This is a genomic window from Streptomyces sp. TRM64462, assembly GCF_013362995.1.
In the GTDB taxonomy this organism is placed as follows: domain Bacteria; phylum Actinomycetota; class Actinomycetes; order Streptomycetales; family Streptomycetaceae; genus Streptomyces.
Genome location: NZ_JABWDV010000448.1, coordinates 1 through 41,268, shown reverse-complemented (window position 1 = coordinate 41,268; position 41,268 = coordinate 1). Strand labels below are relative to the sequence as shown.

Here is a 41,268-nt window from a genome sequence, read left to right as displayed (position 1 = left end):
GCGGCGGCTCCAGGAGGCCGGGTGGACGGCGGTCGCCGTGCGGCCTGGTGACTCGCTCGCGGAGCTGTGGCGGCACGCGGCACGGCGGGGCAGCGGGCCGGAAGTGGTCCAGGGCGGTACGGCGGGTTTCTCGGGGGGTTGGTCATGAGCGGCGGCGGACGTCTCGCGCTGTGTGCCTGGGCCGCCACGGTGGCGGCGGCCTGCGCCATGCTGCCGCTGGTCGACCGGGTGGACTGGATCTTCGTCGCGGCGCTGCTGCTGGCGCTGGTGAGCGGGGCGGGCGCGCTCGGGCGGCATCTGCCGCTGGCGCGTCCGCTGACCGTGGCCGTGCAACTGGCGGTGGCGCTGGTGCTGCTGACGGCGGTCTTCGCGAGCGAGGTGGCGCCGGCCGGGCTGCTGCCATCGCCCGCGGTCTTCGAACGCTTCGGGGTGCTGCTGACGGCGGGCGCCGAGGACGTCGGGCGGTACGCGATCCCGGCGCCGGCGACCGAGGGCATCCGGCTCATGCTGATCGGCGGGGTGCTGGTGATCGGCCTGGCCGTGGACACGCTGGCGGTGACGTTCCGCAGCGCGGCCCCCGCGGGGCTGCCCCTGCTGGCGCTGTTCTCGGTGGCGGCCGGTCTGTCGGGCGGTGGCGGTGCGAACTGGCTGTGGTTCCTGGTGGCGGCCGCCGGCTATCTGATGCTGCTGCTGGCGGAGGGCCGCGACCGGCTGGCCCAGTGGGGCCGGGTGTTCGGCGGCCCCGCGGCGCGGCCCGGCGGCTCGGGCGCGTTCCGGGCACCGGACGGGTCGGTGCCCGCGCCGCTGCGCAGCGGGCGGCGGATCGGCGCGCTGGCGCTGGGCATCGCGCTGGCCGTGCCGGCGGTGCTGCCGTCGCTGGGCGGCGGGCTGCTCGGCACCGGCGGTACGGGGGGCGGGCCGGGCGGCGGGGGCATGATCTCGGCGGTCAACCCGCTGGTGTCCCTCAAGGACAGCCTGAACCAGCGGGAGGACCGGGAGGTGCTGCGGTACCGCACCAACGCGCCCGACACGTCCGGCCTGTATCTGCGGCTGGTGGCCCTCGACCAGTTCGACGGCACGTCGTGGAAGACGTCGGTGCGCGGTGTCCAGGACGTGCCGCGCCGGCTGCCCGGCCCGGCGGGCCTGAGCGACCGGATCAGGACGACGGAGATCAGGACGAACATATCGGCGTCCGGCTCGTACGAGCAGAAGTGGCTGCCGATGCCGTTCCCGGCGACCGAGGTGGACGTCGAAGGGCGCTGGCGGTACGAGCCGGAGGGCAGGACGCTCGTCGGCGACGACCGGCAGACGACGAGCGGCGCCGGCTACTCGGTGGTGAGCCTGGCCGTCCAGCCGACGGCCAGGCAACTGGCCGCCGCCACGGAGGCCCCGGGCACGCTGCTGCGCGGGTACACGCGGGTGCCGGACTCGCTGCCCGCCGATGTGAAGGCGACGGCGCTGAAGGTGACGGCGGGCGCCGCGAACGACTACGAGCGTGCGGTGCGGCTCCAGGACTGGTTCGCCGTGAAGGGCGGCTTCCAATACGACACGGAGGTGTCGTCGGGCACGGGGATCTCGGCGATCTCGCGCTTCCTGAAGGACAAGAAGGGCTTCTGCGTCCACTACTCCTTCACGATGGCGGCGATGGCCCGCTCGCTGAACATACCGGCGCGGGTGGCGGTCGGCTTCATGCCCGGCACGCCGCAGGGCGACGGCACGATGTCGGTGAGCATCAGGGACGCGCACGCGTGGCCCGAGCTGTACTTCGAGGGCGTGGGCTGGACGCGCTTCGAGCCGACACCGTCGCGGGGTTCGATCCCGGAGTACGCCCGTCCCGAGACCCCGGCCGGTGAGGCGCCGGGTCCGGTGGAGACGGCGCCGCGCGGGTCTGCGGCCCCGTCGGCCTCGGCCTCGGCGGAGGACAGCTGCGCGGTGCAGGTGGCGGGGGCGGACGGCTGCGCCGGCGCCGCGCCGCAGGGTGCGGAGCCGCCTTCGGACGCGGGAGCGGCCGTCGGGCCGGTCCTGCTGGCGGTGGCGGGCGCCGCCACGCTGGTCCTGGTGCCGCTGCTGCCGATGCTGTGGCGGCAGCGGGTGCGGGCCCGGCGGCTCGGTTCCCGGGGACGCACGGCCGACGACGTGGCGGAGCGGACGCTGGCCGTGTGGCAGGAGGTCGTGGACACGGCCTGGGACCACGGGATCCGGCCGGACGAGTCCCTGACCCTCCGCCGCTCGGCGGCCCGCATCGTACGGCTTGGCCGGCTGGAGGGCGCGGCGGCCGACGCGGTGCACCGGGTCGCGGGCGCGGTGGAGCAGGTCCTGTACGCCCCGGAGCCCCGTGCCACGGCCGGCCTGGCGGACGACGCCACCCGGATACGCGACGGTCTCCGCGCCGCGCAGGGCCGCGGCGGCCGCGTACGGGCCCTGCTGGCACCGCGCTCGGCCGTCCGTGTCGCCTGGGCGCTGTCCGCCCGCCGTACAGCGGCCGCGCAGCGCTGGGCGACGCGCGGCGGGGCCGTGGCAGCCCGCCTGTCGGGCGTCCTCCCCCGCCGCGCATCCCGCCAGCGCGGCTGACCCGAGGTCAGGGGCGCGGGAGGCCGGTCCCTCGGTGGTGTGCGTTCCGCCATCCGACCGAGGGACGGGCGGCCCGTGATGACCGCTGCGACGGCTACGGCTGCTGCGGCGGCTGCGGCGGCTGCTTCGGCGGCTGCGGGTGTACGAGTGAGGGGTGACCGCCTGGTGCGGTCACCCCTCGACGTCATGGGTGTGTGGGCCGGTCAGTGGCCCTGTTCGTCGCGGCGGCGTTGCCAGCGCTGTTCGATGCGGTCCATCATCGAGCGGCGCTGCCGCTGCCTGCGGCCCGCGGGCGCGGCTCCTGCGGCCGGCTGCTCGCCGGGCTTGGGGGCCTTGCGCCAGCCGGTGATCGCGAGGACCGCGCATCCCAGCATGACGAGGAAGCCGACCACGCCGAGCCAGATCTGCGTGAAGATCATGCCGGCCATGAGGAGCGCGATACCCACCAGGAAGCCGGCGACCGCCTGGTAGACCCGTCGCCGGGTGTACGTACGCAGCCCGCTTCCCTCGAGCGCTGTCGCGAACTTGGGATCTTCGGCGTACAGCGCTCGCTCCATCTGCTCGAGCATTCGCTGCTCGTGCTCCGAGAGCGGCACGGAGTCCTCCTCATCGTCGGTCGCGGGGGGCGACCGGTATGCGGCCCTTCCAGGATAGGCAGGGAATCGCCCCCGTGAAACCCGCCCTGAATGCCAAATCGCCGATCGGACCGCGATGCCGGTTCGGCTGGTGAGGCGTTGATTCCCCGTCGTCCGAACCGTCATGCCGGATGGTGTCCCTCGATCATACGGGGATCCTGGCGCGATCGGGGCGCCTGTGGCGTACTCCATCTGCGGCTGCGCCGCTGATCAGGCGCCCTCCGGCGTCAGCCGCGCTTTTCACCCAGCACGTGCAGCTGCGTGGCGACCGAGCGGAACGCGGGCAGCTCCGCGGCGGCCGCTTCCAGCCGCAGGAGCGCGTCCAGGGCGCCGGGCTCGGTGTCCACGAGGACGCCCGGGACCAGGTCGGCGAAGACCCGTACGCCGTGGACGGCGCCGACCTCCACGCCGGCCGCCTCGACGGCCTCGGTGAGCTGCTCGGCGGTGAACCGGCGCGGCACGGGATCGCCCTCGCCCCAGCGGCCGTCGGGGTCGGTGAGGGCCCGGCGGGCCTCGGTGAAGTGACCGGCGAGTGCGCGGGCCAGCACGGCACCGCCCAGTCCGGCGGCGAGCAGGCTGAGCGCCCCGGCGGGCCGGAGGGCCTCCACCGCGTTGCGCACGCCCTCGGCGACGTCGTCCACGTACTCCAGGACGCCGTGGCAGAGCACCGCGTCGTAGCCGCCGCGCTCGACGACGTCGAACAGGCCGTGGATGTCGCCCTGGACGCCACGGACCCGGTCGGCGACACCGGCTTCGGCGGCGCGGCGCTCCAGCGCGAAGAGGGCGTTGGGGCTGGGGTCGACGACGGTCACCCGGTGGCCGAGGCGGGCCACGGGCACCGCGAAGTTGCCGCTGCCGCCGCCGGTGTCGAGGACGTCGAGGCTCTCTTTGCCACCGGCCTTGACCCTGCGGTCGAGGGCGTCCTCGAGAACGTCCCACACCACGGCGGTACGAAGGGAGGCGCGGGGGCGCTGCGGGTCCGACACGGCAGTTGACTCCTCGGTGGCGGTTACGAACGCTCCCAGCCTATGGCCTCGGGCGACGTCCGCGGTCGCGGCGTCGGCCGGAGCGCGAGCAACCGCTCCACCAGGCGCAGGAACATGGCCGCGTCGCGGAGCAGGTCGTCCGCGTCCCGCGCGGTGGCCGCGCCGCGTACACCCGCCTCCGCGCGGGCCCTGCGGGCGGCGCCCGAGGCGAACAGGGCGCTCCACTCGGTCAGCTCGGGGGCCAGTTCGGGCAGCACCTCCCAGGCGCTGCGGATGCGCTGCCGGGTGCGGCGGCCGGTCTCGGGGCGGGCGCGTACGGCGATCACCGCGGCGGCTGCGCGGAGGGCGGCGAGGTGTGCCGCGGCGTACCGCTCGTCGGGGCTGTCGAGTGCGCTCGCCTCGGCCAGGCAGGCACGCGCCCGGGCGAGCAGGTCGAGGGCTGCGGGCGGCGCCGGTGCGCGGCGCCGCACGGGGTGGACGTCGCTCGCCATGACGGACCTCCTGGCGTCGGTCGGGGAACGGGACGGGCGCTCACGGCACTGCGGCCGTGTGGGGTCCATCGTGCTGGCCGCCACTGACAATCGGCGCTGACCTGCTGTCGGTTCTCGTTTGACCTGGCGAGGTGCCGGGGCTGTGAGCTGGGGTTCGCCAGTTGCGGTGAGACATTCACGGGTCGGCTTTCTCATTCGAAGTGGCAACTTTCGGGGAAGGGGGTCAGCTCGGCGCGCCAGTTGGGTTGTCGGTAGTGGCCTCGCCAGAGTTCGTCGCGGATGGTGGCGAACCGGTGCCGCAAGATGCGGACCCATTCGGCGAGGGGGTCCGACTGGCTGTTGCCGGTGGTGAAGGCGTCGGGTTCGATTCCGAGTCGGCGGGCGGTGTGGCGGTAGAAGATCCTGAGGTCGGGTTGCTCGACCATCGCGACGTGGCGTCGCCAGTCGGGGTCGCCGGTTACTTCCATCAGCTGCACGATCTCCGGGAAACGGACGGACCCGGGCAGCTGGCGATCGGCGCCGAGCGTGGCGGCCCGCGTGGTCCAGCGGGAGATCAGCGCGGGGTGGCGTTTCTCCCTCAACCAGCGGAAGGTCATCTGCCATGAGGTGGTGAGGGCCTTGTAGGTCGCGTTGTGGCCGATGCGGGCGGCGAGGTCGGCGTACTGGACCTGGGCCGCGACGATCTCCGGAGCGGACCGAAGGTCCAGGTGTGGGCCTTCGCCGATCCAGCGGTGGTGGGAAAGACAGACGAAGCGGTTCAGGCTCCGGTACTCCCAGGCGACCGGGGTGGCCGGGCCGTGCTGGAGCGTGCAGATGCGGCAGGCCAGAAGGGGGTGTGGGTCTCCGCGGAAGAACCGGAGCACCGGCCGGCCGGTGGGAAGGGGGACGTACTGGGGGGCGGTCAGCAAAGTGGGCAGGGCCCGGCGAAGGTGCTCGGCAGGCGTTCGGGAGAGCACAACCAGGCGGTCCAGAGCGGCGGCGTTCAACCGGGCGTCTCGGTCGAGGACATGCTTGCCGGGGACGCAGTCCCCGATGGTCCGCAGCAGGAGCGAGACGGGGAAGTCGTTCGCGGCGGCGAGGCGGGCGACGAAGGACACCACGGTCTCGTTCTTCATGGGCCGGGCCCGCAGGGGCAGCGGGCGGGCGGGCCGTTCCCATCGCTTCACCGGCGGGCCTCCTCGGCGGCGGTGTCGAGGACGACGGCTTCGAGGTGCCGTTTGGTGATCTTCTCGGTGCCGTCCGCGATGGCGTCGTTCGCCGCCTCGTAGATCAGCTGGTCAAGGCTGCCGATCATGCCGCTGGTCCGGCGGTGCAGGTAGGCGGCCTGCTTGCCGAGGGTGCCGGTGGTGTGGCGGTGCAGTCGCAGGGTGCTTTCCATGGTGGCCACGACCCGTTCCCAGTCCTCGCGCTGCGGGGCGGTGTCGTGGTCGAAGGGCCCGGTGTGCAGGGTGATGAACCGTCCGGCGAGCTGGCGGCCCCGCAGGCCGGAGAAGAGCCCGTTCTCGGTGACGTTCACCCCGGCGTAGACGAACGTCGCCTGGATCTGTTCGAAGAGATATTTCAGCTGGTCGGAAGCGTCCTGGCCGTTGCGGGTGGTCAGATCCAGGTTGTGGATCTCGTCCACCACGATCAGGCGGCATCCGACCTTGTGAAGCACGGAGATCACGTTGTGGGTGATCACCTGCGGACTCTCGCGGTAGGCGTAGGGCAGTCCGAGGAACGCGGCCAGCTCGACCACCAGGTCCCGCGGCTTCACCGCCGGCGGGGTGACGATGTAGACGACCGGGACGCGTTCGCCGCTGACGTCGACGGGGGAACGGCGTTCGACAGCGAGCTGGTGGCGTTTGCCGAGTTGGGAGACCGAGGTGGTCTTGCCGGTGCCGGACGGCCCGGAGACGATCAGCCCCTTGCGGCCGGTCTGGCGGCGCCCGTTCCGGGCGATCAGTTTCATCCCGGTCGTGGTGATCCGCCGGATCGCCGGGGTGCTGACCAGCAACAGTTCGTCGTGGTAGGCAGTGCGGGCCTGGTCATAGACGGCCCGCTCGACGCGGTCGAGCCCCCGCCACGCTGCCTCGGGCAGCAGGGCGGGCGGCTCGGGCAGGCTCTGAGACATGAACGTCCGCCAGCCGTCCAGGCTGGCCAGCGGCGGCATTCCCTCGTTCTCGTGGGTCACTGGTCCTCCCCTTCGGCGAAGGGGTCGAACAGCCCGAACGGCACGACCTCGGCGCCGGGCGCCGCTTCGGCGGCGTCGCCGGTCACCTCGTCCTCGTCTTCCGGTTCCTCGATGACGGGCACCGGCCGCAAGGCGGGCGGGAGCCTGTGCGGCATCGCGGTGGCGGCGCGGGCCTTGGCGGTGGCCCGCCGCTCGGGCCCCGGACCGTCCTCGGCGCGCTTGAGGATGCCCGCCAGGACCACAGCCACCGAGGACTCGTTCGTGGCGTCGACGCCCCGGGACGCGGCGACCTTGCGGGCATAACGCCAGGTGAAGTCGGCGAACGGCTGCCGGATCAGCGGCAGCTGAGTCCACTCAGCCGTGATCCACCCGCCCTTGTGGTGGTCACGGACCCAGACCCTGGTCAGATCGTAGGGGTCGTAGTGGACTTCCCAGGCGTTGTCATGAGCCCCCGAGGCCCGGCGCCGGTAGGGCGCGAGCTGCGGGCTGTTGTAGGTGCGGTAGTCGATCTGGACGCCGTAGTCGTTGATGCGCCGCCGCAGGGCGGGCAGCATCTCCACGTAGTCCTCGCCCGTGGGCGTGACCGGAACGTATCCCGCCGCCGCCACCATCGCGGCGTATGCCTCGTTCGGCGAGAGCGGCCGGTCCGGAGTGAGCGGGTGCCGAAGGCCCTCGTGCGGGCGCGTCTGCCAGCCGGCCACGATCCACTCGTCCAGCAGGTCCTGGAGGTCCGCGACCGGCCAGGCGGCCCGGCTCTCGACGTCGCTGCCGCGACGGGTCGCGTCCCGGCCGGTGTAGCCCGCCAGATGCTGGCAGAACAGCGAGTTGATCGAGGAAAACGTCCGCTCCACCACACCCTTCTCGGTGGGCGAGCGGGGATGGCACGGCTGCACCGAGATCCCCAGGGTGCGGCAGGCCCGCAGGAACGTCTCGGAGAGGTAGACCCGGCCCCGGTCGATCACGATGGTGTCCGGCACGATCACCGGCTTGGCGGCCGTCAGTTGCAGCCGGGTGTCGATGTCGACCAGGCGGGCGTGCGGAATCCGGGACGCGGACATGCGCAACGACTCGTCCCAGTCCGGCCGTACCGGCTCCGGGACGACGATGCGGGCCAGCATCAAGGCGGCATCCACCGCTTTGGCCCCCGCCGGGTGGAGCACCGCCGCACAGATCGTCCGCGTGGCGATGTCGACCGCGATCGTCAGTTCCGTGCGGCCCAGCACCCCGTCGTCCATGACGGCCATCACGTCCAGCGGGGTGGTGTCGATCTGGACCTGCTCACCCGGCCGGGCGGCCACCGTCGCGGAGAACACCCCGGACGGGCGGTTGGCCATCGACCGCCGGGTGAGCGCGGAACCGAAGGTGTGCCGACCTGCCGAGAGCGCGTCCACCAGCCGGTAGAACGTCGCCCGCGACGGCATCGTGACCGCCGGCCCGTGCTCCTCGGCAACGAACCGCTCGACCTGTCGCAGCATCCGGGCCTTGGTGCCCGTGGACGTGTCGGTCTGGGCCTCGATGGCCGCGACGGTGGCCGCCACCACGCGGGAATCCACGTTCCCGGTCGGCCTCGGCCGGGCCGCGTAACGCCGGTCGACCAGACCCCACAGCCCTTCCTCCCGGTAGCGGCGGCGCATCCGCTGGACCGTCCGCCGCTCCGCCCGCACCCCGGCCGCCCGCAACTCCGCCGCCTTCGCGGTCTCCCGCTCGGCCAGCGACCGGGACGCGGGGTCGTACTCCGGTCGCGGGGCCGTCCCGGCGGGCGCATCGGGGGCAAGCCCGGTCTCGACCTCCACCAGGTGGCGTTCCCACCGGCAAGCGGCCTCGGCGACCTCCTTCGGCAGCCCCTCCAACAGGCCCTGAGAGGTCAGCGGCGCCACCGGCGCCGAGCCGATCACCTCGAAGTCGGGGGCGGCGAACAGGTAAGCCATCAGCACCGCGGACGGCTCCCCGGCAGCGGACAGCAGCCGCACGGTCGTCCCAGCGACGGCCACCACCGTGTGCTCCAGTCCGCCGAAGACCACCCGGTCCCCGACGTGCAGCAACGGGCGGGCCCTCACAGCTCACCCTCCCCGGCCAGCCGCACCACGGCGCGGTCGCCCAGCAACACCGACATGTCGCAGACCAGTTCCTGGCGCCACATCAGGTGGAACAGCACCGGCAGGACGGCGATCGGATCCCCGACGCTCTCGGCGCCCTCCATCAGCGGACCGGGAACGGCGAAGAACTCCCGCAACCGGTCGGCGGCTTCGGCGTTGAAGCAGCGCGGATGCCGGTAGCCGGCCAGCCACCGCAGATTCAGGACCTCCACCGGGTCCAGCTCGCCCCACAAGGCGTACGACCATCCGGCCTCCGCGCAGGCCCGTTCCGTCGCCGCGAACTTCTCCAGGTCACGCGCGGGACGACGCTCCTGGGGCCGGGAGTCGACCAGCAGCACCGAGCCGTCGGCGCGGCGTACGAAGTAGTCCGGCGCGTGCGACACCGCCTTGCCCTCGGCGCTCTCCCAGAACAGCCACAACGGTTGCGATGCCAGCGCCGACACCTGCGGGTCGAAGTCCAGCGCCATCACGTGATCGCGTTCCAGCCACGATTCGTAGCCGATGTGCGTCCCGGCCGTCGCCGACCAGTACAGACCCGGGTAGTTCCGCTGGCCTCGGTACGAGGGGAACTCGCGTACAGGGCGGCCGTCTTCGAACCGCACCCGCGCGGCCACGGCCAGCGGCATCCGACGCTCCACCCCATCACCCCCCAAATAGCTCACTTCGAAGCCCCTGACCCTCGCCGGAGCCCCGCCCGTCACGGTTCGCATTTGCTTGCTCACGCGTTCAGGCTCGCCAGTTCAGATGAGAACTCGCCACCCGTTTGCCAACTCCCGCGAGATTTCGCCACATCTCGTGCGACCCGACACCTGCGACGTTGCCGTGATCCTCGACCACCTGTAGTTTTTGAACTGACTGGTCAGTTCAAAGAAGTGGGGGAGGTCCGTGGAGATCCCGGACAACCAGACCGGTGCCGCCGTCAAAGCCGAGGCCCTGGGCGTGAAGGGGCCGCGCGGCTGGGCGTTCCGCGGGGTGGCCGTGGACGCCGCGCCCGGCGCCCTCGTCGCTCTCGCCGGCCCTTCCGGCTCCGGCCGGACCTGTCTGCTGCTCGCCCTCACCGGGCGGATGCGGACCGCCGAGGGGCACGCCGAGGTCGCCGGTCTGCGCCTGCCGCGCAAGATGGCCGCCGTACGCCGGATCAGCGCCCTCGCGCACGTACCGGGCGTCGCCGACCTCGACCCGGCGCTCACGGTCGCCGAGCACCTGCGGGAGCGGGCCCTGCTGCGGCGCCGGTTCGGCGGATCGCCGCTGGCCCTGCTGCGCCCGGGCGGCGAGCGCGCGGCCGAGAACCGGCGCCGTATCGCCGCCGCCCTGGAGGCCGCCGGGCTCGACCCGGACACGCTGCCCAAGGGCGTACGCACCTCGGTACGCGACCTGGAACGCCTGGAGGCGCTGCGGCTCTCCGTCGCGCTCGCGCTCATCGGCGAGCCCCGGCTGCTCGCCGTCGACGACACGGACCTGAAGCTCGGGGACGAGGACGAGGCGGCCGCCTGGGCGATGCTGCGCGCGGTCGCCGACAGCGGCGTCACCGTGCTGGCCGTCTGCACGGAGGCACCGGAGCAGGCGGACACCGTGGTCCACACCGCCGTACGCGACGAGCCGAAGGCCGAGCCGGACGACGACGCCCACGACAAAGCCCACGGCGACGCCCACGACACCGACGACGACACCGACGACGGCACCCACGACGAGGACGACGACAACAACAAGGAGGGGGCAGCCGATGCGCTCGCCGAAACTGGCCGCGCTTGAGCTGAGGCGCTTCGGCCGGGGCAAGCTGCCGAGGGCCGCGCTCGTGGCGATCCTGCTGCTGCCGCTGCTGTACGGCGCGCTGTACCTGTGGTCGTTCTGGGACCCGTACAGCAGGCTCGACCGCATCCCGGTCGCGCTCGTCAACGAGGACAAGGGCGCGACCGCCGACGGCAAGCGGGTCGACGCCGGTGCCGACATCACCGAGGGGCTGCGCGAGAGCGCGGTCTTCGAGTGGCACGAGGTGAGCGACGCCGAGGCCCGCGACGGCGTCGAGGACGGCCGCTTCTACCTGTCGCTGACCATGCCCGCGGACTTCAGCGAGCGCATCGCGTCCAGCTCGGGGAACTCCCCCGAGACGGGCGCCCTCCAGGTGCGCACCAACGACGCCAACAACTACATCGTCGGGCAGATCTCGCGGACCGTGTTCTCGGAGGTCCGCACCGCCGCGTCGACGAAGTCGTCCCGCTCCTTCCTCGACAAGATCTTCATCTCGTTCTCCGACATCCACGACGCCACGGAGAAGGCCGCCAAGGGCGCCAACGACCTCAAGGACGGCGTCGGCGAGGCCAAGAAGGGCTCCAAGGACCTCGCGGACGGCGCCGCGAAGACCAAGAACGGCACCAGCGAGCTGGCATCGGGCCTGAAGTCGATCAACTCGGGCGCGGCCGAGCTGGTGACCGGCACCCGCCGGATCGCGGACGGCACCCAGCAGCTCGCCGACCGCGTCAACGGCACGGCGGCCAAGGTGCGGCCGTACCTGAGGGACAACGGCAAGCAGATCGGGGACAGCGCCCGCCTGGTCTCGGACACCTCCAAGGCGGCCCGCCACAACCTGGAGACCATCGTCAAGCGCGGCCCCGGCGCACGCGACCGCGCCCACAAGGCGGCCGACGCGCTCGCCGCCCTCCACACCAGGACGTGCGAGCAGGACGGCGGCGGCGTGCTGCCCGATCCGACCCCCGAGCAGTGCGAGGACCTCAAGAACGCCAAGGTCGCCGCGGCCGACGTCGCCGCGATCGCCGACGACCTCGCCGAGCTGGCCGAGGACGGCAACGGCGACCTGAAGAAGCTGGACGGCCGGCTCGCCGACCTCCAGAACAAGGCCGACGCGCTCGCCCAGCGGGCGCCGCACCTCAGCCAGGACGTCGACTACGCCATCTCCAAGATCAACGAGCTGAACACCGGCGCCCACAAGGCCGCCAAGGGCATGGCCGACCTCCACAGCGCCATCACGAAGAGCAAGAACGGCGCCGTCACCATCGACACCGCCGTCGGCAGGATCAAGAAGGGCGCCAACGACCTGGACGGCGGCCTGTTCAAGCTCGCGGACGGCTCCACGGAGCTGGCGACCGGCCTCGACAAGGGCGTCGACCAGATCCCGGACTACGACAAGGACGACCGCGACCGCCGTACGGAGGTCATGGCCGACCCGGTCCAGCTCGCCTCGCAGTCGATGCACAAGGCGGCCAACTACGGCACCGGTTTCGCCCCGTACTTCATCCCGCTGTCGCTGTGGGTGGGCGCCATGGTGGCGTACATGCTGATCCAGCCCATGAACCGGCGCGCGCTCGCCGCGGGCGCCTCCGCCTGGCGGATCGCGCTGGCGGGCTGGCTGCCGGTGGCCGCGATCGGCCTGCTCCAGGTGGCCGCGCTGATGTCCGTACTGCACTGGGGGCTCGGCCTGAAGATGGCGCGCGCCGCCGGGACGGTCGCGTTCCTCGCACTGGTGACCTGCTGCTTCGCCGCGATCATCCAGTGGCTGAACGCCCGCTTCGGGGCCGCGGGGCGCATCCTCGTCCTGGCCGTGCTGATGCTCCAGCTGACCTCGGCAGGCGGCACGTACCCCGTCCAGACGAGCCCGGGCTTCTTCAACGCGATCCACCCGTTCCTGCCCATGAGTTACGTCGTCGAGGCCCTGCGCCGGCTCATCACGGGCGGCGGCATCGGCCCGGTGTGGCAGGCCTGCGCGGTCCTGGCCGCGTTCACCGCCGGCGCGCTCGCGCTGACGGCCGTGTCGGCCCGCCGCAAGCAGGTGTGGACGTTCGACCGGCTGCACCCCGAGCTGAGTCTGTGAGCCGGAAGGACCCGTGACACCTGTGAGAATCGACGCCATGGACACGCAGAGCACCCGACGGCAGGCCACCCGCACGAAGCTCTACGAGGCAGCCGTGACCCTCATCGCCGAGCAGGGCTTCTCGGCGACGACGGTCGACGAGATCGCGGAGCGCGCCGGGGTCGCCAAGGGCACGGTCTACTACAACTTCAAGAGCAAGACCGAGCTCTTCGAGGAGCTGCTGCGGCACGGCGTCGGACTGCTCACGGCCTCGCTGCGTGCCGCCGCCGACGAGACGGCGGCACGCGGTGGGACACGGGTCGAGGCGCTCGACGCGATGATCCGCGCGGGCCTGGTCTTCATCGACCGCTACCCCGCCTTCACGCAGCTGTACGTCGCGGAGCTGTGGCGCACCAACCGGGCCTGGCAGTCGACGCTGCTGGTCGTCCGCGAGGAGGCCGTCGCCGTCGTCGAGACGGTGCTGCGGGACGCTGTCGCGGAGGGCGAGCTGAGCGATGACATCGACATCCCGCTCACGGCCGCGGCGCTGGTCGGGATGGTGCTGGTGGCGGCGCTCGACTGGCAGGCGTTCCAGCGGGAGCGGTCCATCGACGACGTCCACGCCGCCCTGTCCCGGCTGCTGCACGGGCGTGTGAGCGGACGGTCGTAGGAGAGCGGGAGAGCGGCAGGGCGGGAGAGCGGGAGAGCGGCAGGGCGGGAGAGCGGGAGAGCAGGAGAACGGTCCGGTCCAGGAGAAACGCCGGTCCGGCGAGGNGCCCCGCCGGACCGGCGTCCGGTCCCCCTTCGTGCATCCCCGTGGGCGACCCCTGTCTCCCCCGTCGCGCCCCAGGAACCCCCGTTCCGGCAGGTGCGCGGCACCGGTTCCGCCGCCCCGTGCCGGCGGTGCCGCCTCCGCGCCCCTCCCGTGCCCCACACTCTGCCGTCCCCGCAGGTCGGAGCCCATCCGCGCATCTACTCATCTGATCCTCTGAGTACGGATACTCAGACGTACGCACCCGCCCTCACGGAGCCCTCGTCCGACTACGATCGACGATCGTGTCCGTACTCCCACTGGTCTTCACAAGCGGCTGGGCAAGCGGGATCAACGCCTACGCGGTGGTCCTGCTCCTCGGCATATTCGGCGCGACCGGCCTCGCCGACGACGTCCCCGACGCGCTGCAGCGTCCGGACGTCCTCATCGTCGCCGGCGTCCTCTTCCTCATCGAGGCGGTGGCCGACAAGATCCCGTACGTCGACAGCGCCTGGGACTCCGTCCACACCGTGATCCGGCCGGTGGCCGGCGCGGTGGTCGCGGCGCTGCTGGCGGGTGAGAGCGGCTCGCTGCCCGAGGTCGCGGCCGGCGCCGTCGGCGGTACGACGGCCCTGCTGAGCCATCTCGTCAAGGCCGGCACGCGTATGGCGGTCAACACCTCGCCGGAGCCGGCGAGCAACATCGTCCTCAGCATCGCCGAGGACCTGGGCGTCGCCGGGATCATCACGTTCGCCGTGTTCAACCCGGTCGCGGCCGCGATCATCGCCGCGGTGCTGCTCGCGCTCGGCATCGCCCTGATCGTGTTCCTGATAGGGCGTATCCGGCGGTTCCTCCGGCGCCGGGCGCAGCGGCGCAAGGAGAAGCGGATGGCCGCCGCGGGCGGGGGACCCAGGCCACCGGTCTGATCCGCCGGCGCCGGACCGACCGTCGTGCGGCGGTGTCGGTGGCGGCTTATAGAGTCCCTGCATGGCACGGATTGCGGTGATCGGCGCCGGGATGGGCGCGATGGCGGCGGCGGCCCGGCTGGCCGTGGCAGGCCACCGGGTGACGGTGTACGAGCGGGCGGAGACGTACGGCGGCTCCGTCGGCCGCTTCGCGCGCGAAGGCTTCGCGTTCGACACCGGGCCCGGTCTGCTGCACCTGCCCGCCGTGTACCGGGATCTGTTCGTCAAGACCGGCAAGGAGCCGCTGGAGAGGTGCGTCGAGCTGACGCAGGTCGACCCGGCGAGCCGTCATGTGTTCCCGGACGGCACGGCCGTGTCCCTGCCGAACGCGTCGCGGGCCGGTGCCGTGGCCGCGCTGGACGAGGCGCTGGGGCAGGGCGCGGGCGAGCGGTGGGCGGCGTTCCTGAACCGGGCGCGCGACGCGTGGGACCGGTCGCGGCGCCCGCTGCTGGAGGAGCCGCTGCCGGCCGATGTGTCGCCGTTCGCGCGCGACCCGTACCCGGCGCCGAGGACCGGGCTGCTGCGGCGCACCGCGACGACGCTCGCCGAGGTGGGGCGGCGCGAACTGGGCGGTGACGCGCGGCTCGCGGCGCTGCTGGAGGGGTACGCGCTGGCGTACGGCCTCGACCCGGCGAAGGCTCCCCCGTCGGCCGCCGTCCTCCCGTACATGGAGCAGACCTTCGGCACGTGGTACGTCCGTGGGGGCCTGCGGGCGCTGGCGGACGCGGTGTACGAGCGGTGCCGGGCGCGGAAGGTGGCGTTCGAGTTCGGTACGGGCGTGGCGCGGGTCGTGGAGAAGGACGGCCGGGCGGCCGGGGTCGAGCTGGCGGACGGGCTCGTCGTCGAGGCGGACTACGTGGTGGCGGGTGCTCCGGTGCCCGCGCTGTACCGGGAGCAGGTGCTGGCGTGGGAGCGGCGCGAGGAGTGGCCGCGCTTCCAGGCGGGGGTGCGGACCGGGCGGGTGACCGTGTGCCTGGCGCTGCGCGGGGCCCGGGAGGAGGGCGCCGCGCATCGGACGGTGGTGCACTCCGGTGACCGGGCGGACGAGCTGGCGGCCCTGGAGCAGGGCGGGTGGCTGTGCGAGCGGCCGACGGTCGTGGTGCTGCGCCCGGACGACGCGGGGCTGCGGCCGGACGGTGAGCACGAGGCGGTGACGGTGACGGCGACGGTGCCCGCGGGCGGCCCGTTCTCGTCGGAGAACCTGTGGGGCGGTGCGCCGGAAGCCGCGGGGGCGGGGGAAGGCGCGGCGGCTGGGGAGGCTGTGGCGGCGGCCGCCGGGGCTGTGGAGGCGTTCGCGGACCGGATGGTGGCGGCGGCGGAGGCGGCGATACCCGGGCTCCGGGAGCGGGTGCTGTGGCGTGAGGTGCGCACCCCGGCGGACACGTACCGGGAGACGGGCGACCACCGGGTGCCGGGACCCGCGCTGGCGGGTGCGGGCGGGGCGCTGCTGCCCGCCGCGAACCCGGCGCCGCTGCCGGGGCTGTACTTCGCCGGGGGCTGGGCGCATCCGGGCGGCGGTCTGGCGCACGCCGGGATGTCGGGCGCGCTGGTGGCCGGCCTGATCGTGGAGGGCGCGGACTTCCGCGGCTCGCAGTAGCGGCTCACGATAGCGGCAGGTCAGTAGCCGTACGGCCGGCCGCTCTGGTCGTAGCCGTAGGGGGCCGGCTCGTCCTGCGGGGGCGGTGGGTACTGCTGGGTGCCGTCCCGCTGGGGCGGCACCCAGACGCCGCCGGGCGGGGTGTCCACGCCGTACTGCGGGGCGTACGGATCGGCGTACTGCTGCTGGCCGCCGTATGTGTCGTAGGGGGCACCGCCGTACGCCTGGCCGCCGGTGGCGGCGGTGGTGCCGATGTACGGGTCGGAGTAGGCGGCGTACTGCTGCTGCTCGCCGGTCCCGTAGTCGTACGCGGTGGCGTAGCCGCCCGTGTCGTAGCCGCTGTACGTGCCGTACGCGGCGCCCTGGTCGGCGGGCGGCGTGCCGTAGACCCCGTACTGGCCGGTGTCGTCCGGCAGGGGCTGCGGCTCGTGGAGCGGCGGCTGCGCGGCATCGGGGTAGGCGGCGTCGTCGGGGTGCTCACCGGGCCGGCCGGACGGGTCGGACGGCTCCGACGGGTCGGACTTCCCGGAGTCCTCGTACGCCACGTCGGTGACCTCAAGGGTCGGCCCGGCGTCCCCGGCCGGGGCCCCGGTCCTGCGGCGGCGGCTGGCGCCGGGCCGTCCGCCGAGCGCCCATCCGGTGGAGAAGCCGCGCAGGAAGGACAGGGTGACGAGTGTCTGGCCGACACCGAAGGCCAGCGCACCGACGATGATCAGGACGAGCGACGACACGACGACACCGGCGACCACGCCGAGGAAGCCGAAGAAGGCGAGCAGCCGCCAGCGCAGCCGCGCCTTGTACTGCAGGAGCACTTCACCGAGAAGCCAGAGCGCGACGACGCCGAACGCGATGTAGAGGACCGTCCACCAGCTCCAGTCCATGCCCGCCCCTCTCCTTCGGCCGCCGCCTCGGGACGTGACGGGTACGGCCGGTCAGGACTGCGGGTGCAGTCCGAGATTCTCGTAGATCTCGAGCGTCGCCGTGGAGTTGTTGAGCGTGATGAAGTGCAGTCCGGGCACGCCCTCGGACAGCAGCCGTGCGCAGAACTCCGTTGCGAACTCGATGCCCAAGGAGCGTACAGCGGCCGCGTCGTCCTTGACCGCGAGGATCCGTTCTTTGACGGCGGGCGGGAAGTGCGCGTTGCTGAGCTGGGGAAGCCGGTCGAGCTGTCTGACGGCGGTCACCGGCATGACCTCGGGGATGATCGGGGTCTCGCAGCCGGCGGCGGCGACCCGGTCGCGGAGCCGCAGATAGTTCTCCGGGTCGAAGAACATCTGCGTGATCGCGTAGTCGGCGCCCGCGCGGCACTTGTCGACGAAATGGCGGACGTCGGTGTCCCAGTCCGTGGACCGGGGGTGCATCTCGGGGAACGCGGCGACGCCGACGCAGAAGTCCCCCGCCTCCTTGATGAGGCGGACGAGGTCGGCGGCGTAGTCCAGGCCCTCGGGGTGGGAAACCCACTCCCCCATCGGGTCGCCGGGCGGGTCGCCGCGCAGGGCGAGGATGTTGCGGATTCCGGCGTCGGCGAACTGGCCCACCATGTTGCGGAGTTCGGCGACCGAGTGACCGACGGCGGTGAGGTGGGCGACCGGTGTGAGAGTGGTGTCGGCGGCGATCTGCTCGGTGGCCTTGACCGTCCCGGCGCGGGTGGAGCCGCCGGCTCCGTACGTCACGGAGACGAAGCTGGGCGCCACCGCCTCGACGCGGCGCAGCGCGTTCCAGAGGTTCCGTTCACCCTTCTCGGTCTTGGGCGCCCAGAACTCGAAGGAGTGCGTCGTGCCGTTCGCGAGCAGATCGCGCACCGTTCGCGCGCGATCTGTCCTGGTGGAGGGTGTGCCAAGGGCCATACGGGCAGGTTAGCCACCGCTGGGCGGTCACCCAACCGGAGCACCCGGTTTCGCCCCATTTGACGGAATCTTGTCCACCCCTTGGACGCTTGCCGCCCTGAAACGTCCACATAGTCCGGTTCCCGTCCCAGGAAGTGGACATCAGGGCCAGGTGGCCGGGGACCTCCGGCGCTACCCCTCCGGCGCCTCCCGCGGCGCTACCCCGCGGCGCGCTCGCGTATGCGGCGGGCGAGGTCGGCCGTGGCGGCGGCCGGGTCGTCGGCCTCCGTGATGGCGCGGACGACGACGATACGGCGGGCGCCCGCGTCCAGGACCTCGTCCACGTTGCCCGCGTCGATGCCGCCGATGGCGAACCAGGGCCGGTCCTGGTCCAGCGAGGCGGCGTACCGCACGAGGCCGAGCCCGGGCGCGTACCGACCCGGCTTGGTGGGCGTGGGCCAGCAGGGGCCCGTGCAGAAGTAGTCCACGCCGGGCTCGGCCACGGCGGCGTCCACCTCGGCCTCCGCGTGCGTGGAACGGCCGATCAGCACCTGGTCGCCGAGGACGGCGCGGGCCGCGGGGACCGGCAGGTCGCCCTGGCCCAGGTGCAGCACATCGGAGCCGGCGGCGTGCGCGACGTCCGCGCGGTCGTTGACGGCGAGCAGCCTGCCGTGCCGCCGGCAGGCGTCCGAGAAGACCTGGAGGTGCTCCAGCTCCTCGCCGGCCTCCATGCCCTTGTCGCGCAGCTGCACGATGTCGACGCCCGCGCCGAGGACGGCGTCGAGGAACTCGGGGAGGTCACCCTGTCGCTTGCGCGCGTCCGTGCAGAGGTAGAGCCGGGCGTCGGACAGCTGCGCGCGGGCGGTGGTGGACATGGGTGGTGCTCCCCCCGTTGGTGCGGCGGCACACGGGGCGGGACCTGTGGTCCCGGCCCGTGCGACGCCCTGGTGTCGGTGTGTGTACTGGACGGTTCCGGGTCAGACGGCGAGCGCCTGGGCGCGGCGCTTCACCTCCGTGCCGCGATTCTCCGCCAGGGCCTGCGCGGGCGTGCCCGGCAGGGACGGGTCCGGCGTGAAGAGCCACTCCAGCATCTCTTCGTCGGTGAAGCCGTCGTCCTTCAGCAGCGTCAGGGTCCCGGAGAGGCCCTTAACGACCTTGCCGTCCTTGATGAAAGCGGCCGGTACCTGGAGCGCCCGGTTCTCGCCGCGGCGCACCGCGATCAGCTGGCCCTCCTTGACGAGCTGCCGCACCCGCGTCACCTCGACGCCGAGCATCTCGGCGATGTCGGGGAGGTACAGCCAGGCGGGGACGAGCTCATCGATCTTCGCGTCAATCTCGGTCACACGACAAGCCTGCCATCCCGCACTGACAGCCGGTAGCCGGGCCCGGCCGTCCGGCGGACGCGGGGCGTCGTCACGGTGCGGCACGGGGTGCGGCACGGCCGCCTCGCGCGTGCGCCGCTCAGCCGCGTACCGCCGCCTTCAGCGGTACGGACGGGTCCACGACGCGCTCCGGGTCGAGCGGTGCGCCCGACTCGATGAGCTTGCGCCCCTGCGCCAGGTCGCGCGGCCGCCCCACCGCCAGCAGCGCCACCAGGGCGCCCCCGCGCAGCCACGCCACCGACCAGGCGGCGTCGGCCTCCGGGTCACCGCGCCGGACGGTGGTGTCGGCGGACGCGTGGTGGCCCACGTACTGGACGAAGCGGCCGAACTGCTCGGACCAGAAGTACGGCACCGGGTCGTACGGCGGCGGCTCCTCGCCCACGATGGCGGAGGCGACCGTGCGCGGCCCCTGGAGGGCGTTGTCCCAGTGGTGGACCATGAGCCGCTTCCCGTACCGCGCGGACGGGAAGGAGGCGCAGTCGCCGACCGCGTACACGTCGGGTGCGGACGTCCGCAGCCGGTCGTCGGCCGTGACGGCGCCGTCCGGGCCCAGGGCGACGCCGGAGCCGGTCAGCCAGTCGGTGGCGGGCCGTGCGCCGATGCCGACGACCACGGCGGCGGCCGGCAGGACCCGGTCGTCGTCCAGCAGGACCTGCCCGGGCTCGATCCGCGCCACGCGCGCGTGGGTCAGGAGCCGGGCGCCGCTCTCCTCGTACCAGGCGGCCATCGGCGCGGCCACGTCGGCGGGCAGGGCCCCCGCCAGCGGTTGGTCGGCGGCCTCCACGACGGTGACCGCGCAGCCCGCCTCGCGGGCGGCCGTGGCGAACTCGGCGCCGATCCACCCGGCGCCGACCACCACGACGTCGTGCGCCTCGGCGAGTACGGGGCGCAGCCGCTCGGCGTCGTCCAGGGTGCGCAGCAGATGAACGCCGGGGACGCCCTCGCTGCCGGGCAGCGTGACGGGCACGGCTCCGGTGGCCACGACCAGCACGTCGTACGGGACGGGGCCGGTCTCCGTGTCGACCTCGTGGTCGGCGGAGCGCAGCCCGGAGACCTCCACGCCGAGGCGCAGTTCGACGCCGAGCGCCTCGAAGTCCACCTCGAAGGCCGAGCCCTCGGCCTTGCCGAGCAGGAAGGCCTTGGACAGCGGCGGCCTGTCGTACGGCTGGTGGGGTTCCGCGCCGATGAGCAGCACGGAGCCGGCGAACCCGCGCTCGCGCAGGGCCACGGCGGTCTGCACGCCGGCCATTCCGGCGCCGACGATGACGACGCGCGGGCCGGTACCCGTCGGCTTCTGCTGCTCGTTCCGCTGCTCGCTCACACGATCACCTTACGCAGCTGACGCACCGTCAGGACAGTGGCTCCTCGACCACACTGGTACCACCGCCCTCCTGGGACTCCCATTCCCAGCTCTCCTCCAGCCGAACGCGCCCGTCCGGCAGCAGCACCACGGTGGACCGGCAGTGACCGGAAGCGGTGGTTCCGTCCGTCCTCAACTGCACGTAGCGGAAGTCGATCCGGTCGCCCGCGCGCGTGCCGACGAGAAACCCGCGGACGACGTCACCGCCCGCGTACTGGGCCCACACCCGGCCGCCGTCCTCGTGGTATCTGAAGCGCGTCCGGGTGCCCACCTGACCGGCGGACTGGTCGGCGACCGGGTACAGGACACGTCCGTCGAGTGACGGTGCCGTGGGGCTGGCCATGGGGCGGGCTCCCTTACTGCTCGTCGGTGGGTGGGGTTAGTCTGGCCACGCTAAAGCACTCGCGGGAGCCCGGCGCACCGGGCTGAGAGGGAGGCTGCGCGGCCTCCGACCGTACGAACCTGATCCGGGTCATGCCGGCGAAGGGAGGGGCTGGACGCCCATGTCGTCACGGAACGGTACGAGCGGTACGACGAGTACGAGCAGTACGAGCAGTACGACCAGTACGGGCAGTACGACCAGTACGCGCAGTACGCGCAGTACGCGCAGTACGCGCAGCACAGGCGGTACGAGCGGTACGGGATCGGACGTCCTCGTCATCGGGGGCGGGATCATCGGCCTGGTCACGGCCTGGCGCGCGGCGCAGCGCGGGCTGCGCACCGCCGTCGTGGACCCGGCGCCCGGCGGGGGCGCGGCACAGGTCGCGGCCGGGATGCTGGCCGCAGTCACGGAGCTGCACTACGGCGAGGAGACGCTCCTCGGCCTCAACCTCGCCTCGGCGGAGCGCTATCCGGGCTTCGTCGCCGACCTGGAGGAGGCCACGGGCCGCGACGTCGGGTACCGCGCGTGCGGCACGCTCGCCGTGGCGCTGGACGCCGACGACCGCGCCCACCTGCGGGAGCTGCACGCGCTGCAGCGCCGCTGCGGCCTGGAGGCCGAATGGCTGAGCGGCCGCGAGTGCCGGCGTCTGGAGCCGCTCCTCGCCCCCGGCGTGCGGGGCGGGCTGCGCGTGGACGGCGACCACCAGGTGGACCCGCGGCGGCTCGCGGCGGCCCTGGTGGCGGCGTGCGGGCGGGCGGGGGTCGTGTTCCACCGGGCCTGGGCGGAGCGGCTGTGGGTCGTACGGGACCGGGCGGCCGGCGTGGTCCTCACGGACGGTACGGAGCTGTCGGCGGACCAGGTGGTGCTGGCGGGCGGCAGCCACAGCGGCCGCCTCGGGGGCGTGCCGGCCGACGTACTGCCGCCGGTCCGGCCCGTGAAGGGCCAGGTGGTACGGCTCACGGTGCCGGACGCGTACGCGCCGTTCCTGAGCCGTACGGTCCGGGCGGTCGTACGGGGAAGTCACGTGTACCTGGTGCCGCGCGAGAACGGCGAGCTGGTCGTGGGCGCGACGAGCGAGGAGCTGGGCTGGGACACCACGGTCACGGCGGGCGGCGTGTACGAGCTGCTGCGCGACGCGCACGAGCTGGTGCCGGGCATCACAGAGCTGCCGCTGACGGAGACCCGCGCGGGGCTGCGGCCCGGCTCGCCCGACAACGCGCCGCTGCTGGGCCCGTCGGCGCTGCCGGGGCTCGCCCTGGCGACCGGGCACTACCGCAACGGGGTGCTGCTGACACCGGTCACCGGCGACGTCATGGCCGCGCTGCTGGCCACCGGGGAGCTCCCGGACATCGCCCACGCGTTCACACCCGCCCGCTTCGCCCCGGCAGGAGTCCCGGCATGACGAACCAGGTACGCGCGCGTGTCACCGTCTCCGTGAACGGCGCGCCGCACGAACTGACCACCCCGGCGACCCTGGACGCCCTGGTCGCCACGCTCACCGCCGCCCCGTCCGGGGTGGCGGCCGCCGTCAACGAGACGGTCGTCCCGCGCGGGCAGTGGGCGTCCACGGTGCTGGCGGACGGCGACCGCGTCGAAGTACTGACCGCCGTGCAGGGAGGCTGAGCAGACATGGCAGACGACCGCCTCACCATCGCCGGGACGTCGTTCGACTCCCGGCTGATCATGGGTACGGGCGGGGCGCCCAGCCTCGGCGTACTGGAACGCGCCCTCACGGCGAGCGGCACGGAGCTGACCACGGTGGCCATGCGCCGTATCGACCCGACCGTCCACGGCTCGGTGCTGTCGGTGCTGGACAAGCTCGGCATCCAGGTGCTGCCGAACACGGCGGGCTGCTTCACCGCGGGCGAGGCGGTGCTGACCGCCCGCCTCGCGCGCGAAGCGCTCGGCACGGACTGGATCAAGCTGGAGGTCGTGGCCGACGAGCGGACACTGCTCCCGGACCCGGTCGAGCTGCTGGACGCCGCGGAGACGCTGGTGGACGACGGGTTCACGGTGCTGCCGTACACCAACGACGACCCGGTGCTCGCGCGGAAGCTGGAGGACGTGGGCTGCGCGGCGGTCATGCCCCTGGGCTCCCCCATCGGCTCGGGCCTCGGCATCCGCAACCCGCACAACTTCCAGCTGATCGTGGAGCACGCGCGCGTGCCGGTGATCCTGGACGCGGGCGCGGGGACGGCGTCGGACGCCGCATTCGCGATGGAGCTGGGCTGCGAGGCCGTCATGCTGGCCTCCGCGGTCACGCGCGCCCAGGAGCCGGCCCTCATGGCCCAGGCCATGCGCCACGCCGTGGAGGCGGGCCGCCTCGCCCACCGCGCGGGCCGCATCCCCCGCCGCCACTTCGCCCAGGCGTCGTCCCCGACGGAGGGCCGCGCAGCACTGGACCCGGAACGCCCGGCGTTCTGAGCGTTCGGCGGCGCGGCCGGTGGGGCGGTGTCACAAGTTGGATGCACTGCCGGTCCGGTCATGTACAGGGCGACGGAGGTGTCCGTACGGGCTCGTAGACTCGTCGCCGTGGATACGACCCTTCACGACCCGCTCGTCGGCCAGCTGCTCGACGGCCGTTACCGAGTCGACGCGCGCGTCGCCGTCGGGGGCATGGCCACGGTCTACCGGGCCGTCGACACCCGGCTCGACCGGCTCGTCGCCCTCAAGGTGATGCACCCGGCGCTCGCGACCGACGTGTCGTTCGTGGAGCGGTTCATCCGCGAGGCCAAATCGGTCGCGCGGCTCGCGCACCCCAACGTCGTCGGCGTCTTCGACCAGGGCGCCGACGGCGCGTACGTGTACCTCGCCATGGAGTACGTAGCCGGCTGCACGCTCCGCGACGTGCTGCGCGACCGCGGCGCGCTGTCGCCGCGCGCCGCCCTGGACGTCCTGGAGCCGGTGCTGGCCGCGCTCGGGGCGGCGCACCGGGCCGGTTTCGTGCACCGCGACATGAAGCCCGAGAACGTCCTGATAGGCGACGACGGCCGGGTCAAGGTCGCCGACTTCGGTCTCGTACGGGCCGTCGGAACCGCCACGAACACCACCGGCTCCCTCCTCGGCACCGCCTCGTACCTGGCGCCCGAGCAGATCGAGCACGGCACCGCCGACACCCGCACCGACGTGTACGCGTGCGGTGTCGTGCTGTACGAGATGCTGACCGGCGGCAAGCCGCACACCGGCGACACGCCCGCCCAGGTCCTGTTCCAGCACCTGAACACGGACGTGCCCGCGCCGTCCGCCGCCGTCCCCGGGCTCGCGCCCGAGCTGGACGCCCTCGTGGCCGCCGCCACCGCGCGCGACGCCGGGGCGCGGCCGCACGACGCGGTGGCCCTCCTCGGCCTGACCCGCGAGGCCCGCGCCGCCCTGGACGAGGCGCAGCTGGACCTCGTCCCGCCGCAGGCTCGCCACACCGAGTCCCGCACCGAGTCCCGTACCGACGACGCGGCCGTCGGCAGCGGCTCCCCCGCACCTGCGCCCGCGCGTACCGACGCCGGGCCTGACGACGTCACCAGCGTCATCGCCCGCCCCCTCCCCGTGCCGCAGCCGGACGGCGTGCAGCACACCAGCCGCCTCGAAACGCCGCCGGACTCCCGTCCGCAGCCCGACCCGCGACCCGTGGCGGGAGCGGCAGGGCGCCGCCGCCCCGGCATCCCGGCACAGCGGCGCGGGCTGCTGGCCGCGCTCGTCGCGGTCCTCCTCGTCGTCGGCGTCGGCGCGGGCGTCTGGTACATCAACTCGGGCCAGTTCACGCGCGTCCCGACCGGCGTGCTCGGCAAGACGCAGAACGAGGCCGAGCGGAAGCTCGCCGACGCGGGTCTCGAAGTCGGCTCCGTACGGCAGGACTTCAGCAACGCCTACGAGCGCGGCACGGTCATGGAGACCGACCCGGCGGCGGGCGAGCGCATCCGCGGCAACGGCAAGGTGGACCTGGTCGTCTCGCGCGGCCCGAAGGTCGCCAAGGTCCCGGACCTGAAGGGCAAGCAGCTCGCGGACGCCAAGGTGGAGCTGCGCAAGGCCGGGCTCGCCGCGGGTGTCGTCACCCAGGAGTTCAGCGACGACGTCGCCCAGGGCGCCGTCATCAGCAGCGACCCGCCCGCGGGCACCGAGCGTTCCCCGGACGCGGCGGTCGCGCTGGTCGTGAGCAAGGGCGCCCCGGTCGACGTGCCGGGTGTCGTCGGCCGGTCCGAGGACGCGGCCCGCAGCGCCCTGACCGACGCGGGCCTCAAGGTCGAGATCGCCCAGGAGCGCGTCCACTCGACGCACCCGGCCGGCGCCGTCGCCGCCCAGTCGCTCGCCGAGGGGGCCAAGGCCGCCCGCGGCGACACGGTCACGCTCACCGTCTCCAAGGGCCCCCGCATGATCGCGGTGCCCGACGTGACGGACAAGAGCGTCGACGACGCCACGCGCGAGCTGAAGGCCGCCGGGTTCGACGTGAAGGTCGAGAAGAGCTTCCCGTTCCTCAGCGACACCGTCAGCAGCCAGTCCGTGGCCGGCGGCGAGACGGCCCCCGAGGGCAGCATCATCACCATCAAGACCAAGGGAATCTAGCCACCCATGTCCCACCCCGTCGGCGGCCATGTCCCCGTGGCCGGCGGCCTGGCCAAGGCCGGCCTGTCCTACGCCCGCGAGATCGGCGCCGAGACCGTCCAGGTCTTCGTCGCCAATCCGCGCGGCTGGGCGACACCGCCCGGCAACCCGGTCCAGGACGAACGCTTCCGTGCCGAGTGCGCCACCGAGGGCATCCCGGCGTACGTCCACGCCCCGTACCTGATCAACTTCGGCTCGCACACCGAGGCGACCGTGGAGCGTTCCGTGGCGTCCCTGCGCCACTCGCTGCGCCGAGGCCGCGAGATCGGCGCCCTCGGCGTCGTCGTGCACACGGGTTCCGCGACGGGCGGCCGGCCCCGTGAGGCGGCCCTCGCACAGGTGCGGGAGCACATGCTGCCGCTCCTCGACGAGCTGACGCACGACGACGATCCGTACCTGCTGCTGGAGTCGACGGCCGGGCAGGGCTCGTCGCTCTGCTCCCTGGCCGAGGACTTCGGCCCGTACTTCGAGGCGCTCGACGCCCACCCCAGGCTGGGCATCTGCCTCGACACGTGCCACATCTTCGCCGCCGGGCACGACCTGACGGGCCAGGACGGCGCGCGGGACACGCTCGACCTGCTGGTGAAGACGGTCGGTGAGGGCCGGCTGAAACTGATCCACGCCAACGACTCGAAGGACGTCGTCGGCGCCCATAAGGACCGGCACGCGAACATCGGCGCCGGCCACATCGGCGAGGAACCGTTCCGGCAGCTGATGCGGCACCCCGCGACCGACGGCGTTCCGCTGATCATCGAGACACCGGGCGGCAAGGACGGCCACGCGGCGGACGTGGCGCGCCTGAAGGAACTCCGGGCGGGCTGACCGCCCCGACGTCGCAGACGGCCACGGCGTGCCCCCTGCGCGTTCGGCGTAACGGAGGCCGAACCCGCCGTCACGGCATCACAGCGTCACAGCGTCACAGCTCCGGGCCGTCCCCCGGCTCCTCCTGGTACGAGTAGCGCTGCTCGGACCACGGGTCGCCGATGTTGTGGTAGCCGCGCTCCTCCCAGAAGCCGCGGCGGTCGGCGGTCATGTACTCCACGCCGCGGACCCATTTGGGTCCCTTCCAGGCGTACAGGTGCGGCACGATCAGCCGCAGCGGGAAGCCGTGCTCGGCGGTGAGCAGCTCGCCGTCCTTGTGCGTGGCGAAGATCGTGCGCTCCGACGCGAAGTCCGAGAGGCGCATGTTGGCGCTGAAGCCGTACTCGGCCCACACCATCACATGGGTGACACCGGCGGCCGGCGGCGCCAGTTCGAGGATGGTCCGCGCGGGGACACCCCCCCATTCGGCCCCCAGCATGCTGAACTTCGTGACGCAGTGCAGATCGGCCACGACCGTGGAGAACGGCAGCGCCGAGAACTCCTCGTGGTTCCAGCAGTGCTTCTCGCCGTCCGCCGTGGCACCGAAGACCCGGAACTCCCAGCGCTCCGGCCGGAACTTGGGGACGGGCCCGTAGTGGGTGACCGGCCAGCCGCGCTGCAGCCGCTGTCCCGGTGGAAGCGTGGACTCCCTTGCTGCCCGGTGTTCCTCGCTCTCCGGCTGACCCATGACTCAATGGTGACAGACCGGGAGGGGTGGTCACGACCGGGGCCCGACCCGATTCGGGCAAGTCCGACTAAGCCTGCACTTACTGGACGACCCCGCGCCGCGGTGCGAGGATGCGCGCATCCCCGCCCCCTTCACAAACACGTGGAAGGAGCCTCTGCGATGCAGGGCGATCCCGAGGTCATCGAGTTTCTCAACGAGCAGCTGACCGCCGAGCTGACGGCGATCAACCAGTACTTCCTGCATGCGAAGATGCAGGAGAACATGGGGTGGACGAAGCTCGCGAAATACACCCGGGCGGAGTCGTTCGACGAGATGAAGCACGCCGAGGTGCTCACGGACCGGATCCTCTTCCTCGAGGGCCTGCCGAACTACCAGCGGCTCTTCCACGTCCGGATCGGCCAGACCGTCACCGAGATGTTCCAGGCGGACCGCCAGGTCGAGGTGGAGGCGATCGACCGGCTGCGCCGGGGCATCGAGCTCATGCGCAACAAGGGCGACATCACGTCGGCGAACATCTTCGAGTCGATCCTGGCCGACGAGGAGCACCACATCGACTATCTGGACACCCAGCTCGACCTGGTCGAGAAGCTCGGTGAGGCGCTGTACATCGCCCAGCTGGTCGAGCAGCCCGAGAGTTAGGCCGAGAGTCAGGCCGCTTCCGGCAGCTCGGCTGCCTCCTCCTCGGCCTCCGGCAGGGCCGTCAGGGCGGGCTCGCCCTGCTCCAGCAGCTCACGCCGGGGGCAGGCGCCCCGGCCGAGGATGGCCTGGATACGGCGTACGCAGGAGCCGCAGTCGGTGCCGGCCTTGCAGGCCGACGCTATCTGGCGCGGGGTGCAGGCACCGGCGTCCGCGTGTTGCTTGACCTGCTTCTCGGTGATACCGAAGCACGAGCAGACGTACACGCGGGTCACCTCCCTGCAGGTCACGAGGCCAACACCCCTCCGCTTGATCGGTGAGGCTAACCTAACCTTACCCGCCGCCCGTGGGGTGCAAAAGCCCGGAGCGCCCGCGAGAACGACGATGGGGCGCGGATCACATGGATCCGCGCCCCTTACGCGTTTCAAGGCTGTTTCAAGCCAAGATCACTGGTCGCGGTACATCTCCGCCACCAGGAACGCCAGGTCCAGCGACTGGCTGCGGTTGAGCCGCGGGTCGCAGGCCGTCTCGTAGCGCTGGTGCAGATCGTCGACGAAGATCTCGTCGCCGCCGCCCACGCACTCCGTGACGTCGTCGCCGGTCAGCTCGACGTGGATGCCGCCCGGGTGCGTACCCAGCGCCTTGTGGACCTCGAAAAAGCCCTTGACCTCGTCCAGGACGTCGTCGAAGCGCCGCGTCTTGTGGCCGGAGGCCGCCTCGAAGGTGTTGCCGTGCATCGGGTCGGTCACCCAGGCGACCGTCGCACCCGAAGCGGTGACCTTCTCGACCAGCTCGGGAAGCTTGTCGCGGACCTTGTCGGCACCCATGCGGACGATGAACGTCAGCCGGCCGGGCTCGCGCTCCGGGTCCAGGCGGTCGATGTACGTCAGCGCCTCGTCGACCGTCGTGGTCGGGCCGAGCTTGATGCCGATGGGGTTGCGGATCTTCGACGCGAACTCGATGTGCGCGTGGTCGAGCTGCCGGGTGCGCTCACCGATCCAGACCATGTGGCCGGAGGTGTCGTACAGCTCGCCGGTGCGGGAGTCCACACGGGTGAGCGCCGACTCGTAGTCGAGCAGCAGCGCCTCGTGCGAGGCGTAGAACTCGACGGTGCGGAACTCGGCCGGGTCCGTGCCGCACGCCTTCATGAAGTTGAGGGCGTTGTCGATCTCGCGGGCGAGCTGCTCGTAGCGCTGGCCGGACGGGGAGGACTTCACGAAGTCCTGGTTCCAGGCGTGCACCTGGCGCAGGTCGGCGTAGCCGCCGGTGGTGAAGGCGCGCACCAGGTTCAGCGTCGACGCCGACGCCTGGTACATGCGCTTCAGCCGCTGCGGGTCCGGGACGCGGGCCTCTTCGGTGAAGTCGAAGCCGTTGACGGAGTCGCCGCGGTACGTCGGCAGGGTCACGCCGTCGCGGGTCTCGGTGGGCTTGGAGCGCGGCTTCGAGTACTGCCCGGCGATACGGCCCACCTTGACGACCGGCACCGAGGCCGCGTACGTCAGGACGGCGCCCATCTGGAGCAGCGTCTTCAGCTTGGCGCGGACGTCGTCCGCGCCCACGGCGTCGAAGGACTCGGCGCAGTCGCCGCCCTGGAGCAGGAACGCCTCGCCCCTGGCGACGGCTCCCATCCGGGCGCGCAGCTGGTCGCACTCACCGGCGAAGACGAGCGGAGGATACGACTCGAGGTCCGCGATCACTTCGCGCAGAGCCTCGGCATCCGGGTACTCGGGCTGCTGCGCCGCGGGCAGGTCTCGCCAGGTCGCCTTGGCGGCGACGGCTTGGGAATCAGCGTTCACGGTCACGGACCCAACATTACGGGGTCCAGGGGGGTGCCCGGGAGGACGCCCGCCAGGTGAGACGGAACCGACAGATCCGGCCTGATCGGACCACCGGATCCGGCCGGTCGGACCGCTCCGCCGTCGGGCATGCGCTAGGGTGCCCGACATGTTCGCGCAGACGACCCCGTCGAACCAGTACTGGTGGTGGACCGCTCATCCGGCGGCCCGCTGACTGCGCGTACCTCGATCCACCGAAGACGCGAAGGCCGCCCGAGGGGCGGCCTTCTTCCGTTCGTACGACGGGCCGTTCCTCCCCTCTTGGAAGGAACACCGCGGATGCACCTCAGCTCCCCGCTGGACCCGGACCGCCCGGAGGCGGGCCGTCCGTTCGCCCTGCTGCGCCGCCGTACGCCCGGCCGCGACCACGACACGGTCGAGGTCCTGACCGGACCGGTGCGGGAGGTGGAAAGCCTCGCCGACCTGCCCGTCGGTGAGCGCCCGGCGCTCGCGCTCGTACCGTTCCGGCAGCTGCGGGAGCGCGGCTTCGACGTACGGGACGACGGCACGCCGCTGTCCGTGCTGGTCGCCGACGAGTCGTACGAGCTGCCGCTCGCGGACGCCCTGGCGCAGCTCCCCGCGCACGACGTACGGGTCGAGGACGGCGGCTTCGACGTCCCGGACGACGCGTACGCGCGGATCGTGCGGCGGGTCGTGGAGGAGGAGATCGGGCGCGGCGAGGGCGCCAACTTCGTGATCCGCCGTACGTACCGGGGCCGTGTGCCGGGGTTCGGGCGGGCGGACGCGCTGGCGCTGTTCCGGCGGCTGCTGGCGGGAGAGCGGGGCGCGTACTGGACGTACGTCGTCCACACCGGGGACAGGACGCTGGTCGGGGCGAGCCCGGAGGTGCACGTCCGGATGTCGGGCGGGACCGTGGTCATGAACCCGATCAGCGGTACGTACCGCTATCCGGCGGAGGGTCCGACGCCGGAGGATCTGCTGACGTTCCTCGCCAGCCGCAAGGAGACCGACGAGCTCTCCATGGTGGTGGACGAGGAGCTGAAGATGATGTGCACGGTCGGCGACCGGGGCGGGGTCGTGGTCGGGCCGCGCCTGAAGGAGATGGCGCACCTGGCCCACACCGAGTACGAGCTGCGCGGCCGCTCCACGCTGGACGTGCGGGACGTGCTGCGCGAGACGATGTTCGCGGCGACCGTGACGGGGTCGCCGGTGCAGAACGCGTGCCGGGTGATCGAGCGGCACGAAGAGGGCGGGCGCGGGTACTACGCGGGGGCGCTGGCGCTGCTGGGTACCGACGCGGGCGGGGCGCAGACGCTGGACTCGCCCATTCTGATCCGTACCGCCGACATCGACGCGGACGGCGGGCTGCGGGTGCCGGTGGGGGCGACGCTGGTGCGGCACTCCGACCCGGAGGGCGAGGTCGCGGAGACCCACGCCAAGGCGGCGGGCGTCCTGGCCGCACTGGGTGTGCGCCCCGGGCGGCCGCGGGCGGAGGCGGAGCGTCCGGTACGGCTGGCGGACGACCCGCGGGTGCGGGCGGCGCTGGACGCGCGGCGGGCGGATCTGGCGCCGTTCTGGCTGCGGATGCAGGAGCCGGCGGCGGCGCTGCGGGGGCACGCGCTGGTGGTGGACGCGGAGGACACGTTCACGTCGATGCTGGCGCACGTACTGCGCTCGTCGGGCCTGGAGGTGACCGTGCGGCGCTTCGACGAGCCGGGCCTGCGGGAGGCGGTGGCGGCGCACGAGGGGCCCGTGGTGCTGGGGCCGGGGCCGGGCGACCCGTCGGACCTGGGCGATCCGAAGATGCGGACGCTCCGGGCGCTCACGGCCGGGCTCGTGCGGGCGCGGCGGCAGCCGCTGCTGGGGGTCTGCCTGGGGCACGAGCTGCTGGCGGCGGAGCTGGGGCTCGGCATCGTGCGGAAGCGGACGCCGTTCCAGGGCGCGCAGGTGACGGTCGACCTGTTCGGGGCGCGGGAGACGGTCGGGTTCTACAACAGCTTCACGGCGCGCTGCGACGAGGCGGCGGCGGACGAGCTGGCGCTGCACGGCGTCGAGGTCAGCCGCGACGCGGACACGGGCGAGGTGCACGCGCTGCGGGGCCCGGGGTTCGCGGGGGTGCAGTTCCACCCGGAGTCGGTGCTGACGCTGAACGGCACGGCGATCGTGCGGGACCTGCTCCGGGGCGTGACGGAGCACGTGACGGACCGGACGGGGCAGGCGGGTCAGGCGGGTCAGGCGGGTACGAGTACGTTCTCGCTGCGGCGGCCCTCCGCGTAGTCGGTGACGTTCCGCACCGTCGTCGCGATGATCTGGTCCACCGCGTCGACGGTGTAGTACGCCTGGTGGGACGTGACGACGACGTTCGGGAACGTCATGAGGCGGGCGAGGACGTCGTCGTCGATGCCGTGCAGCGACTTGTCGAGGAAGAACAGCCCGGCCTCCGCCTCGTACACGTCGAGGCCGACGCCCGTGAAGCGGCCGGCGCGCAGCTCCGTGACGAGGGCGTCGGTGTCGACGAGGCCGCCGCGGCTGGAGTTCACCAGGATGGCGTCGTCCTTCATGGCCTTCAGCGCGGCCGCGTCGACGAGGTGGTGCGTCGCGGGAAGGAGCGGCAGGTGCAGGCTGACGAGGTCGGCCTCCGCGAACAGCTCCTCCTTGTCGACGTACGTCATGCCGAGGTCCAGGCAGTCGGGGTTCCGCGCGATGTCCCAGCCCAGGAGGCGCATGCCGAAGCCGTGGGCGATCCGGGTGAAGGCGGTGCCGATCCGGCCGGTGCCGAGGACGCCGACGGTGCGGCCGTGCATGTCGCGGCCGATGAGGCCGTCGAGCCGGAAGTCGAAGTCCCGGGTGCGGTGCGCGGCGCGGACGATGTGCCGGTTCACGGCCATGGCCAGGGCCCAGGCGAATTCGGCGACCGAGTACGGCGAGTACGACGAGACGCGGGCGACGGTGAGGCCCAGGTCGCGGGCCACGTCGAGGTCGATGTTGTTGAACCCGGTCGACCGCTGCGCGATCAGCCGAGTGCCGCCGGCGGCGAGAGTGCGCAGGACGTGGGCGCCGAGGTCGGCGTTGACGCTGCTGGAGACGGCTTCGTGGCCGGCGGCGAGGGGGGCGGTGTCCTGGTTGAGGAAGACGTCGAGGCAGCGCAGGGCGTGGCGGCCTGCGAAGGCCGCCTCCAGGAGGGGCTTCTCGTCGCGTTGCACACCGAAGGCGAGGACGTCCATGTCCGGAATATACGAGCGCCGGGCGCGGCCCGCCCCTGGGGCGAAGGTCCCGTCGTGGTGGCCGGGGGACCCGGGTGCGGAACGCTCGGGCCCGCGTGGCCGTCCCGCTTGTGCCCACCCGTTCCGCCCTGGGGGTCCCCCTGCACGAAGTGCTTGGGGGAGGAACGCATGCCCACAAGCGGGACGGCGGTGGCCTGGCCGCGAGCGCCCCTGTGGACGGACGTGCCCGGTCGGTGGGGGTCAGGCGTCGTCGAGGCCTCGTTCTATGGCGTAGCGGACGAGCTCCACGCGGTTGTGGAGCTGGAGTTTGCCGAGGGTGTTCTGGACGTGGTTCTGGACCGTGCGGTGGGAGATGACCAGGCGCTCGGCGATCTGCTTGTAGCTGAGGCCCTTGGCGACCAGGCGGAGGACCTCCGTCTCGCGGTCGGTGAGGCGCGGGGTGCCGGAGTCGTCCTGGCCCGGCGCGGTGGGGGCTGGCTCGGACGCCAGGCGGCGGTACTCGCCCAGGACCAGGCCGGCCAGGCCCGGCGTGAAGACCGGGTCACCGGCCGCGGTGCGGCGGACCGCGTCCAGGAGTTCCTCCGTGCTGGCGGACTTCAGCAGGTAGCCCGTCGCGCCGGACTTGACGGCTTCCAGGACGTCCGCGTGCTCACCGCTGGCCGACAGGACGAGGACGCGGAGGCGCGGGTCGTCGGCGCCTCCGACGAGCTCCTTGCAGACCTGGACGCCGGGCTTGCCCGGCAGGTTCAGGTCGAGGACCAGCACGTCGGGCGCGGCGGCGCGGGCGCGCCGTACCGCCTGGTCGCCGTCGCCGGCCGTCGCGACCACGTCGAACCCGGCCTCCGCCAGGTCGCGGGCGACGGCGTCCCGCCACATCGGGTGGTCGTCGACCACCATCACCTTGATCGGTCGTTCGCTCATCGCTTCGGTGCCTTCCCCCGGGGAACTCTCAGCTCGACTTCTGTGCCCTGGCCCGGAATCGAGACCAGCTCCGCCGTCCCGCCCAGGTCGCGGAGCCTGCCGCGGATGGACTGGGCGACGCCCAGCCGTCCCTCGCTCTCCGCCTCGGCGAGGCGGCCGTCCGCGATGCCCGGCCCGTCGTCCCGTACGGTCACGGTCACCTCGTCCGGCCAGTCCTCGACCAGGATCCAGGCGCGGGCGTCCGGCCCCGCGTGCCTGCGCACATTGTCCAGTGCGGCACCGACAGCGGCGGCCAGTTCCGCCGCGGCGGGCCGGGGCAGCAGCACCGGGGCGCCGGGTTCGGCGAACGTCACGCGGGAGCCGGTGTGCGGCGCCAGGAGCGTCCGCAGGTCCTGGTGGTCGCCGGCCTCCCCGGCCCGGGCCTGGCCGTCGGGCTCGTCGACCATCCGTACGACCGCGCCCTGCGCCGCGTCGTCGGAGACGTGCGACGGCCGGCTGAGGCCGCCCGCGACCAGGGCGCGCAGGGCGATCTCCTGTTCCCCGGCCATCCGGCCGAGCTCCGCCGCCTCGCCGCCGAGCGCGGTGCCGCGGCGCTGGACCATGGCCAGGACCTGGAGGACCGAGTCGTGGATGTCGCGCGCGAGGCGCTCCCGTTCGCGGGTGGCGGCCTCGATCTCCAGGGCGCGCGCGAGGGTGCGTTCGGAGGCGCGGGCGACCTCGACGACGTATCCGATGGCGATGGACGCGACCCAGACCAGGACCACGTTGTGGATGGTGTCGCGGCTGGGTTCGCCGCGCTCGACGAGGTTGGCGGCGGCGACCAGTGAGGACGCGAAGGCCGCCCAGCGCCAGCCGCCCCTGATGGCGAAGGCGAGGACGGAGCCGGCCGTCCAGATGGTGGGCAGCGTGGGCCCGTCCTGGAGCTGGGCGTGGGCGTCGGCGACGGGTGTGAGGAGGATGCCGGTGAGGGCGACCGTCAGGTCGACGACGAGGAAGCGCTTGGTGCAGCGGGCCGCGCTGGACACCTTGGGCAGCGTGGCCAGGGTCCACACGACCAGCACGGCGAGGAAGCCGATGGCCACCCAGGGCCGCTCGAAGTCGCGGCGGTTGATCGCGAAGATCAGTACCGCGTATCCCATGGTGAGGACGCGGTACGCGGTGAGGGCGCGCCACAGCGGCTGCTCCACCGACATGCGCACGACACGCTCGCGCTTGGCCATGGCCCCTTGCCCCCACCCGTGACGGACCGACGAGGTACGACGTACTGCTCAGGCGCCGGAGTTCTTCGCCGCGTCCTTGGCGGCGGCTGCCTTCGCGGCTTCCTTGGCGGCTTCCTTGGCTGCTTCCTTCGCGGCCTTCTCGGCTTCCGCGATCTGGCGCTTGGCGACCGTCGCGTAGATGTCGACGTACTCCTGCCCGGACAGCTTCATGATCTCGTACATCACCTCGTCGGTGACCGAGCGCAGGATGAAGCGGTCGCCGTCCATGCCCTGGTATCGGCTGAAGTCCAGCGGCTTGCCGATCCGGATGCCGGGGCGCATCAGCTTGGGGACGACCTTGCCGGGCGGCTGGATCTTCTCGGTGTCGATCATGGCGATCGGGATGACCGGCGCGCCCGTCGCCAGCGCCACGCGCGCGAGGCCGCCCGGCTTGCCGCGGTAGAGGCGGCCGTCGGGCGAACGGGTGCCCTCCGGGTAGATGCCGAACAGCTCGCCGCGCTCGATGACCTGGATGCCGCTGCGGACGGCGGCCTCGCCGGCGCCGCGGGCGCCCGAGCGGTCGACGGGGAGCTGGCCGACACCCTTGAAGAAGGCGGCGGTGAGCCTGCCCTTCACGCCGGGCGACGTGAAGTACTCGGCCTTCGCGATGAAGGTGACCTTGCGGTCGAGGACCGCGGGCAGAAAGAACGAGTCGGAGAACGAGAGGTGGTTGCTCGCGAGGATCGCCGGCCCCTCGGCGGGAATGTTCTCGAGGCCCTCCACCCAGGGCCTGAAGGCGAGCTTCAGCGTCCCTCCGATGGAGAACTTCATAGCGCCGTAGATCAACTCGTGTTCCTCCTGTGTTCCGTCGATCAGACCATAACCCGTACGGTGCCTCCCGCTCTCTTCCGTACGCGTCCCCGGACCGGTTCCCGCCCCTCTGTTACGGGCGTGACGGCCCTGGTCGGTGTCAGTCCGGTCGCGTACGGTGAAGTACACGCTCCTAGCATCTTCGAATCCGTCGAATTCTTCGAACACCCGAACAGGAGACCTCCGTGCCGGTCCTCCCCGGAGCCGAGCCGTACCGCCACGAGGGCGGCGATGTCGGCGTACTCCTCTGCCACGGTTTCACCGGTTCGCCGCAGTCGCTGCGCCCCTGGGCCGAGTATCTGGCGGAGCACGGTCTGACCGTGTCGCTGCCGCTGTTGCCCGGGCACGGCACACGCTGGCAGGACATGCAGGTCACGAGCTGGCAGGACTGGTACGCGGAGGTGGACCGGGAGCTGCGGACGCTGCGGCAGCGGTGCGAGGCGGTCTTCGTGTGCGGGCTGTCCATGGGCGGGGCGCTCACGCTGCGGCTGGCCGCGCGGCACGGGGACGCGATCCGCGGGATCGTGCTGGTGAACCCGGCGAACAAGGTGCACGGGGTGATGGCGCACGCGCTGCCGGTCGTCCGGCACCTCGTCCCGTCGACGGACGGCATCGCGAGCGACATCGCCAAGGAGGGCGTGGAGGAGCTCGGCTACGACCGGGTGCCGCTGCACGCCGCGTACTCGCTGCGTCAGTTCTTCCAGGTGGTGGACGGGGAGCTGCCGCAGGTCACGCAGCCGGTGGTGCTGCTGCACAGCCCCCAGGACCATGTGGTGCCGCCCGCGGACTCGGCGCGGATCCTCAGCCGGATCTCGTCGACGGACGTGCGGGAGATCCTGCTGGAACAGAGCTACCACGTCGCGACGTTGGACCACGACGCGGAGCGGATCTTCGAGGAGAGCCTCGCGTTCATCGGCCGGCTCGCTCCGAGCATCGGCAAGGAGGGGAGCACGACCGTTGGCTGAGCAGCACGACGCGGAGCGCGGCGGGAGCCGCGAGGAGCGGGACGAGCAGCACCCGCCGGAGGAGGCACGCACGGCGGAGGACCGCGCCCCGGGGGCTGACGCCGCCGGGTCCGGCGAGGCGCCGCAGCCTGCCGACGAGCGGCAGGATGATGCGGAGGAGCGGCCGGGCGTGCGCGGTGAGGCGTCGTCGGCATCGGCGTCGTCGGCGTCGGCATCGGCATCGGCATCGGCATCGGCATCGGCATCACCGTCGTCGCCGTCGTCCGTGGACGAGGAGGCGGCCTGGGCGGCGATCGTCGCCGGGTACGGGGCCGAGCCCCCGGACCCGCCGGGCGCCAAGCCGTTCCGTTCGGTGGAGGATCTGGCGCTGCTGGAGGACGAGGGCGACGACGCCCCGGAGGACGAGGGCCGCCGGGGCGGCGGCAAGCCCGAGCCCGGCGGTCCGGCGCCCGCGCTGGGCAGCTCGGTGGTGTTCGCGCCCGGTGTGGGACCGCGCGGGCCGCGCGACTACGAGCTGGCCGAGCCCAAGGACGACGACGTCGCCGCGAGCGGCAAGAGCGACGCGGGTGACGACAGCGACGAGGGCCACTTCGTGCCGCCCGAGCCGCCGCCGCTGCCGGAGGCCGACGCGACGACGAAGTTCGCGTGGCTGGCCGTGGTCGGCGGACCGGTGCTGCTGCTGGTCGCGGTGCTGCTCCAGTGGGAGATGACGTGGTGGCTGACGACGCTCTGCGTCGGCGGTTTCCTCGGCGGCTTCGCCACTCTGGTGGCCCGGATGAAGCACGGCGACGACGACGAGCACGACGACCCGGGCCGCGGCGCCGTCGTCTGACCGGCCCGGACGGCCGTCAGGGAACTGCTGCCGGGACGTGGAGGGCGGCCAGGACCGGGAGGTGGTCCGTGGCCGCCTTCAGGTCCTCGTCGCTCACCCCGGGGAGGCCGGCCGGGACGCCGCAGCCCAGGACCTTGATGTCCTGCGTGGCGAAGATCGCGTCGATGCGCTGACGCGGGTCGCCCGGTGTCGATGTGTGTTCGCCGCCCCACGGACTCACCGCCCAGCAGTCCTGGAGCTCGGCGGTCAGGCGGCGGAAGGACCGGCCGTCGGGGCGTTCGTTGATGTCGCCACCGGCGATCGCGTGCGGCACGTCCAGCGCGGCCAGCCGGTCGAGGAGCATGCCCGCCTGCGCGTACCGCTCGTCCGTCCGCAGGCTCAGGTGGCAGCTCAGGAGCCCCAGACGGGCGCCCCCGATCCGTACGACGGCGGTGGCGAAGCCCCGGCGGTGCAGGCCCGGCGTGAGGGGCAGCAGTACGTCCTCGGCCCGTTCGACGGTGACCCGCAGCGAGCAGAGCAGCAGCGGCCCGGACGCCGTGGCGCCGCCGCCCAGGACGACCAGGTCGCTCTTGGCGGCGAGCCGCGCCGCGTGCTTGCGCCAGCGGAAGAAGCGGGGTGCCTCCTGCACGAGGACGACGTCCGGGGCACAGGCCTTGATGACCCGCGCCACGGCGTCCTCGTCGTCCCGCAGCGAGCGGACGTTGTAGCTGAGGACACGGACCACGGCCGAACCGTCCGGCTCGGTACGGGAGTCGGGCAGTGCGCTGAGCGTCGCCATGCGGCGCACGATACGGCAGCGCCCGCCGCGTCCCCAGGGGACACGACGGGCGCTCGGACGCCACCGGTACGGGCCGGGTAGGCCGGGAGGGCCGGGGCGGGCCCGGGCGGGCCGCTCAGCCCTGGCGGGCCAGGTCCGCCGCGCCGACCAGGCCCGCCTTGCCGCCGAGCTGGGCGGCGAGGACCTGGGCGTGCGGACGGTACTGCCCGCCGACGAGCCAGCGGCGGAAGGACTTGCGGATCGGGTCGAGGACCAGCTCGCCCTCGTCGGAGACGCCGCCGCCGACGATGAACGCCGACGGGTCGAAGAGCGACGCCAGGTCGGCGAGGCCGGCGCCCGCCCAGCGGGCCAGCTCGCGGAACGAGTCGACGGCCACCGGGCAGCCCTGCCGGGCGGCGTCGCTGATGTGCTTGCCCTCGATGCCTTCCGGGGTGCCGTCGCCGAGGCCGAGCAGGATCGTGGCGTTCTCCGGGGCGGCGAGGGCGCGCTGCTTCGCGTACCGCACAAGGGCGCGCCCGGAGGCGTACTGCTCCCAGCAGCCCTGGCTGCCGCAGCCGCACAGCAGACCGTCGGGGACGACCCGGATGTGGCCGAACTCGGCGGCGACGCCGAAGCGGCCGCGGCGCAGCTTGTTGCCGATGATGATGCCGCCGCCCAGGCCCGTGCCGAGCGTGATGCAGATGACGTCGTCGTGGCCCTGGCCCGCGCCGAAGCGGTACTCGCCCCAGGCGGCGGCGTTGGCGTCGTTCTCGACGACCACGGGGAGCCCTGTGCGCTGCTCGACCTTGTCCTTCAACGGCTCGTGCCGCCAGTGGATGTTGGGCGCGAACAGGACGGTGGCGCGCTTGTCGTCGACGTAGCCCGCGGCGCCGATGCCGACGGCCTCGATGTCATGGCCCTTGCCGGCCTCGGAGACGGCCGCGCAGATCGCGTCGACGATGCCTTGGGGTGTCGACGGGGTGGGCACCTTGTGCGTGTCGAGAATGGTGCCCTCTTCGTCGACCACGCCGGCCGCGATCTTCGTACCGCCGATGTCGACGCCGATGGTGAGTCCCATGTGTCCCTCAGTTTTCGGTCGAGCCCCGCTATGCCCAACCGTACCCGAGGGCGGGTGCCCGCCTGTTCGCCGCGGGTTCAGTCCAGGTCGATCTGTTCGCTGCCCGCGGGACCGCCGCCGTCCTCCTTCGGCCCGCCCTCCGGGCGGGGGCTCGCGGCGTCGGCGGGCCGCCCGTCGGGGCGGGTCCAGCGCTGCTCGTGGCCCTGGACGGCGGAGCGGTAGGCGGCGAGGAGTTCGCTGCCGGCCGCGGCGAGGTGGTCGAAGACCTGCGGATTGCGTTCGACGACCGGCTCGATGGCCGACCGCGCCTGGTCGACGAGGTTCCGTACGGCGCCCTGGGCGCCCTTGCCGAGCAGCGGGCCGCCCAGCGTGGAGACCTTCTCGGTGACCGCGTCGACGAGCTTGCGCAGCTCCTCGGCGGCGGAGCCGGGCGGCGGTGCGTAGCTGCCCCGGCGGCGGGCGCGCTCGGCCGCCAGGTCCTCGGCGCAGGCCTGCGCCCAGGCGTCGTCCTCGGGGCGTCCGGGCCGCTCGGTGGCATCGCTCATGGCATCGACGGTACCCGAACGGCCGATGGCTGTTCAGGGGGTACGGGGCCACAGCGCCGGGTCCGGGCTGAACCGGACGCCGAGCACGCCGTCGCGCAGGGCGGCCCCGGAGACCGTGCAGCGGCGCAGCGCGGCCGGCAGCGGGACGATGCGGCGGAACGGGCCCACGGTGAGGACGAGTTCGTCTCCGCGGCGCACGAGGCCGAGGTCGCTCTTGGCGGCGCCGGGGAGCGGGATGTGCCAGACGAGGACGCCGTCGTCGGCGCGCCGGTCCTCGACGTGCCACGTGCTGGCGGAGGCGGGGGCGGGCTCCGCCGGTGGTGCCGGAGGGGGGCCGAGTTCCGCCAGGTCGTCGGCGGTGCGCGGGTCGCGGCCGAGGTGGGGCACTTCGTGCACGGCGCCGGGCGCGTCCTCGTACAGGGCCTTGAGGTGCGTCTGCTGCTGGGCCGCGAGGGCGGCGAGCCAGGGGTCGGGAGAGGTCGGGGGAAGGAGGCGGTTGGCGACGACCGGGTCGGGTGCGAGGCCGTACAGGGCGAGGCCGGCGCGGGCGGTGCGCAGGGCGTCGGTGGTGGCCGGGCCTGGTTCGGCGACGAGGAGGACGCTGGTGGCGGGGGCTTCGAAGAGCTCCTGGACGGCGGCGAGGCGGGCGTCCCAGCGTGCGGCGGTGCGGTACAGCCACTCGGCCGGCATGGGGACGCCGGCGAGCTGGGCCAGCATGGGGCGCAGGGCGCGGGCGGCCTGGCGCTCGGGCGGGAGGAGGCGGCGCAGGTAGCGGCGGAGCTGCTCCGGGAGGCCGAGCAGGGCGATGGCGTCGCGCAGGGGCGGGAGGTCGGCGACGACGAGGTCGTGGTCGTGGTCGCCGCGGGCGGCGTCGTGGAGGGCGGCGAGGTACGCGAAGGGGGTGCTGCCCGGGAGTTCGGTGAGCTCCTCGTCGTCGAGGCGGGCGGCGCCGAGGAGTTCCAGCGCGGGGGCGGCGTGCTCCTGGAGGGCGAGGAGTTCCGCGCGGAAGTGGGCGGCGGGGTCCAGGTGCTGGACGGTGAGCCGCTCCTCCGGCTCCAGCCGATCCATCGGGTCCGCGGTCACGAGCAGGGCCCGCTGCCCTCGGCGGGCGGCGCGGAGGGCTGTCGCGGCGGCAAGGGTGGTGCGGCCGCTGCCGCCGGGCCCGGTCACGAGGAGCGTACGCATGCCGTGCACCGTACCGGTGCGGGCCGACAAGGGTGCGGGCGGCCGGTTCCGCTGTGCCCACCCTCCCCCAAGCTCTCGACTTCGCTCGAGCAGGGGGG

The 41,268-nt window shown here is 73.0% G+C and carries 40 protein-coding genes and 1 riboswitch; of the genes, 15 read left to right on the top strand and 25 right to left on the bottom strand.

Annotation, left to right across the window (positions count from 1 at the left end; translation table 11 throughout):
- The first annotated feature begins 144 nt into the window (after positions 1-144).
- Positions 145-2,571: a DUF3488 and transglutaminase-like domain-containing protein gene (locus HTZ82_RS29085; protein WP_175412370.1), complete on the top strand. Its 2,427-nt coding sequence runs from the start codon at positions 145-147 to the stop codon at positions 2,569-2,571.
- Positions 2,572-2,774: 203 nt separating this feature from the next.
- Here the strand turns inward: HTZ82_RS29085 and HTZ82_RS29080 are convergent, their stop codons facing one another.
- The 7 genes from HTZ82_RS29080 to HTZ82_RS29050 form a co-directional block, all read right to left on the bottom strand.
- Entirely contained in the window at positions 2,775-3,167 is a 393-nt protein-coding gene (locus HTZ82_RS29080; protein WP_175412369.1) for a DUF3040 domain-containing protein, read from the bottom strand.
- 266 nt (positions 3,168-3,433) lie between these two features.
- Positions 3,434-4,192, bottom strand: coding sequence for a methyltransferase (locus tag HTZ82_RS29075; RefSeq protein ID WP_175412368.1), 759 nt, complete (start codon positions 4,190-4,192; stop codon positions 3,434-3,436).
- A 23-nt stretch (positions 4,193-4,215) separates the two neighbouring features.
- Positions 4,216-4,683, bottom strand: coding sequence for an SAV_6107 family HEPN domain-containing protein (locus HTZ82_RS29070; RefSeq protein ID WP_175412367.1), 468 nt, complete (start codon positions 4,681-4,683; stop codon positions 4,216-4,218).
- Between the two features lie 191 nt (positions 4,684-4,874).
- On the bottom strand, positions 4,875-5,849 hold the full coding sequence (locus tag HTZ82_RS29065) for a TniQ family protein (RefSeq protein WP_175412366.1): 975 nt from the start codon (positions 5,847-5,849) through the stop codon (positions 4,875-4,877).
- The gene (locus HTZ82_RS29060; RefSeq protein WP_309235757.1) at positions 5,846-6,856 is read right to left on the bottom strand and encodes a TniB family NTP-binding protein; all 1,011 of its coding nucleotides are present in this window, start codon (positions 6,854-6,856) and stop codon (positions 5,846-5,848) included. The genes HTZ82_RS29065 and HTZ82_RS29060 overlap by 4 nt, the downstream gene beginning before the upstream one ends.
- The gene (locus HTZ82_RS29055; protein ID WP_175412365.1) at positions 6,853-8,913 is read right to left on the bottom strand and encodes a Mu transposase C-terminal domain-containing protein; all 2,061 of its coding nucleotides are present in this window, start codon (positions 8,911-8,913) and stop codon (positions 6,853-6,855) included. Before HTZ82_RS29055 ends, HTZ82_RS29060 begins: the two co-directional genes overlap by 4 nt.
- A complete protein-coding gene (locus HTZ82_RS29050; RefSeq protein ID WP_254712190.1) occupies positions 8,910-9,578 on the bottom strand; it encodes a TnsA-like heteromeric transposase endonuclease subunit in 669 nt (222 codons plus the stop codon). The genes HTZ82_RS29055 and HTZ82_RS29050 overlap by 4 nt, the downstream gene beginning before the upstream one ends.
- 259 nt (positions 9,579-9,837) lie before the next feature.
- On the opposite strand from HTZ82_RS29050, the gene HTZ82_RS29045 reads away from it, so the two are divergent.
- The 5 genes from HTZ82_RS29045 to HTZ82_RS29025 all read left to right on the top strand — a co-directional run bounded on the left by HTZ82_RS29045 (position 9,838) and on the right by HTZ82_RS29025 (position 16,070).
- Entirely contained in the window at positions 9,838-10,704 is an 867-nt protein-coding gene (locus tag HTZ82_RS29045; protein ID WP_175412364.1) for an ATP-binding cassette domain-containing protein, read from the top strand.
- Positions 10,676-12,778, top strand: coding sequence for a YhgE/Pip family protein (locus HTZ82_RS29040; protein WP_175412363.1), 2,103 nt, complete (start codon positions 10,676-10,678; stop codon positions 12,776-12,778). Before HTZ82_RS29045 ends, HTZ82_RS29040 begins: the two co-directional genes overlap by 29 nt.
- 37 nt (positions 12,779-12,815) lie before the next feature.
- A complete protein-coding gene (locus HTZ82_RS29035) occupies positions 12,816-13,427 on the top strand; it encodes a TetR/AcrR family transcriptional regulator (protein ID WP_175412362.1) in 612 nt (203 codons plus the stop codon).
- A 386-nt stretch (positions 13,428-13,813) separates the two neighbouring features.
- Complete coding sequence (locus HTZ82_RS29030; protein WP_175412361.1) at positions 13,814-14,434, top strand: DUF4126 domain-containing protein; 621 nt, start codon at positions 13,814-13,816, stop codon at positions 14,432-14,434.
- 61 nt (positions 14,435-14,495) lie between these two features.
- Positions 14,496-16,070 carry an NAD(P)/FAD-dependent oxidoreductase gene (locus HTZ82_RS29025; RefSeq protein ID WP_175412360.1) on the top strand — a complete coding sequence of 525 codons (1,575 nt, stop codon included), beginning with the start codon at positions 14,496-14,498 and terminating at the stop codon, positions 16,068-16,070.
- Between the two features lie 20 nt (positions 16,071-16,090).
- On the opposite strand, the gene HTZ82_RS29020 is transcribed toward HTZ82_RS29025, so the two are convergent.
- From HTZ82_RS29020 to HTZ82_RS32620, 7 genes are all read right to left on the bottom strand, one after another.
- Complete coding sequence (locus tag HTZ82_RS29020; protein WP_175412359.1) at positions 16,091-16,951, bottom strand: hypothetical protein; 861 nt, start codon at positions 16,949-16,951, stop codon at positions 16,091-16,093.
- Between the two features lie 51 nt (positions 16,952-17,002).
- Positions 17,003-17,917 (bottom strand): methylenetetrahydrofolate reductase [NAD(P)H], encoded by a 915-nt coding sequence (gene metF / locus HTZ82_RS29015; RefSeq protein WP_175412358.1) that lies wholly within the window; start codon positions 17,915-17,917, stop codon positions 17,003-17,005.
- A 197-nt stretch (positions 17,918-18,114) separates the two neighbouring features.
- Entirely contained in the window at positions 18,115-18,771 is a 657-nt protein-coding gene (gene thiE, locus HTZ82_RS29010; RefSeq protein WP_175412357.1) for a thiamine phosphate synthase, read from the bottom strand.
- Positions 18,772-18,873: 102 nt separating this feature from the next.
- Positions 18,874-19,239, bottom strand: a complete 366-nt coding sequence (locus tag HTZ82_RS29005; protein WP_175412356.1) for a helix-turn-helix domain-containing protein — start codon at positions 19,237-19,239, stop codon at positions 18,874-18,876.
- Positions 19,240-19,357: 118 nt separating this feature from the next.
- Positions 19,358-20,599: an FAD-dependent oxidoreductase gene (locus tag HTZ82_RS29000; RefSeq protein WP_175412355.1), complete on the bottom strand. Its 1,242-nt coding sequence runs from the start codon at positions 20,597-20,599 to the stop codon at positions 19,358-19,360.
- 28 nt (positions 20,600-20,627) lie between these two features.
- Entirely contained in the window at positions 20,628-20,981 is a 354-nt protein-coding gene (locus HTZ82_RS28995) for a hypothetical protein (RefSeq protein WP_175412354.1), read from the bottom strand.
- 51 nt (positions 20,982-21,032) lie between these two features.
- A riboswitch (TPP riboswitch) is annotated at positions 21,033-21,144 on the top strand.
- The gene (locus HTZ82_RS32620) at positions 21,111-21,299 is read right to left on the bottom strand and encodes a hypothetical protein (RefSeq protein ID WP_254712194.1); all 189 of its coding nucleotides are present in this window, start codon (positions 21,297-21,299) and stop codon (positions 21,111-21,113) included. Its footprint overlaps the riboswitch before it by 34 nt.
- Between HTZ82_RS32620 and thiO the strand changes: the two genes are divergently transcribed.
- The 5 genes from thiO to HTZ82_RS28970 all read left to right on the top strand — a co-directional run bounded on the left by thiO (position 21,298) and on the right by HTZ82_RS28970 (position 26,435).
- A complete protein-coding gene (thiO, locus tag HTZ82_RS28990) occupies positions 21,298-22,422 on the top strand; it encodes a glycine oxidase ThiO (protein ID WP_309235758.1) in 1,125 nt (374 codons plus the stop codon). The genes HTZ82_RS32620 and thiO overlap by 2 nt on opposite strands.
- Positions 22,419-22,643, top strand: coding sequence for a sulfur carrier protein ThiS (thiS, locus tag HTZ82_RS28985; RefSeq protein WP_175412352.1), 225 nt, complete (start codon positions 22,419-22,421; stop codon positions 22,641-22,643). Before thiO ends, thiS begins: the two co-directional genes overlap by 4 nt.
- 6 nt (positions 22,644-22,649) lie before the next feature.
- Entirely contained in the window at positions 22,650-23,444 is a 795-nt protein-coding gene (locus HTZ82_RS28980) for a thiazole synthase (RefSeq protein WP_175412351.1), read from the top strand.
- 108 nt (positions 23,445-23,552) lie between these two features.
- Entirely contained in the window at positions 23,553-25,574 is a 2,022-nt protein-coding gene (gene pknB, locus HTZ82_RS28975) for a Stk1 family PASTA domain-containing Ser/Thr kinase (RefSeq protein WP_175412350.1), read from the top strand.
- A gap of 6 nt (positions 25,575-25,580) precedes the next feature.
- Positions 25,581-26,435, top strand: a complete 855-nt coding sequence (locus tag HTZ82_RS28970; protein WP_175412349.1) for a deoxyribonuclease IV — start codon at positions 25,581-25,583, stop codon at positions 26,433-26,435.
- Between the two features lie 94 nt (positions 26,436-26,529).
- Here HTZ82_RS28970 and HTZ82_RS28965 read toward each other — a convergent pair whose 3' ends face one another.
- The gene (locus HTZ82_RS28965; RefSeq protein ID WP_175412348.1) at positions 26,530-27,162 is read right to left on the bottom strand and encodes a sulfite oxidase-like oxidoreductase; all 633 of its coding nucleotides are present in this window, start codon (positions 27,160-27,162) and stop codon (positions 26,530-26,532) included.
- Between the two features lie 159 nt (positions 27,163-27,321).
- Between HTZ82_RS28965 and bfr the strand changes: the two genes are divergently transcribed.
- Positions 27,322-27,801 (top strand): bacterioferritin, encoded by a 480-nt coding sequence (bfr, locus tag HTZ82_RS28960; RefSeq protein WP_175412347.1) that lies wholly within the window; start codon positions 27,322-27,324, stop codon positions 27,799-27,801.
- Between the two features lie 8 nt (positions 27,802-27,809).
- On the opposite strand, the gene HTZ82_RS28955 is transcribed toward bfr, so the two are convergent.
- Both HTZ82_RS28955 and HTZ82_RS28950 read right to left on the bottom strand, forming a co-directional pair.
- On the bottom strand, positions 27,810-28,073 hold the full coding sequence (locus tag HTZ82_RS28955) for a bacterioferritin-associated ferredoxin (protein WP_175412372.1): 264 nt from the start codon (positions 28,071-28,073) through the stop codon (positions 27,810-27,812).
- A gap of 171 nt (positions 28,074-28,244) precedes the next feature.
- Entirely contained in the window at positions 28,245-29,600 is a 1,356-nt protein-coding gene (locus HTZ82_RS28950) for a class II 3-deoxy-7-phosphoheptulonate synthase (RefSeq protein WP_175412346.1), read from the bottom strand.
- A 312-nt stretch (positions 29,601-29,912) separates the two neighbouring features.
- Between HTZ82_RS28950 and HTZ82_RS28945 the strand changes: the two genes are divergently transcribed.
- A complete protein-coding gene (locus HTZ82_RS28945; protein WP_175412345.1) occupies positions 29,913-31,871 on the top strand; it encodes an anthranilate synthase family protein in 1,959 nt (652 codons plus the stop codon).
- Here HTZ82_RS28945 and HTZ82_RS28940 read toward each other — a convergent pair.
- The 4 genes from HTZ82_RS28940 to HTZ82_RS28925 form a co-directional block, all read right to left on the bottom strand.
- Positions 31,826-32,818, bottom strand: coding sequence for a 2-hydroxyacid dehydrogenase (locus HTZ82_RS28940; RefSeq protein WP_175412344.1), 993 nt, complete (start codon positions 32,816-32,818; stop codon positions 31,826-31,828). The two genes, HTZ82_RS28945 and HTZ82_RS28940, sit on opposite strands and share 46 nt — an antisense overlap.
- 240 nt (positions 32,819-33,058) lie before the next feature.
- Complete coding sequence (locus HTZ82_RS28935; RefSeq protein WP_175412343.1) at positions 33,059-33,739, bottom strand: response regulator transcription factor; 681 nt, start codon at positions 33,737-33,739, stop codon at positions 33,059-33,061.
- Positions 33,736-34,959: a MacS family sensor histidine kinase gene (gene macS / locus HTZ82_RS28930; RefSeq protein WP_175412342.1), complete on the bottom strand. Its 1,224-nt coding sequence runs from the start codon at positions 34,957-34,959 to the stop codon at positions 33,736-33,738. Before macS ends, HTZ82_RS28935 begins: the two co-directional genes overlap by 4 nt.
- Positions 34,960-35,007: 48 nt before the next feature.
- A complete protein-coding gene (locus tag HTZ82_RS28925; RefSeq protein ID WP_175412341.1) occupies positions 35,008-35,784 on the bottom strand; it encodes a 1-acyl-sn-glycerol-3-phosphate acyltransferase in 777 nt (258 codons plus the stop codon).
- A gap of 209 nt (positions 35,785-35,993) precedes the next feature.
- Here HTZ82_RS28925 and HTZ82_RS28920 point away from each other — a divergent pair, with 209 nt between their 5' ends.
- A complete protein-coding gene (locus HTZ82_RS28920) occupies positions 35,994-36,773 on the top strand; it encodes a carboxylesterase (RefSeq protein ID WP_175412340.1) in 780 nt (259 codons plus the stop codon).
- A 169-nt stretch (positions 36,774-36,942) separates the two neighbouring features.
- On the top strand, positions 36,943-37,605 hold the full coding sequence (locus tag HTZ82_RS28915) for a hypothetical protein (protein ID WP_375540871.1): 663 nt from the start codon (positions 36,943-36,945) through the stop codon (positions 37,603-37,605).
- 16 nt (positions 37,606-37,621) lie between these two features.
- Here HTZ82_RS28915 and HTZ82_RS28910 read toward each other — a convergent pair whose 3' ends face one another.
- The 4 genes from HTZ82_RS28910 to HTZ82_RS28895 form a co-directional block, all read right to left on the bottom strand.
- Positions 37,622-38,383, bottom strand: a complete 762-nt coding sequence (locus HTZ82_RS28910; RefSeq protein ID WP_175412339.1) for an endonuclease/exonuclease/phosphatase family protein — start codon at positions 38,381-38,383, stop codon at positions 37,622-37,624.
- 115 nt (positions 38,384-38,498) lie between these two features.
- A complete protein-coding gene (locus HTZ82_RS28905; protein ID WP_175412338.1) occupies positions 38,499-39,440 on the bottom strand; it encodes an ROK family glucokinase in 942 nt (313 codons plus the stop codon).
- A 77-nt stretch (positions 39,441-39,517) separates the two neighbouring features.
- Positions 39,518-39,985, bottom strand: coding sequence for a DUF5304 domain-containing protein (locus HTZ82_RS28900; RefSeq protein WP_175412337.1), 468 nt, complete (start codon positions 39,983-39,985; stop codon positions 39,518-39,520).
- 33 nt (positions 39,986-40,018) lie between these two features.
- The gene (locus HTZ82_RS28895) at positions 40,019-41,170 is read right to left on the bottom strand and encodes an ArsA family ATPase (RefSeq protein WP_175412336.1); all 1,152 of its coding nucleotides are present in this window, start codon (positions 41,168-41,170) and stop codon (positions 40,019-40,021) included.
- Positions 41,171-41,268 lie beyond the last annotated feature (98 nt).

Excerpts from the sequence above, each read along its gene's own strand:
- HTZ82_RS28900 (WP_175412337.1), bottom strand. The coding sequence starts at position 39,985 with ATGAGCGATGCCACCGAGCGGCCCGGACGCCCCGAGGACGACGCCTGG.
- HTZ82_RS28895 (WP_175412336.1), bottom strand. The coding sequence starts at position 41,170 with ATGCGTACGCTCCTCGTGACCGGGCCCGGCGGCAGCGGCCGCACCACC.
- HTZ82_RS29070 (WP_175412367.1), bottom strand. The coding sequence starts at position 4,683 with ATGGCGAGCGACGTCCACCCCGTGCGGCGCCGCGCACCGGCGCCGCCC.
- bfr (WP_175412347.1), top strand. The coding sequence starts at position 27,322 with ATGCAGGGCGATCCCGAGGTCATCGAGTTTCTCAACGAGCAGCTGACC.
- HTZ82_RS29025 (WP_175412360.1), top strand. The coding sequence starts at position 14,496 with ATGGCACGGATTGCGGTGATCGGCGCCGGGATGGGCGCGATGGCGGCG.
- HTZ82_RS29085 (WP_175412370.1), top strand. The coding sequence starts at position 145 with ATGAGCGGCGGCGGACGTCTCGCGCTGTGTGCCTGGGCCGCCACGGTG.
- HTZ82_RS29050 (WP_254712190.1), bottom strand. The coding sequence starts at position 9,578 with ATGCCGCTGGCCGTGGCCGCGCGGGTGCGGTTCGAAGACGGCCGCCCT.
- HTZ82_RS29040 (WP_175412363.1), top strand. The coding sequence starts at position 10,676 with ATGCGCTCGCCGAAACTGGCCGCGCTTGAGCTGAGGCGCTTCGGCCGG.
- HTZ82_RS28995 (WP_175412354.1), bottom strand. The coding sequence starts at position 20,981 with ATGGCCAGCCCCACGGCACCGTCACTCGACGGACGTGTCCTGTACCCG.
- HTZ82_RS28910 (WP_175412339.1), bottom strand. The coding sequence starts at position 38,383 with ATGGCGACGCTCAGCGCACTGCCCGACTCCCGTACCGAGCCGGACGGT.
- metF (WP_175412358.1), bottom strand. The coding sequence starts at position 17,917 with ATGGCCCTTGGCACACCCTCCACCAGGACAGATCGCGCGCGAACGGTG.
- HTZ82_RS28970 (WP_175412349.1), top strand. The coding sequence starts at position 25,581 with ATGTCCCACCCCGTCGGCGGCCATGTCCCCGTGGCCGGCGGCCTGGCC.
- HTZ82_RS28940 (WP_175412344.1), bottom strand. The coding sequence starts at position 32,818 with ATGGACGTCCTCGCCTTCGGTGTGCAACGCGACGAGAAGCCCCTCCTG.
- thiE (WP_175412357.1), bottom strand. The coding sequence starts at position 18,771 with ATGTCCACCACCGCCCGCGCGCAGCTGTCCGACGCCCGGCTCTACCTC.
- HTZ82_RS28935 (WP_175412343.1), bottom strand. The coding sequence starts at position 33,739 with ATGAGCGAACGACCGATCAAGGTGATGGTGGTCGACGACCACCCGATG.
- HTZ82_RS29035 (WP_175412362.1), top strand. The coding sequence starts at position 12,816 with ATGGACACGCAGAGCACCCGACGGCAGGCCACCCGCACGAAGCTCTAC.
- HTZ82_RS28945 (WP_175412345.1), top strand. The coding sequence starts at position 29,913 with ATGCACCTCAGCTCCCCGCTGGACCCGGACCGCCCGGAGGCGGGCCGT.
- macS (WP_175412342.1), bottom strand. The coding sequence starts at position 34,959 with ATGGCCAAGCGCGAGCGTGTCGTGCGCATGTCGGTGGAGCAGCCGCTG.
- HTZ82_RS28965 (WP_175412348.1), bottom strand. The coding sequence starts at position 27,162 with ATGGGTCAGCCGGAGAGCGAGGAACACCGGGCAGCAAGGGAGTCCACG.
- HTZ82_RS28980 (WP_175412351.1), top strand. The coding sequence starts at position 22,650 with ATGGCAGACGACCGCCTCACCATCGCCGGGACGTCGTTCGACTCCCGG.
- HTZ82_RS32620 (WP_254712194.1), bottom strand. The coding sequence starts at position 21,299 with ATGACGAGGACGTCCGATCCCGTACCGCTCGTACCGCCTGTGCTGCGC.
- thiS (WP_175412352.1), top strand. The coding sequence starts at position 22,419 with ATGACGAACCAGGTACGCGCGCGTGTCACCGTCTCCGTGAACGGCGCG.
- HTZ82_RS28905 (WP_175412338.1), bottom strand. The coding sequence starts at position 39,440 with ATGGGACTCACCATCGGCGTCGACATCGGCGGTACGAAGATCGCGGCC.
- HTZ82_RS29020 (WP_175412359.1), bottom strand. The coding sequence starts at position 16,951 with ATGGACTGGAGCTGGTGGACGGTCCTCTACATCGCGTTCGGCGTCGTC.